At 64.5% G+C, this 57,671-nt stretch carries 42 protein-coding genes (1 of these 42 running past the window's edge); 18 read left to right on the top strand and 24 right to left on the bottom strand.

The features are described from left to right. Window positions 1–1,134: the 5' portion of a serine/threonine-protein kinase gene (locus FRC98_RS19915; protein ID WP_146983299.1), read on the bottom strand. The gene continues 876 nt to the left of window position 1, outside the view; only the first 1,134 of its 2,010 coding nucleotides appear in the window; it begins with the start codon at window positions 1,132–1,134; the stop codon falls past the left edge of the window. Window positions 1,135–1,146: 12 nt separating this feature from the next. Next, complete coding sequence (locus tag FRC98_RS19910) at window positions 1,147–2,406, bottom strand: hypothetical protein (RefSeq protein ID WP_146983297.1); 1,260 nt, start codon at window positions 2,404–2,406, stop codon at window positions 1,147–1,149. 503 nt (window positions 2,407–2,909) lie between these two features. Here FRC98_RS19910 and FRC98_RS19905 point away from each other — a divergent pair. Further along, window positions 2,910–4,082: a serine/threonine-protein kinase gene (locus tag FRC98_RS19905; RefSeq protein ID WP_146983296.1), complete on the top strand. Its 1,173-nt coding sequence runs from the start codon at window positions 2,910–2,912 to the stop codon at window positions 4,080–4,082. Here the strand turns inward: FRC98_RS19905 and FRC98_RS19900 are convergent. The 6 genes from FRC98_RS19900 to fumC all read right to left on the bottom strand — a co-directional run bounded on the left by FRC98_RS19900 (window position 4,079) and on the right by fumC (window position 11,685). Next, a complete protein-coding gene (locus tag FRC98_RS19900; protein WP_146983294.1) occupies window positions 4,079–6,697 on the bottom strand; it encodes an ATP-dependent Clp protease ATP-binding subunit in 2,619 nt (872 codons plus the stop codon). The two genes, FRC98_RS19905 and FRC98_RS19900, sit on opposite strands and share 4 nt — an antisense overlap. A gap of 150 nt (window positions 6,698–6,847) precedes the next feature. Then, on the bottom strand, window positions 6,848–7,888 hold the full coding sequence (mvaD, locus tag FRC98_RS19895; protein ID WP_230467842.1) for a diphosphomevalonate decarboxylase: 1,041 nt from the start codon (window positions 7,886–7,888) through the stop codon (window positions 6,848–6,850). Between the two features lie 8 nt (window positions 7,889–7,896). Next, the gene (gene mvk / locus FRC98_RS19890; protein ID WP_230467841.1) at window positions 7,897–8,805 is read right to left on the bottom strand and encodes a mevalonate kinase; all 909 of its coding nucleotides are present in this window, start codon (window positions 8,803–8,805) and stop codon (window positions 7,897–7,899) included. An 8-nt stretch (window positions 8,806–8,813) separates the two neighbouring features. Beyond that, window positions 8,814–9,437 carry a macro domain-containing protein gene (locus FRC98_RS19885; RefSeq protein ID WP_230467840.1) on the bottom strand — a complete coding sequence of 208 codons (624 nt, stop codon included), beginning with the start codon at window positions 9,435–9,437 and terminating at the stop codon, window positions 8,814–8,816. 246 nt (window positions 9,438–9,683) lie between these two features. Continuing rightward, the gene (gene aat, locus FRC98_RS19880) at window positions 9,684–10,283 is read right to left on the bottom strand and encodes a leucyl/phenylalanyl-tRNA--protein transferase (RefSeq protein WP_146983289.1); all 600 of its coding nucleotides are present in this window, start codon (window positions 10,281–10,283) and stop codon (window positions 9,684–9,686) included. A 4-nt stretch (window positions 10,284–10,287) separates the two neighbouring features. Beyond that, window positions 10,288–11,685 (bottom strand): class II fumarate hydratase, encoded by a 1,398-nt coding sequence (fumC, locus tag FRC98_RS19875; RefSeq protein ID WP_146983287.1) that lies wholly within the window; start codon window positions 11,683–11,685, stop codon window positions 10,288–10,290. 190 nt (window positions 11,686–11,875) lie between these two features. On the opposite strand from fumC, the gene FRC98_RS19870 reads away from it, so the two are divergent. The 4 genes from FRC98_RS19870 (at window position 11,876) to FRC98_RS19855 (ending at window position 15,838) form a co-directional block, all read left to right on the top strand. Then, the gene (locus tag FRC98_RS19870) at window positions 11,876–12,421 is read left to right on the top strand and encodes a DUF4870 domain-containing protein (RefSeq protein ID WP_146983285.1); all 546 of its coding nucleotides are present in this window, start codon (window positions 11,876–11,878) and stop codon (window positions 12,419–12,421) included. Continuing rightward, window positions 12,418–13,071 (top strand): endonuclease III, encoded by a 654-nt coding sequence (nth, locus tag FRC98_RS19865; RefSeq protein WP_230467839.1) that lies wholly within the window; start codon window positions 12,418–12,420, stop codon window positions 13,069–13,071. Before FRC98_RS19870 ends, nth begins: the two co-directional genes overlap by 4 nt. Before the next feature lie 360 nt (window positions 13,072–13,431). Further along, entirely contained in the window at window positions 13,432–14,589 is a 1,158-nt protein-coding gene (locus FRC98_RS19860; protein WP_146983283.1) for a hypothetical protein, read from the top strand. Window positions 14,590–14,596: 7 nt separating this feature from the next. Then, window positions 14,597–15,838: a DUF2135 domain-containing protein gene (locus FRC98_RS19855; protein ID WP_146983282.1), complete on the top strand. Its 1,242-nt coding sequence runs from the start codon at window positions 14,597–14,599 to the stop codon at window positions 15,836–15,838. Between the two features lie 350 nt (window positions 15,839–16,188). Here the strand turns inward: FRC98_RS19855 and FRC98_RS19850 are convergent, their stop codons facing one another. Next, window positions 16,189–18,498, bottom strand: a complete 2,310-nt coding sequence (locus FRC98_RS19850) for an LTA synthase family protein (protein ID WP_230467838.1) — start codon at window positions 18,496–18,498, stop codon at window positions 16,189–16,191. A 43-nt stretch (window positions 18,499–18,541) separates the two neighbouring features. On the opposite strand from FRC98_RS19850, the gene FRC98_RS21850 reads away from it, so the two are divergent. The 4 genes from FRC98_RS21850 (at window position 18,542) to FRC98_RS19840 (ending at window position 21,035) form a co-directional block, all read left to right on the top strand. Beyond that, window positions 18,542–18,739, top strand: a complete 198-nt coding sequence (locus FRC98_RS21850) for a hypothetical protein (RefSeq protein WP_230467837.1) — start codon at window positions 18,542–18,544, stop codon at window positions 18,737–18,739. Window positions 18,740–18,925: 186 nt separating this feature from the next. After that, a complete protein-coding gene (locus tag FRC98_RS21845) occupies window positions 18,926–19,318 on the top strand; it encodes a hypothetical protein (protein WP_230467836.1) in 393 nt (130 codons plus the stop codon). 87 nt (window positions 19,319–19,405) lie between these two features. Continuing rightward, the gene (locus FRC98_RS19845; RefSeq protein WP_146983278.1) at window positions 19,406–19,723 is read left to right on the top strand and encodes a hypothetical protein; all 318 of its coding nucleotides are present in this window, start codon (window positions 19,406–19,408) and stop codon (window positions 19,721–19,723) included. After that, on the top strand, window positions 19,704–21,035 hold the full coding sequence (locus tag FRC98_RS19840) for a radical SAM/SPASM domain-containing protein (RefSeq protein ID WP_230467835.1): 1,332 nt from the start codon (window positions 19,704–19,706) through the stop codon (window positions 21,033–21,035). The genes FRC98_RS19845 and FRC98_RS19840 overlap by 20 nt, the downstream gene beginning before the upstream one ends. A 538-nt stretch (window positions 21,036–21,573) precedes the next feature. On the opposite strand, the gene FRC98_RS19835 is transcribed toward FRC98_RS19840, so the two are convergent. Beyond that, window positions 21,574–23,769, bottom strand: coding sequence for a sulfatase-like hydrolase/transferase (locus FRC98_RS19835; protein ID WP_146983275.1), 2,196 nt, complete (start codon window positions 23,767–23,769; stop codon window positions 21,574–21,576). 289 nt (window positions 23,770–24,058) lie between these two features. On the opposite strand from FRC98_RS19835, the gene FRC98_RS19830 reads away from it, so the two are divergent. Beyond that, window positions 24,059–24,829, top strand: a complete 771-nt coding sequence (locus FRC98_RS19830) for a hypothetical protein (RefSeq protein WP_146983273.1) — start codon at window positions 24,059–24,061, stop codon at window positions 24,827–24,829. Between the two features lie 375 nt (window positions 24,830–25,204). On the opposite strand, the gene FRC98_RS19825 is transcribed toward FRC98_RS19830, so the two are convergent. From FRC98_RS19825 to FRC98_RS19800, 6 genes are all read right to left on the bottom strand, one after another. Beyond that, window positions 25,205–26,554, bottom strand: a complete 1,350-nt coding sequence (locus tag FRC98_RS19825) for a replication-associated recombination protein A (protein WP_146983272.1) — start codon at window positions 26,552–26,554, stop codon at window positions 25,205–25,207. A 36-nt stretch (window positions 26,555–26,590) separates the two neighbouring features. Continuing rightward, the gene (locus tag FRC98_RS19820; RefSeq protein WP_146973487.1) at window positions 26,591–26,905 is read right to left on the bottom strand and encodes a rubredoxin-like domain-containing protein; all 315 of its coding nucleotides are present in this window, start codon (window positions 26,903–26,905) and stop codon (window positions 26,591–26,593) included. Window positions 26,906–26,986: 81 nt separating this feature from the next. Next, window positions 26,987–27,235, bottom strand: a complete 249-nt coding sequence (locus tag FRC98_RS19815; protein ID WP_146983270.1) for an anti-sigma factor family protein — start codon at window positions 27,233–27,235, stop codon at window positions 26,987–26,989. Window positions 27,236–27,292: 57 nt separating this feature from the next. Beyond that, on the bottom strand, window positions 27,293–28,177 hold the full coding sequence (gene mtnP, locus FRC98_RS19810; RefSeq protein WP_146983268.1) for an S-methyl-5'-thioadenosine phosphorylase: 885 nt from the start codon (window positions 28,175–28,177) through the stop codon (window positions 27,293–27,295). A 255-nt stretch (window positions 28,178–28,432) separates the two neighbouring features. After that, window positions 28,433–29,071 (bottom strand): carboxymuconolactone decarboxylase family protein, encoded by a 639-nt coding sequence (locus FRC98_RS19805; RefSeq protein WP_146983267.1) that lies wholly within the window; start codon window positions 29,069–29,071, stop codon window positions 28,433–28,435. Between the two features lie 188 nt (window positions 29,072–29,259). Then, window positions 29,260–29,784: a peroxiredoxin gene (locus tag FRC98_RS19800; protein WP_146973483.1), complete on the bottom strand. Its 525-nt coding sequence runs from the start codon at window positions 29,782–29,784 to the stop codon at window positions 29,260–29,262. 412 nt (window positions 29,785–30,196) lie between these two features. Between FRC98_RS19800 and FRC98_RS19795 the strand changes: the two genes are divergently transcribed. After that, complete coding sequence (locus tag FRC98_RS19795) at window positions 30,197–31,345, top strand: acyl-CoA dehydrogenase (protein ID WP_146983265.1); 1,149 nt, start codon at window positions 30,197–30,199, stop codon at window positions 31,343–31,345. 124 nt (window positions 31,346–31,469) lie between these two features. On the opposite strand, the gene mtnB is transcribed toward FRC98_RS19795, so the two are convergent. Then, window positions 31,470–32,150 (bottom strand): methylthioribulose 1-phosphate dehydratase, encoded by a 681-nt coding sequence (mtnB, locus tag FRC98_RS19790; RefSeq protein ID WP_146983263.1) that lies wholly within the window; start codon window positions 32,148–32,150, stop codon window positions 31,470–31,472. Between the two features lie 420 nt (window positions 32,151–32,570). On the opposite strand from mtnB, the gene FRC98_RS19785 reads away from it, so the two are divergent. From FRC98_RS19785 to thiE, 4 genes are all read left to right on the top strand, one after another. Then, on the top strand, window positions 32,571–33,068 hold the full coding sequence (locus FRC98_RS19785; RefSeq protein ID WP_146983261.1) for a hypothetical protein: 498 nt from the start codon (window positions 32,571–32,573) through the stop codon (window positions 33,066–33,068). A 285-nt stretch (window positions 33,069–33,353) separates the two neighbouring features. Further along, entirely contained in the window at window positions 33,354–38,177 is a 4,824-nt protein-coding gene (locus FRC98_RS19780; RefSeq protein ID WP_146983259.1) for a PPC domain-containing protein, read from the top strand. Between the two features lie 119 nt (window positions 38,178–38,296). Next, complete coding sequence (lipA, locus tag FRC98_RS19775; protein ID WP_230467834.1) at window positions 38,297–39,328, top strand: lipoyl synthase; 1,032 nt, start codon at window positions 38,297–38,299, stop codon at window positions 39,326–39,328. Next, entirely contained in the window at window positions 39,325–39,996 is a 672-nt protein-coding gene (gene thiE, locus FRC98_RS19770) for a thiamine phosphate synthase (protein ID WP_146983258.1), read from the top strand. The genes lipA and thiE overlap by 4 nt, the downstream gene beginning before the upstream one ends. Window positions 39,997–40,125: 129 nt before the next feature. Here thiE and nagZ read toward each other — a convergent pair whose 3' ends face one another. The 3 genes from nagZ to FRC98_RS19755 are packed head-to-tail and all read right to left on the bottom strand — an operon-like array spanning window position 40,126 to window position 43,117. Beyond that, window positions 40,126–41,265 carry a beta-N-acetylhexosaminidase gene (gene nagZ, locus FRC98_RS19765; RefSeq protein WP_146983256.1) on the bottom strand — a complete coding sequence of 380 codons (1,140 nt, stop codon included), beginning with the start codon at window positions 41,263–41,265 and terminating at the stop codon, window positions 40,126–40,128. Window positions 41,266–41,305: 40 nt separating this feature from the next. Then, on the bottom strand, window positions 41,306–42,175 hold the full coding sequence (locus FRC98_RS19760; RefSeq protein ID WP_146983254.1) for an ABC transporter permease: 870 nt from the start codon (window positions 42,173–42,175) through the stop codon (window positions 41,306–41,308). Window positions 42,176–42,187: 12 nt separating this feature from the next. Further along, the gene (locus FRC98_RS19755; RefSeq protein WP_146983252.1) at window positions 42,188–43,117 is read right to left on the bottom strand and encodes an ABC transporter permease; all 930 of its coding nucleotides are present in this window, start codon (window positions 43,115–43,117) and stop codon (window positions 42,188–42,190) included. Window positions 43,118–43,345: 228 nt separating this feature from the next. On the opposite strand from FRC98_RS19755, the gene FRC98_RS19750 reads away from it, so the two are divergent. The 3 genes from FRC98_RS19750 (at window position 43,346) to FRC98_RS19740 (ending at window position 47,535) form a co-directional block, all read left to right on the top strand. Beyond that, window positions 43,346–44,113 carry a type III pantothenate kinase gene (locus FRC98_RS19750; RefSeq protein ID WP_146983251.1) on the top strand — a complete coding sequence of 256 codons (768 nt, stop codon included), beginning with the start codon at window positions 43,346–43,348 and terminating at the stop codon, window positions 44,111–44,113. A gap of 170 nt (window positions 44,114–44,283) precedes the next feature. Beyond that, a complete protein-coding gene (locus FRC98_RS19745) occupies window positions 44,284–46,134 on the top strand; it encodes an acyl-CoA dehydrogenase (RefSeq protein ID WP_146983249.1) in 1,851 nt (616 codons plus the stop codon). Window positions 46,135–46,353: 219 nt separating this feature from the next. Continuing rightward, window positions 46,354–47,535, top strand: a complete 1,182-nt coding sequence (locus FRC98_RS19740; protein ID WP_146983248.1) for a helix-turn-helix transcriptional regulator — start codon at window positions 46,354–46,356, stop codon at window positions 47,533–47,535. Window positions 47,536–47,541: 6 nt separating this feature from the next. Here FRC98_RS19740 and FRC98_RS19735 read toward each other — a convergent pair whose 3' ends face one another. The 4 genes from FRC98_RS19735 to FRC98_RS19720 all read right to left on the bottom strand — a co-directional run bounded on the left by FRC98_RS19735 (window position 47,542) and on the right by FRC98_RS19720 (window position 57,201). After that, the gene (locus tag FRC98_RS19735; RefSeq protein ID WP_146983246.1) at window positions 47,542–49,653 is read right to left on the bottom strand and encodes a tetratricopeptide repeat protein; all 2,112 of its coding nucleotides are present in this window, start codon (window positions 49,651–49,653) and stop codon (window positions 47,542–47,544) included. 141 nt (window positions 49,654–49,794) lie between these two features. Beyond that, window positions 49,795–51,699 carry a PAS domain-containing sensor histidine kinase gene (locus tag FRC98_RS19730; protein WP_146983244.1) on the bottom strand — a complete coding sequence of 635 codons (1,905 nt, stop codon included), beginning with the start codon at window positions 51,697–51,699 and terminating at the stop codon, window positions 49,795–49,797. A 145-nt stretch (window positions 51,700–51,844) separates the two neighbouring features. Further along, window positions 51,845–54,319, bottom strand: a complete 2,475-nt coding sequence (locus FRC98_RS19725) for a right-handed parallel beta-helix repeat-containing protein (RefSeq protein ID WP_146983242.1) — start codon at window positions 54,317–54,319, stop codon at window positions 51,845–51,847. Window positions 54,320–54,498: 179 nt separating this feature from the next. Continuing rightward, entirely contained in the window at window positions 54,499–57,201 is a 2,703-nt protein-coding gene (locus FRC98_RS19720) for a bifunctional serine/threonine-protein kinase/formylglycine-generating enzyme family protein (RefSeq protein WP_146983241.1), read from the bottom strand. Window positions 57,202–57,671: the final 470 nt, after the last annotated feature.

Here is a 57,671-nt window from a genome sequence, read left to right as displayed (position 1 = left end):
AGAGGTGAGCGAGTCGCCGGCGGCGCTGGCGGCGGCTGTGGCGATGGGCGCAATCGCCGCTGTGAGCGGGCTGTCTTTGAGCGCGTCGAGTTCTTCGATGAGCGCTTCGGCGTTGGCCGGGCGCCCGTCGGCGTCCTTGGCGAGCAGGCGGGCGATCAGGCGCTCGGCGGCCTGGGGAAAGGCCACCTCCGGGCAGCGCTCGCGCAGGGTGGGGATGGGGTGGGTGACGTGTTTGCCCATCAGGCGCGCGACGTTCTCATCGTCGTAAGGAGGCTGGCCGGTGAGCATCTCAAAAAAGACCACGCCCAGAGCATAGAGGTCGGCGCGGGCGTCGACCTCGGCCCCGGCGATCTGCTCCGGCGCCATATAATGCGGCGTGCCGTAGACCATGCCCTTGCGGGTCAGGCGCGTGGGTTTTTCGCCGCCGGCCTCTTCGGCCATGGAGATGCGGGCGATGCCGAAATCCATGATTTTGACAAAGTCCGGGTCACCCTCGCGGTCGACGAGCATGATGTTTTCGGGCTTTAAGTCGCGGTGCACGATGCCGTGCGCGTGGGCCTGGGCCAGCGCCGTGGCGACCTGGCGGACGATATGGGCGGCGCGTATGAGCGGCATCTTACCCAGGGCCATCGCCTCGTGCAGGGTCTGGCCTTCGAGGTACTCCATGACCAGGAAGAACTCGCCATCGTCGGTCTGGCCAAAGTCGGTGGCCTGGCAGACGTGCGGGCTATCCAGCAGCGCTGCGGCCTGAGCCTCGCGCTGAAAACGGGCGACGACCTCTTTGTTTTCGGTGAGCTCGGCGTGCAGCACTTTGAGCGCGACGGTCTTGCGCATGAGCACGTGTTCGGCGCGGTAGACCTGCCCCATGCCGCCGTCGCCCAGGGGGCGCTCCAGGCGGTAGCGACCCGCGATCAGGCTGCCCTCGGTGAGGGAGTCCTCGGGCGCCGCCGTCTCAGTCCCCACCTCTGCGCTGCCCCCATCATCGCGCTCCGCCTGGACCTCCGGCTCGGAGCTCGCTGCCGCAAGCGCGTCGGAGGCGCCGGCGTCGAGGGCGCGGGTTGGCTCGGCCTCGGCGCTGGAGGCGCCGGGTTGAGGGGATGCGTTTTCCGCGGGGATGGCAGGGGTGTCACGCATAAGCAGCTATCGCTAAGGCAGGGGAGTGCGTGTCGCAAAACGATTCAAGGCGCGGCGCAGACCTACAACCGCCAGAAGCCCGACAATCCATTCCGGAACATAGCCGGGGGAGGGCGCACTGGCGAGCATCGAACATCCCCCGCTGAGCTGAGAGCGCGATTCTTCGGGCTCATCCTGAGGGTCATCGTCGCCGCCGGCGTCGTGATCGTCGTCGGGATCGCCCGGGCCGGCGTCCTCATCAATGTCCTGGGGATCGGGGGTGTCGCCGGCGTCGGGGACATCTCCCGCATCATCGGCGGGGGCGCGCGAGAAGCGCAGCAGCGGGGCGGGCAGCCGCTCGCTCGTCAACCAGATCGACTCGCCATCGCGTGCATAGCCCAGCGCCTCGCCCTGGATGGTGCCCGGGTTGACGAGCAGGCGCTGCGGCTCGCTCTCAAAGGCCTGGCGAAGATCGCCCCCGGGCGCGCAGTAGGTGTAGAGGTGGGTGTAAGTTCGCAGCGAAAAGGAGCGCCCGTCAGGCGCCACGTCGGCGGCGGTGATCATGCGGCCAAAGCTGAAGTTCTCGGCCAGGGTGAGCGTGGCGACCGGCCGTGCTTCGAGCGGCGCATCGTCCTCAAAAGCGCCGGCGAGCTCAAAGACCTGGCTTGAGGCCTCTTCGACTTTCTCGATGATGAAGATCGCAGCGCTTTGAGGATCGACGAGCAGGGCCTCGGCGTCGCGGGGGCCGCCCTCGTAGGTGAAGCGTTGGGCGGTGATGCCGTCAGTGAGGGTGAGCTCGGGGGCTGGTGGGCTGCCGAGGTCGGGCTCTTCAAAGCGGTAGAGCACAACCTCGTCGCGTTGTTTGAGGTTGTCGCCGAAGTCGGCCACGTAGATGCACGCGGTGGCGCCACCGGCGGAGCAGGGGCCAATCGCCATATCCTCCCAGTCGATGTTTTCGGCGCCTTCGAGCGTGAGCTCGGTGAGGATGGGGGAGGCGTCGGGATCGCCGGCATCGTCGGAGGGAGCGGTCGAGAGGGCGAAGAGGCGCGCGCTGTCGCCGGAGTCGTTATGCGTCCAGAGCACGTCGGGGTTTTGCCAGCCGGCGGCGAGCCCGGAGGACTCGGCCAGGCGCTCATCGTTGATCTGTGCGACCTGTTGGCCGTTTGCCCAGCCCCCGCACACCGCCTCCTCGGCCCGAAGCTCCGGCGTCCCGCTTAGTACCGCGCAGGCGGTGAGCAGGGCCGCCGTCAGGTGGTGAGCCGGGCCCTGGCGAGCGCTGCATCGTGGCTTCATTGGCGAGCTCCGGGAGGTGGGTTGACCATCGCGGATGAAAGTATCAGGCGCGAATAAGCCGCGGCAAGGTGGCCGGGGCATCGAGGATGGCCTCAACTCGCTTAAAAGCAGATCCGAGACGATGCATTGTGCCAATGTGTCACGGTGAGGTGGGGGGTAAGGCGATGGACTGTTGCAAAATACCACGTAGGGGGTGGGGTCGAGGCGATGGACTGTTGCAAAATACCACGCAGGGGGTGGGGTCGAGGCGATGGACTGTTGCAAAATACCACGCAGGGGGTGGGGTCAAAACGATGCGCTGTGCCAACGTGTCACGCTCGGCACGCCCCGAGGCGACCCTCGATGCCTTTTGCCCGGCAAATAGCGGATTCTGGGTGATGGGTTGTGCCCACCTGCGACGCCTCGCCGCATGGCAGTTGCCTCCTGCGCGCGGGAGAGTATGGTCGCGGCCTCATCACGCGCCGCATCACGCGGCGACCGGCACCATCAGCGAGAAGATACCCATGGACGACACCTCCCGCCTCATCGACATTCACGACCAGCCCACCGCATTTAAGGCGCTCGCGATGCGCGAGGAGCGCGACGAACTGCAGGTCGTCGCCATCGCTGAAGAGGGCGCCGAGGCGGGGGCGGAAGAGCGTCTCGGCCTGGCGCTGAGCTACGATGAGGCGCGCCTGGATGACGTGGCCTATGTGGCCACGCGCCGTGAGCAGCTCAGCCACCTGGCGGAGTACCTCGATGCGCTCTCGGATGGCGAGGTGGTCGCGCGTAAGATCGCGTTGCTGGACATTAAAGAGGGGCCGGGCGGGGCGGGAGAGCCGCTTCTGGTGATCGAGCGCTGCGCGGGGCCCACGCTCTTTGAGGCCGTGCAGACGCGCTGGCCCGAGGGCATGCCCGCCGAGCTCGCGCTCAAAATCATGGCGCAGCTGGGCGATCTTCTCGTGGCTACGCACAAGGCCGGCTACTACTGGCGCGACTTCGATCCGCGGCGTTTTGTGCTTCAGGGCGACGACACGCTGCGCGCCCAGCTCCCGGGGTGCGTGGTGAGTAAGGGCGTCAAGCTCAAGCCCTGGCAGCTCACCACGCATCCGGCCTACACCGCGCCCGAGGTTCGTGAGGAGACGTCCGGTACGATGCTGCGCGCGGCGGCCGATATCTACGGGGCCGGCGCGCTGATGAGTTTTTTGCTCAGTGGCGAGGAGCCCCGCGCCCGGGTGGAGAGCCCGCTGAGCTTTACGGCCTATGAGCGTATTGAGGCGCTTGAGATGCCCGGCGTCACGCTTTTGCTCGCGCGCACGCTGCAGCCCCTGGCCAAGAAGCGTTTTGGGCGAGCGGAGATCTTTCGGCGTTATCTGAGCCTCGACGATCTTCCGGTCCGCGAAGACAAGGGGTTTGGCATGGTGATGCTGCCGGCGCCCTGGCTGGGGCTGGAGATGGAGAACCCGGAGAAGAATCGTGCGCTCAAGAGCCACCTCTCGTCGGGGCCGCTGATCAGCGTGGCGCGCGAGGAGCCCGCAGAAACAAGCGAGCCCTCGGCCTTAGCCGAGGGCTCTGCGGTGCGTCGCGCTGAAGAGCGGGAAGAGGAGGTCCGCTCCGGGCTGGGTTGGCCCTGGCTGGCGGTGATCATTGTGCTGATCGTCGCCGCGCTGGCTTATCTCACCCTGGGCGCACCTTAATCGGCGTCGCGATCGCCTCTGGTAAAGACCAGCGACTCCCCGTCTTCGGCGACCTCCACGACCACATGGTCGCCGGCGACGAACTTGCCTTCGAGCACCTCCACGGCCAGCGGGTCCTGAATGAAGTTGCCGATGGCGCGCTTGAGCGGGCGCGCGCCGTATTCGGGCTCAAAGCCTTCTTCAGCCAGAAAGTCTTTGGCGGCGTCGCTGATCTCGATGGTCATGCGTTGCTCGGCCATCATCTTGCGAAGACGCCTTTTCTGAATGTCGACGATGAGGCGGATGGCGTCTTTGTCGAGGGCCTGGAAGACGATCGGCGCGTCGAGGCGGTTGAGGAATTCCGGGCGGAAGTGGTCGCGCAGGATCTCCTGCACCGCGTCGGTCATCTCTTCGCCGGAGGCCTTGCCGCTTAAGTCCATGATCTCGCGGCTTCCCACGTTGGAGGTGAGGATCACCAGCGTGTTGGTAAAATCGACGCGGCGGCCCTGGCTGTCGGTCAGGCGGCCCTCGTCCATCAGCTGCAAGAGCAGGTTGAACACATCGGGGTGGGCCTTCTCGGCCTCGTCGAAGAGCACCACGCTGTAGGGTTTGAGGCGCACGGCCTCGGTGAGCACGCCGCCCTGCTCGCTGCCCACGTAGCCGCGGGCGGAGCCGATGAGCGTGTTGACCTTGGACTGCTCCATGTACTCCGACATGTCGATGCGCACGATGGCGTCTTCGCTGTCGAAGAGAAACTCGGAGAGGGCCTTGGCGAGCTCGGTTTTGCCGACGCCGGTGGGGCCCACGAACATGAAGTTGCCGATGGGGCGGTTGCGGTCCTGAAGACCCGCGCGCGAGCGCCAGATGGCGCTGCAGATGATTTCGATGGCCGAGTCCTGCCCGACCACACGCTGGCGCAGGCGATCGGGCATGTTGAGCAGCTTCTCGCGCTCCGACTCCAGCATTTTGCTCACGGGGATGCCGGTCCAATCGGCAATGACTTCGCCGATGTCGTTGGCGTCGACGTAGTCTTTGAGCAGGCGCTCTTCTTTATGCAGCTCGCTCATGCGGGCCTGGGCCGCCTCGAGCTTCTGCTTGAGCTTTGGCAGCACGCTGTAGCGAATCTCGGCCGCACGCCCCAGCTCGCCAGCGCGCTGGGCCTCCTGGGAGGTCTTCTCGGTGGCCTCCAGCTCTTCTTTGATGGTGGTGATCTCGTCGAGCACCACTTTTTCAGTCTCCCAGCGCACGCGCAGGCGCGCGGCCTCTTCGCGCAGGCTCTCGATGCGGTTCTCAAGCTCGGTGCGCTCCTCCACCGTCTCCGGGTTGGTGGCGTCGGCGATGGTCTGGCGCTCCATCTCCAGGGCGTGCATGCGACGCTCCAGGGCGTCGAGCTCGGTGGGTTTGCTGTCGATCTCCAGGCGCAGGCGGCTGGCGGCCTCATCGATGGCGTCGATGGCTTTGTCGGGCAGGTAACGATCCTGCACATAACGCGCCGTCATCTGGGCGGCGGCCACCAGCGCGCTGTCGTCGATCTGCACGCCGTGGTGAATCTCGAAGCCCTGCTTGATGCCGCGAAGGATCGAGACGCAGCCGTCGGTCGAGACCTCCTCCACGTGGATCGACTGAAAACGGCGCTCCAGCGCGGCGTCGGCCTCCACATGCTGGCGGTACTCCTCAACGGTGCTGGTGCCGATGACGCTCAGCTCACCACGCGCCAGCGCGGGCTTGAGCATGTTGGAGGCGTTCATCGAGCTGTCTTTGCCGCCGGCGCCGACAAGCTGATGCAGCTCGTCGATGAAGAGGATGATGCGGCCCTGGCTGTTCACAACTTCCTGCACCACCGTCTTGATGCGCTCTTCAAACTGGCCGCGCAGGCTGGTGCCGGCCACCAGCGCGCCCAGATCCAGGCGCATCAGGCGTTTTCCGGCGAGGCCGGTGGGCACGTCGCCGGCGACCAGGCGCTGGGCCAGGGCGTGCACGATGGAGGTCTTGCCCACGCCCGGGTGGCCGAGCAGCACCGGGTTGTTTTTGGTGCGGCGAGTGAGGACTTGCATGACGCGCCGGATCTCGGCGTCGCGGCCGATGACCGGGTCGAGCTCGCCGCGCTCGGCCATGCCGGTGATGTCCTGGGCGTATTTGCCAAGAATCTCGGAGACGGGGCCTTCGGCGCTGGTGATTTTCTGGCCGCCGCGGGCCTTCCTTACCGCTTCCTCCAGCTTCTCGGCGGTGGCTCCGGCGTCACGAAGTTGTTTGCCGGCGTAGCTCGACGTGCGGCGCGCAAAGGCGATGAGCAGATGCTCGCTGCTGGTGAACTGATCGCCCAGCGTATTGGCCAGCTCCCCGCCTTCCTGAAGCGCAGCGAGCAGATCTTTGCTGATAAAGGGCTGCTCCTGGTTGCGGTAGGTTTTGGGCAAGAGCTCCAGCTCGTCGATGAGCTTGCGGCCCAGGGCCTTGGGGTTGGCGCCCAGGTTCTCCAGAAGGCTCGTGGCCACCGAGTCGTCCTGCTCGAGCATCGCGAGCAGCGTATGCTCCACCTCGACGTGATCGTGGCGCAGCGTCTTTGCCAGGCCCTGGGCGCGCTCCAGGGCTTTGCGGGCTTTTTGAGTGAAGCGAGACAGGTCGAATTTCTGGGGCATCGTAAGGCTCGGGGCGACAGGTACATCCAGTCCACAACGCTCGCCATAAAAGCGAGTCGCACAACAGATAGGGCACATTCGGGTGGCGGCAATCTGACCCTCGCCACCGGCCGGTGTCAACCGGGGGGAGTCCGTCCAGGGCAGAGCGCCTTAAGCGTTCACCGCATCGGCGGCGACGAGCGCCGCGCCCTCACCGGGGCGCGCGACGATCAGATCGCTCACGCCGCCGATCTGCCCCAATACCGAGCGCACCGCCGAGAGCTCGCGCGCCGGGCAGAAGACTTTGACGTGAGGGCCGGCGTCGATCGTAAAGAAGACCTGCAGCCCGTCGCGGCGCGCGCGCCGCACCCGGTGAATCAGCTCCAGGGTGGTCGGGTTCCAGTAGATCACCCCGGGGTCGGCGGCCATGGCGCTGGCGTGCATGCCCAGGCAGGAGCGCTCGGCGACGCGTCCCAGCGCCTGAAAGTCGCGCGCTTTGATGGCGTCGGTGGCCTCGACGATGTCGCCGGCCACGGTGTCGGCCCAGGGGGTAAAGAGTGGTGAGCTCTCCTGGGTGCGCAGCATGCCTTCGGTGGAGCTGATGTCTTTTTCGCCCTGGGTGGTCACGGCCACCACGCAGCGTAGATCCCAATGCTCCGGCCCGGCGATGGGCACGGCGAAGGCGTCGTGGCCGTCTTTGCGGCTGCCGCGGCGCATCTCCGCAAACCCGCCGTAGATCGAGCGGGCCGCCGAGCCCGAGCCGCGGCGGGCCAGCGCGGAGAGCTGCTCATCGAGAAGATGCAGCCCGGCCGCCGAGGTGGCTGCCAGCGCCAGCGCCGCAAAACCCGAGGCCGACGAGGCCAGCCCGGCGGCGGTGGGGAAGTCGTTGGCCGTCTCCACCTCGGCAAAGTAGTCGTGGTTGGATTCGTTGCGCACCAGTTGCACAAACTCGACCACCCGCTGATACGCGCGGCTGCCCTGGCGCAGCTCTTTGCCGTCGAGGATGACGATGTCGCGGCTGATGTCGTCGCGGTAGCGCACCCGCGTGGTGGTGGAGAGGCCGCCCAGGGTCAACGAGAGGCTCCCGGCCACCGGCAGGTTGAGGTCGGTGTCGCGTTTGCCCCAGTACTTGACCAGCGCGATGTTGGGGTGGGCAAAGGCCGTCGCCTCCATCGGTGGCGAGGAGGTGTTGTAAGGGGGGAAGGCAAACATGGTGTCCTTTAGCTCTCGAGGGTGAAGGTGTAGACGGGCCAGCCGCGCACCTCCCAGCCCTCCCGTATCGCCCGGGTTGTGGCCTCATCGGGGCCCAGCGCCACCACGCACCCGCCACCGCCGGCGCCGGTGAGCTTCGCGCCCAGGGCCCCGGCACCGCGCGCCAGGTGACAGGCCTCGTCGATCGCCGGGATCGACACACCCAGCGCGGCGAGTAACCCCTGGTTGATGTTCATATATTCGCCGACGGCCTGGAGATCGCCGGCCTCCAGCGCCTGACGGCCCTCGGCGGCGACCTGCCCGATGGCCTCAAAGACCGCTGCGGTTGCACGCCGGCGCTCGGCCAGCGCGCTCACCCCGGCGACCATCTCGGCGGTGGAGGCCGAAGGGGCCACCTGGGCCACCACCAGCCGGAGCGTCGGGGCGCGCACAGGCTCGAGGGTGGGGGGGCCGCCTGCCGCGTCGCGCTTAAAGGCAAACACCCCGCCGCCCAGCGCCGCGCTCTGGTCGATGCCCGAGGCTCGGCCGTGAAAAAGCCCCTCGGCAAAGCTCACCGCCTCTTCGACGGTCTTCGCATCGCCGCGCCCCGAGAGTTTGTGGGCGGCGCGGGCCAGCGCCACAGCCAGCGCCGCCGAGCTTCCCATGCCCGCGCCCACCGGGACCTCCAGGCGCACATGGCCATCGAGCGCTTCGAGCGTAAGCCCAAAACGCTCCACGATGCCGCGGGCGGCCTCAAGCACCTTGCCCTCGGCCAGGAAGCTGCCCGCCGGGTGATCGACGCGAAACGCCTCGGAGCGCCCGTGGCGCACACACGCCACCGCACCCAGCGGCAGCCCGCAGGCCACCGCCGCATAGCCGTGCACCACGGCATGCTCCCCGAAGAGGATCAGCTTGCCTCGTCCGCGCCCCTCAGCCACCTCGCCCATCAACCAAAGAGCCCGCGCGCAAAGCCCGACTCGCTGATCTCAAGGTCGATCGACTCCGGAAGCTCATCGACGTTCTTCTCGGCGTACGCGCTCCCCAGCTCGTACTCCTCGCCACTGAAGAGGCAGAGGTAGACCTGCTTGACGTTTTTGAGACGCGGGAGTTCTTCGGCGGTGATGCGCCAGAAGATGTCCATGAACTCCTCCAGCGTGATGCCGCCCATCTGCAGGCCGATCGCCGGAAACGCCAGCTCTTTGAGCTCCAGCTCATCGGCCAGGTCGTAGGCGTTGAGGATGGCGTTGGACACCAGGCGCGCATTGATCTTCTTGGCACCCACGATCGAGACGTGGATCAGGCGCTTGACCGGCAGCTGCCCGGCTTCGGTGTCGACGGCGCGGCCCGGCTCCAGGCGGTTGTTGCGCAGCCCGCTGCGCGCCATATGCAGAGTCTGCTGCATAAAAGGACCGCCGCGGCGCGCAATCGCGTTGCTCACGGTGTTGTCGCTGTTGCCGCCGCTGTTGAGGATCAGCCCGGTGTTCGACGGGTTGACCAGCGCCCCCTCGGGCATCGAGATCAGCGTGATATCACCCTGGGTGACGATGAGATGGCGTTTGGAATCTTCCATAAAGGTGTCCTGCATGGGGTCAGTCAGTATGCGATTTTGGGATGGAACAAAAAGGTGGGGCTGGCCCACCGACGCGGGCGGCCAAACGCCCTTTCTAGGCGATTGAAGCCCGGGCAGCAAGGCGGCGCGCCTTGAGGCTACGGGGCGTCCCGACGCCATGCTGCTCGTGTGTGCGGGCGTGATGCGCGCCAACCTAAGCGCATCTGGCCAGAGGCAAGCAAACCGTCGGCCCGAAATGCATCGCGCTTACGCAAAGCTGCACTCCAGCTTGAGCGCCTCGACCAGCCTGGCCTCATACGCCTCGCGGCTGATTTCGATCACCCCCAGCCGCTCCAGGTGCGAGGTCTGAAACTGCACATCGAGCAGGCTAAATCCCCGCGCGTTAAGCCGCTCGACCAGATGCACAAGGCAGATCTTCGAGGCGTCGGTCGCCCGATGAAACATCGACTCACCGGCAAAAAGCCCGGCCAGCGCCACGCCATAGAGCCCGCCCACCAGGCGATCACCCTCCCAGGCTTCGACACAGTGGGCAAAGCCCAGCCGGTGAAGCTCGGTGTAGACCTCTTTGATCCCTTCGGAGATCCACGTCTGCGGCTGGCCGGGCCGCGGCTCCGCGCAGGCTTCGATGACACCCTCAAAATCCGTGTTGAAACGAATCTCAAAGGGTTTCTTGCGCAAGGTCTGCCGAAAACGCCGCGAGATGCGCAGGCCGTCCAGCGGCAGAATCGCGCGCGGATCGGGCGCATACCAGTAGATGCGCCCCTCCTGCTCGGGATGCGCCATCGGGAAAATCCCCTGGGCGTAGGCCGAGAGCAAAAGCTGTGCGGAGGGGCGCGTCTCATCCATCGCGTTATGCCTTCGCCTTCGGATGCGTCATCGCTCTGGGGTTGATCGCCTTATCGAACTCCTCGCCAGACAGATAGCCGAGCTCGGTGATGGCCTGACGAAGCGTCGTCTTCTCTTTGTAGGCCTTCTTGGCGACTTCCGCGGCCTTGTCGTAGCCGATCACCGGGTTGAGCGCGGTCACCAGCATCAGGCAGCGCTCCAGGTAGTCGGCGATCTGCTCGCGGTCCGGCTCAATGCCCACCACGCAGTTGTCGGTAAATGAGTGCATCGCGTCGGTGAGCAGGCGAGTGGATTCGAGCACGTTATGCACGAGCATCGGCTTGTAGACGTTGAGCTCAAAGTTGCCGTTGGCCGCCGCAAAGCCCACCGCCGCGTCGTTGCCGAAGACGTGCGCGCAGACCATCGTCATGGCTTCGGACTGGGTCGGGTTGACCTTGCCAGGCATGATCGAAGAGCCGGGCTCATTGCTCGGCAACACCAACTCGCCGAACCCACAACGCGGGCCGCTTCCCATCCAGCGGATATCGTTGGCGATCTTGTTGAGCGAGGTCGCCAGGGTCTTGAGCGCGCCGTGGGCCTCCACGATCGCCTCTTTGCCGGCGAGCAGCGCAAATTTGTTGGGCGCGGGCTTAAAGGCGTAGCCGCTCATGGCCGCCAGAGCGTCGCAGACGGCCTTATCGTAACCTTCGACCGTGTTCAGGCCGCTTCCCACCGCGGTGCCGCCGATGGCCAGCTCCACCAGAAGCTCCAGCGACTGGCGGATGGCGCGCTCGGCGTAGGTGAGCTGCGCCGAGTAGCCCGAAAACTCCTGACCGAGGGTCAGCGGCGTGGCGTCCATCAGGTGGGTGCGGCCGACTTTGACGATGTCCGCAAACGCTTCGGCCTTGGCGTCGAGCGCGTCGCGAAGGTGGGAGAGCGCCGGGAGCAGCGCGCTCTCAAACTGGTCGACGATCGCCACGGCGCTGGCCGTGGGGAAGCTGTCGTTGGTCGACTGGCTCTTGTTCACATCATCGTTGGGGTGAATCGGGCTCTTCGACCCGAGCTCCCCGCCGAGCATCTCGATGGCGCGGTTCGCGATGACCTCGTTGGTATTCATGTTGGTCTGCGTGCCGCTTCCCGTCTGCCAGACCACCAGCGGGAAATGCTCATCGAGCTTGCCGTCGATGACCTCCTGGGCGGCGGCCTGAATCGCCTTCTTTTTCTCTTCGCTCAAAAGCCCCAGGCCACAGTTGGCCTCGGCGGTGGCGTGCTTGACCATCCCCAGCGCCTTGATCATGGGGCGAGGCATGCGGTGGCCGCCGATCTTGAAGTTCTGGATGGAGCGCTGGGTCTGGGCGCCCCAGTAGGCGTCGGAGGGCACTTCCACCGCGCCCATTGAGTCGTATTCGGTGCGAGTCGACATCTTGTGATCCTTTTGGGTTGAGCGTTTTGTGGCCATACATCGGTCGTTTTGGCGCCTGCATTATGGGGTTCAGCGCGTCAAACTCAAGCCGTGAGATGCGCGCCGGGTCCATCGGCCCAAACCGCTGCGGCGGTGGTCACCGTGGCCCGCGTGGCCATAATGTGCTCTGAGGCCAGCGCACGAGACACCTATGAGCGATGACGCAGTTAAGGACCGGGGGAGCCGGGGCAAGCCCCCCACCTCCCAGAGCGGTGACCCCACCGATGCGGCCATGCGCCGCCTTCAGGCCGAGCTTGAAGAGCGCCCCCTTCGCCACACCCAGCTCCGGCCGCTCCCCTCCTCAACGATCGACGCGCAGTCCCCCGACCGCACCGACGAGGAGCGGGGCCGCCCCCGGCGCTTTCGTTATTTCGACCGCGAAAAAGGCGTGGGCCTGGCCGTGCTCAGCTACTGCTCGGTGCTCTTTGGCGTGCCTTTTTTCATCGTGCCGCTGGTGCTGCGCGACAACCCCTTTAGCCTGCACCACGCTAAAGCCGCCGGCGCCATCTACCTTTTGTGTTACGCCTTTGTGCTCCTGGCCACGCTCAACTGCGCGCTCTTCTTGCCCCTGGCGCTTGTGGCTTATATCCCTGCCCTGATTGGTATTTACCGCGCCTCGGCCGGCGTTGAAGCTGGCCAGGCCGCGCTCGGCCCCCTGGGAGAGCGCATCTTCAAATGGATTGAGGTCAAGAAGTGACGAAGACGTTGCGTAGTAAGAAGGCGAAAAAAGCCCGCGCCGAGACCATCGGCCAGATCCTCGACGAGCTCTACCCCACCACGCCGGTCCCCCTCGACCATAAAGACGCCTACACGCTGCTGGTCGCCGTGCTCCTCTCGGCCCAATGCACCGACAAACGCGTCAACATGGTCACGCCGGATCTCTTCGCGCTGGCCGACAACCCCCATGACATGGCTCGCCAGCCCGTCGACAAAATCCAGCACACCATCCGCTCCTGCGGGCTCGCCCCGACCAAAGCCAAAAACATCCTCGCCCTCTCGCATATCCTGGTCGACGAGTTCGATGGCGAGGTCCCCGGCACCCTGAAAGAGCTCACGAAGTTGCCGGGGGTGGGGCGCAAAACGGCCCAGGTCGTGCTTTCCCAGTGGTTCGACGTGCCCTCCTTTCCCGTCGACACCCACATCCACCGCCTGGCCGAGCGCTGGGGCTTGAGCAACGCCAAAAACGTCCGCCAGACCGAGGACGACCTGCGCGAGCTTTTTGACGAGTCCACCTGGAACGCTCGCCATCTGCAGATCATCTTCTACGGCCGGGAGTACTGCCCGGCGCGGGGCCACGATCTGGAGACGTGTGTGATCTGCAGGCAGATCGAGGCGGGGGAGCTTTGAGCGAGGTTGGGTAGGGCGCAAGCGGGTGGCAGAAGCCTCTATTCATATACGGCGTTTTGCAAAACCCTCCCACGCCGTAGGGGCGGGTCTTGTGCCCGCCTGGAACTCCAATTCCCTCTACGCCTCACGCGTTATCAGAACTGATCATGCGATGGGCCCGCGAACTTCTCTAAAATCCCGACACTTTTGCTATAGGGTCAGGGTTTCGTGTACCGCTCTGAGCTCGAAGGAACAGTGCCGCCTTGAGCCCGCCAACGGTCGTCTTCTCTTACACCGATGTCGGTAAGGCTGTCCGCGTTTCGTTCTCCTCAGCAGACTCCATCGATCGCGGCGAACACTTAATTATTTTTCGGAGCTCCGATGCCCCTGCGCGCCCTTACCGGTTTTAGTAGTGTTCTAATGCTTACAGCCATATCAGTGGCTCTGATGATGCCGGCAAAGGCGGACGCATGTACCACCTCGCCACCGGGAGTGTATGTCAGTCCTTATGTCACGCAGGTTGCAACAGTACCGGTCGATGGTGTTCTAGCTTTTGATGGCTTCCTCGTTGACGTGCTTCCCGAAGATGCCGCTCAGTACATAAAAATACGCGTCTTTGATTCTGAAGGTCATGCCGTGCCCGGCGGACTTCACACGCGTCTCCTTGGCCTCGACCCTGACGCGGATCGTCCGCAGCCCGTTACGACGGTCGTCGGGGTAGGGCTCCAGAGTCTGTTTATCTGGCGCCCGGATTCAGCCTTCGTTGTAGGGGAAGACTATGATGTCCAGATCGATGTCATTGAACCGGCAGAGTCGCTCCGCATTGAGTTCGAAGCTACCGAACCTATTAATGGCGAGGAATGGAACGCTCCCCTTGTATCCATTGAATCCCTGGGCGTGACGGAACGCACGGGCGGCCACACCATCTGCTGCGAGTATGAGTTTGATTCATGTGGGTATGGATCGAGGTGCTGGCACCAGAGTTATGTTTACCACCCCACGGTCGAAGCCTCTCGTCACTTCGTCGAGCCAGAGTCTCGGCAGACCTTCTACCGAATCGTTCGGGAAGACGAGGTCGTTGAGGCGCTCTGGGATCACTCGCCACGCGAAAACGCGGCTCTTTCCATCGAGTACGCTCCCGATGACGAGGGCCCCTTTTGCTTCTCTGTCGAAGCCGAGCGTCTGAGCGATGGCACGACGGCACGAAGTGCCCCTGTCTGCATCAATAAGTCGGAGATGAGCCCCTATGAGCCGCGCACGGAGCCCGTCCCGGCGCGTTCGGACTGCACAGACCAGCCCTATGTGGACAATGACCGCGACGGCCAGCCGGACGAGGACCAGAGCGGTCTCGATGAAAGCTACGGCGGCCCTGGCAGTGGGGATGGGGCTGGCGGGGATGGGAGCTCGTCGGCGTTCGATGCAATCGGCGAGGGCTGTGGGTGTGCATCGAGTCTGGGGGACTCACCAACCAACGGAGTCTGGTGGCTATTCTGGATTGTGATCGGTCTCGCGCTTCAGCGCCGCCGATGGTGCCGGTGAGGAATCTATGAATTTCATCTCGATAGGTCGGCTTCCGATCCTGGTGGTACTCGTATTGCTCCTTACTGCGACGGCGTGTGGTTCAGACATAGTTCCGAGAGAGAACAATGTCGGTGAGCCCTGGGAGTTTGAGGAGTACGTTTTCGAGGAGGAACCTCGGCTCGAAGCCCCCGAAGAGGTGGATTTTGGGCTGGTTGAGCCTGGCACCGAGGTCGCGCACACGGTCACGTTGCGAAACACGGGTAGCGCTGACCTCGAGATCTATGGGCTCTACGTGACAGAGCCTTTTGGTGTCGCGCTGGGGGGGGGAGACATGCCGCTCACCATCGCGCCGGGCGAATCCTTCGCCGTCGAGCTCACGGTGAGCGTACTCCAGGGCGAGGGAGCCACGGGTTGGTTGTATATTGCGAGCAATGACCCGCAGCTCCCTGAGCATCAAGTCAGGCTCACCGCCGAGGTGCTGCGCCTCCCCGAAGTCTGCCCGATTCCGGTCATTGAGGCTCGCCATCGGCTTCGCGGCGAGGCACGTGCACAGCCGGACGGGCGCCTTGATGGCGCCCCCCTCGACAGCATTGAGCTCAGCGCCCTGAGTAGTTTCGAGTCCGGTGGTGGCGACATCACGGCGGTGGAATGGGCGATCGTCGAGCAGCCCGCTGACGGCGCGGTTCAACTCACCTCGGGACCGTCGAGCTGGACGAACGAGCTTTTTCTCGAGCTCGCCGGCCACTATATCGTTGAGCTACACGTCTGGAACGACCGTGGCGAGCGCTCCTGCGAGCCAGCCCGCATGGAGCTGGTGGCCCTGCCCGATGCTGCGCTGCACATCCAACTCGTATGGGACACACCGCGGGATCTCGAGCGTTACGACGACCACGGCAGCGACCTCGATCTGCACGTCCTGCATCCTCTCGGCCGCTGGGGGCGGATACCCTACGACTGTTACTGGCAGAACCCTCGGCCTGCCTGGGGAGCGAGCCTCGACATCGACCGCGGCAACGGGTGGGGGCCCGAAAATATTAACCTCAACGAGCCTGAAGACGGCCTGAGCTACGGCGTCGGCGTCCATTACTTCGCCGACCGTGGCCTGGGCGATAGCTTCGCCACGGTGCGTATCTACGTCGCAGGTACACTCGCCGATGAGTTCCAGCGCGAACCCATGCGCCAGGGGCAATTCTGGCATGTTGCAAACGTGAACTGGCCGTCGGGGGAGATCGACGCGGTTGAGGATGTTTTTCGGTTCAATCCTTAAGCCAGCCCTTTGTGAGCTGTCCCCTCGATCGAGGCCGGGGAGCTTTGAGCTAAAGCCGGTGTGTCTCGACGAAGAGGTCCTGAAAGCGTGCGGGAGGCGTTCGTCACGTCACAGCGACGTCGAAATTGCCCATAAGGGGGTGTTCGTCGAATCGCAGTCGCTCAAAAATTACCCATAAGGGGGTATTCGTCGCGTTGACGAAGGGGGGCTTACGAGCTTGAGAGGGGGTTCGTTGAAGTGACGAAGGTGGGATGAAGGCATTGATGGGGTGTTCGTCACGTCAAAGCCACTCGCCGGAACCTGGCGGCGGTCGGAGCGCCCGATCCATAAACAAAAGCCATCGGATGTGCTCAGCGCCGCACCGGCACCGTAAAGAGCGTGGCCCGCTTATCATCGGTGATCGGCACATCACCGCTCACATCCACACGACCCTCCTCGGGGTGGTAGATGCCGAGACGCAGGTTGAACTCGCCATCGCGCCAGTCGCGCGGCACGTGGAAGATCTGCTCGTCGACGATGAACTGACCGGGCTTCCAGCGGTGCAGCGGGTAGAGGCCGTTGACCGGGACGTGGTCCAGGTTTTTGGTCTTATGGGGCCCGTTACCGTGCACAAAGAGCAGCCAGCCCTCGGGGATGGGCTTTAAGGCTTCAAATACATAGGTGATCGTGGCCTTGCGCCCCGGGCGCAACGCATCGGTGGAGAGGGCGTAGCCGCGGATGCGCGCAAACTCACCCAGGGTCACGTTGACCTCGTGCTCCACCGGGGGCATCGCGTCGAGGATCTTGCCGTCGAGAAGCTGCAGGCTGTGCCGCTCATGCCAGGCGTTGACCGAGGCTCGCCAGGTGTGCAGCTCCCGCTCGCGCGCGGCGTTATCGTCATGGCGCGTCAATACGGAGGTGGCCTCCAGAGGGTCGCGGCCTAAGTCAAAACGCTCGTCGGGCTGCGCGCCAAAGTGGTGGATGTATTTGTCGTCGCCGCGGATGCTGGCCATGCAGCGGCGCTCGTACCAGCAATGCGAGAAGATGGAGCGCTCCACCGGGGCCTCCCGAAGGTCAAAGCCGGGGTAGTCGGCGTCGAGATCAAAGCCGAGAAGCGAGGCGATGGTGGGCAAAAGGTCGACCTGGCTGACCGGGGGTTGCACTCGACCCGCAAGCTCGGGGAGCGCCGGGCTGTAGAGCATCATGGGGATGTGCAGCCCCTCCTCGTAGATCACGTTGTCGTGCTGGCGGCGGCCGTGTTCCCCAAAGCCCTCCCCGTGGTCGCCGACGATCACAAAGAGGGTGTCGTCGTAGAGGCCGAGCTCCTTGTACTGCGCCATCACGTTGGCCACGAAGTGGTCCACGTAGCGGATGGTGTTGTGGTAGTCGTTGAGCTCCTCATCCGGCTCAAAGTCGTGATGCCCGTAGCGCTCCGGGGCCAGATAGTCGTGGTGCGGAGTCAGGGTCAGGTAGGTCAAAAAGGTGGGGCGATGTTTTTGTTCGCTCAGCCAGGCCCGGCTGGGCTTGAGCATAATATCGTCTTCATAACCAAAATAGTTGGCCTTCTCGAAGCCGCGGGTCTCCATCTCGTTGACGGGCAAAAAGTAGTCATAGCCCATGTTGTCGATGAGCTGGCGCCGCCCCTCAAAATGCTCGGTGGCCGACTGGAAAAAGCCCGTGGCGTAGCCCTGCTCGCCAAGGAGCGCGGCCAGGCAGCGCGCCGGAAGCGCCCCCGGGTAGGACTCGGTGATGGGCATGTTCAGCCGCGGCTCGATGCCGCAGAGCGTGGCCACGAGCGCCTTGGAGGTATGCGGCACCACGGCGTGGGCGCGCTCGGCCACCAGGCTCTTCTCGGCCAGCTCCGCAAGGAAGGGCGTTGTAGCGAGTTCCGGATTATAGACCGAGGTCGAGCGGGCGCGGGTCGACTCCAGCACGATCAGCGCGACGTGCTTCGGTCTACCGGTTTCGGGGGGGGGGGATTGCACCAATGAGGCTTTTGAGAGGTCGGGACGCGCTTCAACCACCACGTCATCATCGGCGTTTAGATCAAGCGCGCTCATCCCCAGGTTCACCACCGAGGTCCGCGCAAAGGGCGCGTAGGGCTCGGCCAGGGGCGGCGTGCACGCCAGCGCGATCAGGCAAACAGACCCGGCCAACATCGCTCCGGAAGGCAAGCGCTCCTCCGGGGCCGGCTCCAGCACCTTGCCTCGCGATAAAAGCGCCGGCCCGAGCAAAAAGAAGATGACCGCCACGATCAACCCGCCCAGCGTCCACACCGGCACCTCGCTGGAGACCACGTTCCAGGTCTCGTCGAAGTTGTTGAGCGAGAACATCAACAGCGAGGCGTCCAGGGTGGAGCCGGTCGACATATAAAAATGGTGCGCCACGATCTCGACCGCCGCCACCAGCGCGGCGACCACGCCCAGCGCAAAGTGCGAGATGGTGCGAATACGTGGCGAGCGCGCGAGCCCCAGCAACGCGACACCGATGAGCGCAAAGCCCAACCCGAAGAGCAGCTCCGATTTAAAAAGATCCAGCGCGCCGAGCACTCCCTCAAGCTGCGCGCGTTTGAAGACTCGCGCGCTCTTCAGCCCCAGCAGCAAAAGAAGAATGGGCAGGGCGTTGAGCAACAAAAAGCGCCGTTGGGCTGCCAGGGTGCGGTGGTTCAGGAGGTCGAGCATGGAGGGCGTCGCGGGTGAGGGGGAAGGGGGCAGGGAGAGCATTGTGACAGGGGAGGATGTAGTCGGAAGTGGCGGGTATTTCCAGTGGGGTGGGGTGGTGGGTACGGGAACGCTCGCCATCGCGGCGGGGAGCGTCTGGGGCGTGAGCCAGATGGAGCCCGGTGTGAGCAAAAACGACCAGCAAAAGTTTGTTCGCCTCGTCGAGCGCTGGCGCGATGCCGGCATGGATTCCCGACGTTGAAGCCTCGATCGCCACCTGAGGCTGCCCCGCATAAAAAGCATTTGCTTTTGCCCCCTACCCCTTTCTAGGGTCCTCCCATCGCAACGCACCGGTGACTCCGAGCGGGTTGGGGCACACCGTGTCGGTCGTGGGGACCGAATACCTGTACCTTTGATGGTCACTGAAATTTTTTGGAGGAGCGCCACCATGAGCGAAAAACCGACGATTCTGGCCACTTGCCCCTCGTGCATGTCGCACGTGCGTGTGGAGCGCGACGCGCCCAAGGCCGAGTGTCCTTTCTGTTCGACGGCGTTCGGGCCGCAAGAGTCGCGGCAGTCACGTGGCACGGTCGCGCGCCTGGCGCAGCGGACCACGGGCATCGCGGCCGCCTCGGCGCTCAGCCTCACCCTCCTCGGGGCCTGTGGCGGCGAGGACGTCGACGATCCCTCGCCGGACGTCGAGCAGGAAGATGCAGGTGATACGGGTGATGCCTGGGATGTCCCCGACGAGAACCTTGAGGGCGACGTCTACGGCGTGCCCGGCGATGTCGAGGACGCCGGTCCCGAGCCCGGTGATGGTGAGGTCGACGAGGGCCTCTAAGGCATCGTGTGAGCGCCCGGTTCCCGCAGAACCGGGCGCTTTTTTCTTCTGCTGAAGATGCTGAATATGTGTTGGAGGAGCGCCACGATGGGCGACAAAAAGACATTGCTGGTTATTTGCTCGGAGTGTGCCACGCACGTGCGGACGGAGCGCGACGCCGCGCAGGTGACGTGTCCCTTTTGTGAGACCGAGAATGACCTGTCGGCACTGAAAATTTTTGAGAAACCCAATTCCAGCCCCAGCCCCGAAGCACACATCCCCTTCCCCGAGACGATGTCGCTCTACGGCGTGCCCGCCGATCTTGAGCGAATGCTTCGCCCGACCGACCCTCTCTTTGACACCGATACGGACCCTTTCGCCGAGACCGACACGGATAAGGATGGCGATGACGACGATAACGACTAAGCCCCGAGCACGACGCCCGGTTCGCGCAGTAACGCCTGAAGATCTGGAGCGGGGCACGCCCCTCTACTGCGTCTGGGAAATCACCCTGGCCTGCGACCTCGGGTGCCGACACTGCGGCTCCCGCGCCGGCAAAGCGCGCCCGGACGAGCTCAGCACGAAGGAGTGCCTGGAGGTTGTCGATCAGCTCGCAAAACTCGGCATTCGCGAGGTCACGCTGATCGGCGGTGAAGCCTATTTGCGCGAGGATTGGCCCGAGATCGCTGCCGAGATCACCCGCCAGGGCATGGTCTGCAGCATGACCACCGGCGGGCGAGACCTGAGCGCGGAGCGGGTGGAGCAGGCGGTGGCGTCGGGCATCAAGCTCATCTCGGTGTCGCTCGACGGGCTGCAGCAGACCCACGACGCGTTGCGCGGTCGAAAGGGCGCCTTTGAGAGCGCGCTGGCGTCAGCGAAACGTATTGCCGACTCACCGATTCGCCTGGGCGCCAACACGCAGATCAACCGCCTCTCCTTGCCGGAGCTCCCGGCGCTTGTGGATGTGCTGGTGGAGCTGGGCATCAACGCCTGGCAGATTCAGCTCACCGTGCCGATGGGGCGCGCCGCCGACCGCCCCGAGCTTCTCTTGCAACCCTACGACCTGCTCGAGGTCTTTCCGCTCCTGGCCTACCTCAAGTCCACCAAACTCACCCCCAACGGCATCGGGCTCTACCCGGGCAACAACATCGGGTATTTCGGGCCTTACGAGCAGCTTCTGCGCTTTCGCGGCGAAGAGGGTGTGCATTGGAGTGGATGCTCGGCGGGCAAGTGGTCGATCGGGCTGGAGGCTGACGGCAAGATCAAGGGTTGCCCCTCACTTCCCACCCAGCATTATACCGGCGCGAACGTGCGCGACTTAAGCATCGCCGAGACGGTCGCGACCACGCCGGAGCTCAAATACCTGCGCGAGCGTACCGTCGAGGACCTCTGGGGCTACTGCCGCACCTGCTATTACGCCGCCGAATGCAAGGCGGGGTGTTCCTGGACCTCGCACAGCCTTCTGGGCAAGACGGGCAACAACCCCTACTGCATCCACCGGGCGATGGATTTTGAGCGCCGCGGTCAGCGCGAGCGGGTCGTCAAGGTGGAGGGCGCCAGCGGAAAACCTTTTGATACCGGGCGTTTTGAGATCGTGGTCGAAGACCTCGAAGAGCGCGCCCCGCTGGAGCTGCGCACCATCCTGGGCCGCAGCCAGGAGGAGGTCGCCTCGCTGACGGGCGACGCGCCCAGCATCTGGAGTCTGGAGCATATTCGGGCGGCGCTCAAAAGCCGCTGAGTGTTTTTCAGGCTTTTCACTTTCAAACCCTCAAATCCCCGATCGGCCAGTCGTTATGCGCTTCGACGCCTCTGTTTTAAAACAAAACAGAGGTGTCGGAGCGCCCGACACCTCTGTTTTGAAATGAAAGAGGTGTGTCGGAGCGCCCGACACCTCTGTTTTGAAATGAAAGAGGTGTGTCGGAGTGCTCGAAGCACGATCCGCCGGTTAAAACAGTCGTGTCGTCCGCCCCCCGGCCTCATGTTCGGATTGAAACTGGCGAGTCGTTCGGTCCGACACCTCATGTTCAGAATGAAACTGGCGCGTCGTTCGGTCCGACGCCTCATGTTCGGATTGAAAAGGGCGTACCGTTCGGTCCGACGTGCCTGTTTCAAGTGGGGAGCGCCGCGTCGTTCGGTCCGACGGGCCTGTTTCAAGTCGGGAGCGCCGCGTCGTTCGGTCCGACGGGCCTGTTTCAAGTGGGGGGTGACGCGTCGTTCGGTCCGATACTTCTGTTTTAACTGCGAAGAGACGCGTCGACCGCTTCGACGCGCCTGTTTCACTCCTCGTCGGCCTTCTCAACTTCGGGGGCGTAGGCAGTCAGCGCCTCTTCGCGCTCGCGCAGCCACTCCAGACGCTGCCCCGTGATAAAGCGGTAAATCTCCGCCGTCTCCGGCTCCTCGCCAGATACATCCACGGCGTCGATCGGGTCCTCGCGCCAGCGCACCAGGCGCCGGATGCCGTGGATGCGGTCGTCGAAGTAATAGAGATCGTCGGTGCGGGTGCCGATCATCTTAAAGGTCTCTTCGCCGCGTTTGGCCGCCTCGGGGATGTAGAAGAGCGAGTGCATCACGTCTTTCTGCGGGGACTCTCCTCTGGCGAGCGCGGGTACGAGGGTCTCGCCGAGCCAGTCTTCGCGGGGCTCAAGATCCAGGAGGTTGGCCAGGGTGGGGAGCACGTCGATGTGGCCGGTGAGCCCGTCGATGCGCTCTCCGCGACCGAAGGGGGCCTGGATGATGAGCGGGATGTGGGTAGGGCGAGTGTAGATGGAGAAGTCGTGGTGCTCGCGGGGGTGGTTTTTGTCAAAAGCTTCGCCGTGGTCGGAGGTGAAGACCATCACGTAATCCTCGGGTTTCCAGCGGGCCTCGACGGCTGCGAAGAGGCGCTTCCAGCTCTGGTCGGCGAACCAGAGCTCGCTCTCGAAGCGCTCCATGTTGCTCTTGCCCTCGCCGAAGACTTTCGCGTCTTTGGGGATCTCGTAGGGGCCGTGGTGGTCGTAGTAGTGGACCCAGAGGGCCAGGGGGCGCTCGTCGTCGTGTTCTTCGATGATCTCGATGGCGCGATCGGTGAGCGCGGGGGAGGTGTGGCCGCGATCGTCGGCTTTTTTGTAGGTCTGCGTGTCAAACTCCTCAAAACCCAGGGCGTAGCCGCGCCAGCGCACGAAGTAGCGGTTTCCGGGGATGTGCACCGTGCGGTAGCCCGCGTCGCGCAGCATGGTGCCCAGGGTGACTTCGTCGGAGGCGTAGGGGTAGGGGTGCACGCGGCGGTTGGTCATGCGCACCATGCTGTTCATTTTGCTGGTGACCAGCCCGGGCATCGACAGGCGCGTGGACGTGCTGTTGGAAAACGCCGTCTCAAAGACGGTGGCGCGCTCGGCCCACTCGGCCAGGTTCGGGGTGGTCTCGCGCGCGTAGCCGCCGACGGTGGTGTGTTTGAACGAGAGGGCGTCGGTGGTCACCAGGATGATGTTGGGGCGGCGGTTGATGCCCTCGGGGGGCTCGACGCGTTTGGGGCCGGGGCCGAAGTCGGCCACATCGTACGTGAGGTCTTCGCCGGAGCAGTTCTGGTCGATGCCATCGTTGGGCGTCTCGACCTGGTGGGGGCCGCGCGAGGCGTCGAAGGGGGCGCAGTCGCCGCCGGCGTAAAGCGAGAGCGCGCCGTCGTCGTCAAAATCCAGGGGGCCGGCCAGCGCGCTGTAGAGGTGGCTGGCAATCGCGGGCTTGTCGCTAAAGGAGCTGCGCGCGCGTTCCATCGCCCGCGGCATCAGGGGCGAAAAGAGGCTCAGGAGCACGAGCGCTGCGGGCAACGCGCGCATCAGCGGGGTCTTGAGCGCCGGACGTGCCTGCAAAAGCCGCCAGGCAAGGGGCAGGGCGGCCAGCCCAGCGCATCCGGTGGCCACATAGCTCCAGGGCAGCACCTTGAGGGTGCCCGGGCCCACGAGCGGCATCGCCAGAGCGATGAGCGCCCCGCCGGCCAGCAGCGCCGGCAACCAGAGATCGGCGCGCAGGATAAGGCGACCCACCGGGTGCTCCGTGACCCGGGCGATCAGCCGACGCACGAGCAGGACCATTGGCGAGCTCATCGCAAAGATCGCAGCCCCGGCGCCGGCCGAGAGCAGCGCGCCGAGCAGTGCCCCCATCCAGGGGGTGGCGATGCGCCCGTCGAGCTTCAGGCTGATTAGGGTCGTTATGGCCAGCCAGGCGCCAAGCAGCACCGGCGCGCTCAGGAGCCACGCCACGATGTTGAGCGGCGCAGGCGCGCGCTCTTTCCAGAGCCCGGCCCAGCCCCGCGCGACCACCACGCCCAACCCGGCCCCCAGGAGTACGAGCGGCCCGGCCACGCCCAGGTGCGTCGGCAGCATCCACAGCGTCACGGTGGGCTCGCTCAACGTGAGCGCCAGGGCCTCCAGGCTCAGCGCGATCACGCCGGCCAGTAGCAACGAGAGAAAAGCAACGCGGGAGGTGTCGGTGGGCATAGAACGTCGGTGAGGCGGTGGGGAGGAAAGGGCGAGCACGTCACAGAAACAAGGTGGCGCATGGCATAGCGCAGGAAGGGGGCGCAGGGAAAGGGCATCGACCATGTCCCGGGTTTCGTGGCGAAACCGGCGCGACGCGTCAGGCAGGCGCCGGTTGATCCCGGGCATGACCCCCGGCCGCGCGGGATCGTGTCTTTACCCGGCGCTTGAATTCCCACTACGCTCCAACGTCAGCGATCCACATGAATCATTCCCCTGACCGACTGGCGAGCAGAGAGGGAGGTACGCAGTGCGAGATGCAGTAGCAATACACATGATGGCGATGGTGGTGGGGGCGTGCGTGCTAAGCATGAGCGCGCCGGCCGCAGCCCAGCAGGCCCGCTCGGGCTATAAGGGCTGGAAAGCCCCCAATCGCGCCAGCATCCCGGTGCAGGTGGGCGTGGGGCCGGCCGGGGTGATGGTGGGCTCTCCCTCGCTCTCCAGCGGTTATGGGGGCGATGTGTACGAGGACCAGCCGGTGCATTTCGGGGTGCGCATCGATCTGGAGGCGGTGATCACCTCCGATCTGGTGCGGGAGCATCCGAAGCTGGTGCCCCGGCAGTACCGCAATCGGCTGCTGGCGGCCGGGGAGGTACGCTACCGGCCGGGGATCGCTGCGATTTTGCCGCGCTCGGTCTATTTCTCGCCGAAGATCTGGGATACGGGGATGTACGGCGCGACCTGGTCGCTGCTGGGCGCGGGCCTTGCGCTCAGCCCCAGCCCCTTTCGCGTGAGCCTGGGCGCCTCGATCATCGGGACCGCGTTGTTTATGCACTCCGACACGCTGCCCTCGCCGACCTTCTTCGTTCGCCCGGGCATCGACATCACCCTGGATTTTGAGATTCAGGCCGCGCGCGACTTCGGGCTGAGCTTCGGGTGGTCGTCGATGCTGCACCTGCCGCAGCCGGTGGGGGGCTCGGTGCTGGAGATGGGGAGCTTCGACGAAAGTTCGATCTGGCATATCGGGCAGTTTTATGTGCAGGGGAACTTCAGGTTTCCCTATCACGTCACGTACCGGTGATTCTTCGTTAAGGGAGGACGGGGATGGGTTGGTGAGCTTGAGAGGGATCTCGGGCTCGATCTCGGACGCGATCTCGGTCTCGAACCCGGGTGTCATGGGCACCGACAAGGGGTGCCCCTACGGTTGGGAGGAGGCGTGCTTCCACGCAAGGACCTCACGAATCGACCCACAGCGCGAACCCCGGCGCCCCACAACCACCTAACCCCTTAACCACCTGACCACAAAACGCGCCCCCCCTCGCCACACCCGAACCTCCCCACAGCGCGAACCCCGGCGCCCCACAACCACCTAACCCCGTAACCACCCAACCACAAAACGCGCCCCCCCTCGCCACACCCGAACCTCCCCACAGCGCGAACCCCCCAGCCCCCCCACTCACTTCGCATTCTTATGGTACGGATTCGGCGAGGGCCCCTCCGCCTGCGTGGCCTTCCTCCGCGCCTCAGCCTCCGCATCAAGCCCGGGAGGTCGCGGGATCACCTCGTTTTCGCCAGGCTGGTAGAAGCGCTGGTTCTGGAGGTCTTCGGGCAGATACGACTCCCCGGCCACGTAGTTGCCGGAGAAGTTATGGGGGTATTTGTAGCCGCGGCCGTGGCCGAGGTTGGCCATGAGTTTGGTGGGGGCGTTGAGCAGGTGTTTGGGGAGGGGCAGGTTGCCGGTCTGCTGGAGGGCTTTGCGGGCGGCGGCGTAGGTGGTCAGGGCGCTGTTGGATTTGGGGGCGCAGGCCAGATAAATCACCGCCTGCGTCATCGGCAGCACGCCCTCGGGCATGCCCATAAAACGAAAAGCCTCGGCGGCGTCGAGGGCTACGCGCAGGGCGTTCGGGTCGGCGTTGCCGATGTCTTCGCTGGCGAAGATGACCATGCGGCGCAGTACAAAGAGCGGATCTTCGCCGCCCTCGAGCATGCGGACCATGTAGTAGACGGCGGCGTCGGGGTCGGAGCCGCGCATGCTTTTGATAAAGGCGCTGACGGTGTTGTAGTGGGCGTCGCCGGCCTTGTCGTAGCGGATGACGCGCTGTTGGGCGGCCTCCTCCACATCGGGGTGCTCGATGGTGGTGCTGCCCCGGGCTGCGGCGAAGGTGGCGGCGAGCTCCAGGGTGTTGAGGGCGGCGCGGGCGTCGCCTTCGGCGACGTTGAGCAGGGCGCCCAGCGCGTCGTCGCTCAGGGCCTCGGGCTCAAGGCCCAGGCCGCGGGAGCTGTCGGTGAGGGCCTGGCGGAGGATGCGCTCGAGCGCTGCCTCGTCGAGCGCTTCCAGCACAAGGGTGCGGCAGCGCGAGAGGAGCGCGGCGTTGACCTCGAAGCTCGGGTTTTCGGTGGTGGCGCCGATCAGCGTGACCGTGCCCTGCTCCACGTGCGGCAGGAGCGCGTCTTGCTGGGCCTTATTAAAGCGGTGGATCTCGTCGACGAAGAGCACCGTGGTCTGGCCGAGCATGCGCCGAAGGTCGCCGGCCTGCTCGACGGCCTGGCGGATGTCTTTGACGCCGCCGCTGACCGCAGAGAGGGGCGCAAGCTGCGCGCCGACCTCGTCGCTCAAGATCTTGGCGAGGGTCGTCTTGCCGCAACCGGGCGGTCCCCAGAGAATCAGGCTTGGGAGGCGCCCCCGGGAGAGCGCGCTGGCCAGGAGTTTGCCCTCGGCCAGCAGGTGGCGCTGGCCCACAAAGGCTTCGAGCGTGGACGGGCGCATGCGCTCGGCCAGCGGGCGCCGGGCGTTGGGGCTGCTCATCGTGCTGCTCGATGGCAAGAGGGAGGGGAGGGCGTCTCAGACGCTCTTGGCTGGCGAGATGTTGCCGCCGGAGACCGTGGGAAGCTGACGCCCGGAGACGCGGTAGCTTTTGAGCACGCCGTGCTCTTCCATCAGCTTTTTGCGCGTGGCGCGGCAGTCGGCGTGGTTGAAGGGAAGATCGGGATGCGCCTCACGCACCTTCGCCTCCAGGTGCTGCGGCAGGTCGATGAACGAGGTCTTGTAGGACTCGCACATCGGGCAGTTTTGCTTGGGCTGGCCGCCTTCGTACACGAAGGCGCAGTTTTTACAGGTCCACAAAAGCGCCTGCATAAAGGGCTGGTAGCTCGTCACGGTCACACCTACTTCAAAACGTTGAAATCGTTGAAATCGTTGGCCTGCGTTGACCCGCAGAGGATGGAGACGCCCGGGGGGTCATTCCCCTGGCGAGTCGGGGCAGTCTAGTCTGGAACGCAGGTATTGGGAAAGGGCCTGCTGCATGGAGTCGGGCATCTTCGCCTGGAGGACCTCTTTGCACATCGGCCCGGTGCGTTTGTAGCTCTTTAAGAAGTCGACGCAGGGCGGGCAAAACGCCAGATGCTCCTCGAGGTGGGCGCGCTCGTCGTCGGCGAGCTCTCCTTCGAGGTAATCCGTCAAAAGATCAACGAGCTTTTGACACTTCATAGGTCGACTCCCTGGCACATGGGGCAGATCAAAGGGCCTGCGCGTCGGCGCAGCAGACTACTGATCGAGGTACTTGTCGAGGAAGATGCCCAGCTTCTTGCGGGCGTCCTCGGGAATGGCTTCGGCCGGCGTCATGATGCCGAACTGCAAGGCGCGGCCGGCCTCGCACTCCTCTTCGCGCTCCAGCGGGATGGCCGGGATGACGCGTTGGAGGATGCGGCGCACGTTGGCGACGTTCTGTTTGATGATCGCCATCACGTTAGTAACGTCCACCTCGTCGTCATCCTTCCAGCAGTCGTAATCGGTGGAGAGGGCGATGGTGGCGTAGCAGAGCTCGGCCTCGCGCGCCAGCCGGGCCTCGGGCATCGCGGTCATGCCGATGAGCGAGGCGCCCCAGGAGCGGTGCAACTCGCTCTCGGCGCGGGTGCTAAAGGCCGGGCCTTCCATACACACGTAGGTGCCCTCGGTGTGGCAGGGCACGCCTTCGGCTTTGACGCACTCGATGAGCACCTCGCGCAGCATCGGATCGAAGGGGTAGGTCAGGTTCACGTGCACAGCGAGCTCATCGAAGAGCGTGTTGGCGCGGCGGTAGGTCTTGTCGATGATGTTGTCGGGGATGACCACATGCCCCGGCACGATCGCTTCTTTAAGCGAGCCCACCGCGCTGACGGTCACAACCCAGAAGACGCCCAGGCTTTTCAGCGCCCAGATGTTGGCGCGGTAGGGCACCGTGGAGGGGTTGTACTCGTGGTTTTTGCCGTGGCGCGGCAAGAAGGCTACGCGGCGACCGTCGAGCTCACCGATGAGGATCGGCGCGCTGGGCATGCCGAAGGGGGTCTCGATGGTGCGCTCTTCGATGACCTTGAGGCCGTCGAGCTCATAGAGGCCGCTGCCGCCGATGATGGCGATGGGGACGCGAAGATCGTTGGTGCCCGTAGACATGGTACTCCCTTCAGACGGTGAGAGGTCGCGGTGGGTGTCGCCTGTGGCGAGCACCGCGACGCCGTTGAGATGCGAAGCGCCGGAGGCGCGTTTCAAAGTTTTCGATGCCGGCGCAAAGCGTGGCGCGTTGCTAAACGCGCGCAGAGCGCGCGAGGCGACCGGCTGCGAAAGCAGCCGGTCGCCTCGGTACTTACAACAGGCAGCCATGGTCGAAAAGTGGCGACTTAGGCGGCCTGTGTAGCTCAGCTGTGCGCGTTAGCGGGTGTAGCGCTCCGAGCTGTTCACGAACTGGCAGAGCGAGGCGACGATGGCGCCGGTGCGGATCACCTCATCGATCTGCTCTTTGGTCACGTCTTGGTTGACGGCCTCCTGAATATGGCCGGAGACGCAGCTCGAGCAGCCGTTGGCGGTGCTGATCATCAGGTTGACCAGCTCGGCAAAGGCCTTGCCCAGGGTGGGGCGCATGAAGAGGGTGGCGCGCAGCCCGGGGTTGAATCCCTCAAAGGCGTCGGTCGCCGCCAGCGAGCGGAACTTGTAGTAGAGGTTAAACGAGGTGGAGGTCGCCGCGATGCCCAGCGCCTCGTGGATCTGCTCGTCGTTAAAACCCTGCGCGCGGGCGCGATCGGCAAAGAATTGCGCCACGTCCTGGTTGCCCCAGTGCGCCGCGGCCACCGCTGCGAGCAGCACCTTGGTCTTGGACTGCAGCCCGCCGTCGGAGAAGACGCCTTTGTCGAGGTTCATGAAGACGTCTTTCAAGAAGAGCGGCGCGTTGGCCAGCACGCGCAGCCAGTCCGGGGCGTCGCCTTCGATGTTCAGCTTGGTCAGAGCGCGATCAAAGACCTTTTTCTGGTCGTCGTTCATCGCCTCATCATTCAGTACGGGAAGCCAGCTCATAGAATCTCCGGGGTTGGTGGCGCGCGTCCCTCATGGGGCAGGGCGCGCTCAGGTAGGAAGGCAGCTCGGGGGGCAAGGTGGGGACCGCAGTGGGGCGGTCAACCCGGGTGGGGCGTTTGAATCTTAAGAAAAAGGGCGGCCCCACAAGAGGCCGCCCTTTGACGCGTCGCGGCAGGTGCGCGGCGGGATTAGAGCTTGATGGTGTCCTGGCCCTTCTCCCAACCGCAGGCGCAGAGCTCATCGGTCTGCAGGGCGTCGAGCACGCGCAGGGTCTCGGAGACGCTGCGGCCGACGTTGCGGTCGTTGATGTTGAGGAAGCGCACGTTGCCTTCCGGGTCGATGATGAAGGTGCCGCGCTCGGCCACGCCGTCGCCTTCGTGCAGCACGCCGTAGTCGGCGGCCATCTTCTTGGTGACGTCAGCGAAGAGCGGGTACTTCAGGTCGCCCAGGTCATCGTGGCTCTTCACCCAGCCCAGGTGGCTGTAGGCGGTGTCGGTGGAGCCGCCCAGCAGCACGGCGTCGCGATCTTCGAATTCGTCGATGGCGTTGTTGAACTCCACCAGCTCGGTCGGGCACACGAAGGTGAAGTCCATCGGGTAGAAGAAGAGCACGACCCACTGGCCGGCGTAATCGGCCAGGCTGATTTCTTTGATCTCACGGCCAACGAGCGCGCTGGTGGTGAATTCGGGGGCTTTCTGTCCGAGCTTGAGCATGTTCTTACTCCGTGTGCTGCAAAACGTGTGTGATGCGGGCTTGATGCCTCCGGCGCGAAAAAACGCGGTCGAGGCGCGAACTTGGCGACTAGATAAGGAAGGCGTCGGGGGCTGTCAACCCCCAGCCGGGGGATCTTCGCCCGGGGGACCCCGGGCAGATTGTCGCAGTGGTGGCGGGCGCAAGGTTTGCGCGCATGTGTTTTATAAGTGGCTGATTTTTAAGGGGGTTTGGTGCGTGTTTTGCGCGGGGTATGCTGGCGCAATAAGGCAGGTCGCCGCGCGCGCGATGGGAGGGGAGGCAGTGCAGGGGCGCACCGGCGCGCTTGCGCAAATCGGGCGCGGTGACTAAGTGTGAGCGCAGGTTTTCAACGCTTTGAACGTCTTTTTTAACCCCCATCGATGAGGCTTCTCCATGACGCATATGCCCCTGACCCACCTCTCCGAAGATGAGGCGATCTTTCGCGACGCCGTGGCGTCTTTTGCCAAAAGCGCCATCGCCCCCAAAGTTCACGCGATGGACAAGGCCCAGCAACTCGACCAGGAGCTCATCAAGCAGTGTTTTGAGATGGGGCTGATGGGCATCGAGGTGCCCGAGGAGTACGGCGGGGCGGGGAGCTCGATCATGACCGCGATCCTCGCCATTGAGGCGCTGGCCACCGTCGACCCGAGCGTCTCGGTCTTTGTCGACGTGCAGAACACGCTTGTGAACAACGCGATCCTGCGCTGGGCCAATGAGGAGCTCAAGCAGAAGTATTTTCCCAAAATGTGCTCGGAGTGGGTGGGAAGCTACGCGCTGAGCGAGTCGGGCAGCGGCTCCGACGCGTTTGCGCTCTCGACGCGCGCGGTTGACCGCGGCGACCACTGGGAGATCAACGGCTCCAAGCTCTGGATCACCAACGGCGCGGAGGCCAACCTCTACATCGTCTTTGCCAACGTCGATCCGGACGCGGGCTACCGGGGCATCACGGCCTTTCTGGTCGAGCGCGACTTCGAGGGCTTCTCGGTCGGCAAGAAGGAAGACAAGCTGGGCATCCGCGCCTCCTCCACCGTCGAGCTGCTCTTTGAGAAGTGCAAAGTCCCCAAAGAGAACGTGCTCGGCGAAGTGGGCAAGGGCTACAAGGTTGCGATTGAGACCCTGAACGAAGGTCGCATCGGCATCGGCGCCCAGATGGTGGGTCTTGCCCAGGGCGCGCTCGACGCCGCGCTGGAGTACATCCAGGAGCGTGAGCAGTTTGGAAAGTCGATTGCCAGCTTCCAGGGTGTGCAGTTCCAGTACGCGCAGATGGCCACCGAGATCGAGGCCGCCCGCCTGATGGTCTACAACGCCGCTCGCCTCAAAGACGCCGGACTGCCCTTTGTGAAAGAGAGCGCGATGGCCAAGCTCTTCAGCAGCCAGGTCGCCGAGCGCGTCTCCTCGAAAGCCGTCGAGCTCTTCGGTGGCGTGGGCTTTACCACCGAGTACCCGGCCGAGAAGTTCTTCCGCGACGCCAAGATCGGGGCGATCTACGAAGGCACCTCGAACATGCAGCTGCAGACCATCGCCAAGATGCTCGTGCGCTGATGCTGCACCTGACAGACCGCCTTTGAAGGCAAAAATAAAACCCGGGAGCCCTCCCGGGTTTTTTTAGTTCAGGGGGGCCATTTAAGCTCGCTGGCCTCGGAGCCGACCCGTATTGGGCGCGTCGTTAACGGGCAAAGCCGCGTACGGCCTGGCTCTCGGAGTCGTGCATGGGGCAGAGCCAGCTGTACTCGAAAAGATAGCCGAAGGTCTCGATGTGGCGGCGAGCGTCGGCGGGGGTCTTGCCCCAGGCGTAAACGCCGTGGTTGCGCAGGTTGACGCCGGGCACCGTGGCGTCGAAGTCTTCGCTGTTGAGGTGCGCGGCAACCGCGCGGGCCAGCTCGTCGAGGTCGTGGTGGTTTTCGACCAGCGGGATGCGGGCGTGGGCGTCGGGCTCCCACAGCCCCAGTCCTTTGATCATCTCGACGTCGTTGACGAAGGTGTAGCCCTGCTTGAAGTCGCGTTTTCCGCAGAGGGCGGCGTGCAGGTGATGCACATGGTAAACGGCACCGACCTCGGGCAGCGCCTTATAAATCGCCATATGCACGCCCGTCTCTGCTGAGGGGCGAGGACCTTTTTTGGAGGCAGGTTTGCCCTGAGGGTCGACGATGAGGAAGTCGTCGGGGGTGAGCGCGCCTTTGGATTTGCCGCTGGCGGTGATGAGCACCTCCGACTCGGAGAGACGCACGCTCAGGTTTCCGCTGGTGCCGTGCAGCCAGCCAAAGCGGTAAAAATCGCCGGCGGCGGCGATCATCTCGGCGGTGGCGTCGTCGCGGGAGGGAAGGTCGGCGGTCGATGATTGCGGCATGGGAGCACCTCAAAAGGGAAGAGAAGGAGCGTGAGGGTGGGGCGTTCTTTAAAGCACGGAGTCGGGGCGACGTCAGGAGAAGGTCGGCCCGGTGTTTTGACGCGCGTTGCGATGAGAAGGTCGGCCCGGGTTTTCGACGAGCGTTGCAATGAGAGAGCAGGGAGAAGGTCGGCCCGGGGCGTAAGGCGCTTCGCTGTGGCGCCGAAGGCCTATCGGAGCTGGGAGTGGGGGACAATCTAAAACACGCATGGCGCCCGACCAAGTTCTGAGGCTCGCGAGGAGGTCGTCGCGCGTCACCCGCTGCGCCCGGGGCGGCTGCGCGCGGGCTGGTGAGGGCAAGTCCTTGTCAGGCCTTTTCCTTTGCGGTAGGAAAAGCAGGCCGGAATGGTCCGGTTTCACTGCCACAAGGGAGCCGTCGCGATGTCCGACAACCAGCGAACGAACCCGTTTAACCGCGAAAACCCCACCGACACCCGTCTCGACGACCTCTCCACCCGAGGGTTTCTGGTCGTGGTGACGCGGGCCTTTGGCCCCACCGGTGAAGATATCATCGCCCACGATGGCCCCCGCTTCAGCGGTGAGCCGGGTGTGAAGATCCGCGTCAAACAGGGTGACCTTGAAGAAGACGTGATCTTGAGCCCCTTTTATGGGGACTCAAGCAAGATCTCCAGCAAGCCCTTTGAGGCGGGCAAACCCTGCGAGCTTTTCTGCCCGGTCTCCGGCAAGCCGCTCGACCGCATCCCGGGGATGGCCACCGACGACGGTGGCGATTTCTACGCGGTCTACCTCACCGAGAAGTTGGGCCGTGGTGAGCTGGTGGCCGTCAACAACATCTGGGGTAACGCCAGCTCGCAGATGATGAGCGAAGATGAGATGTTGCTGCGCCTGGCCGACGTCCAGGATGACGCCTCCTCCTGAGCGCACACGATGACGGCGCGGCACCCTGTCAGGTCGGTGCCGCGCCGTAGATGTCTGCTGCGCAGGCGGCATGATGGCCGCAGCGCGTCGCTTTTTTGACCTGTCCTACCTGTTTGATCGCCAGCCTTTTCGGCCGTCCCTTTTCGGCCTGAGAGCCCCCCCTGGCGAGCGCGACGACGCCTAGATCGTTGCTTTGTAAGGCAAAACTCTCTAGCCTTGCCGCCGTCCTACCCCCCCCCGTCCTCCCTCCTGACGGGCGAGTTCATCCACGAACGAGGAAGTCCTATGTACAGGTTTAGCGCACTCCAGTTGCTGGCGTTTGCCCTGGTGGCAATGCTGGTCTCGGCCTGCGGCCCCGATGATGAAAATCAGGTCGAGGTCTGCACCTCGCTTGCGGATTGTTCCGACGGGGAGCGATGCAACAACGAGGGCGTGTGCACCGCCGAGACGTTCAGCTGCTCGACGGACTTCGACTGCGCGTTCGATGAGTTCTGTCAGGAAGGGGTCTGCGCGCCGGCGGCCTGCGAGAGCAGCGAGAGCTGCGGTGCGGGCGCGGTCTGCGACGAAGGGCTGTGCCGCGCGGGCTGCGAGCCCGGCCGCGACGCGTGTGGCGAGGGGCAGGTCTGCAACGAGCGCACTCTTCTTTGCGAAGACGCCGGCTGCACGCCGACCTCCTGCCAGCCCGATATTCAGCGCTGCGATGACTCGCAAGAGCCCTCGCGCTGCGTCTTCACGGGAAGCTGCACCAACAACACGCAGTGCCAGGCCTTCGGTCAGCAGCAGAGCGACGGCAAAGATTATATCTGCAACACCGTGCTCGGTGAGTGCGTGGAGCGCCCGCCCTGCCAGAACGACGGCGACTGCCGCAGCAACGAGATCTGCGAGACCCCCGGCGACGGGGAGCCCGGCGTGTGCCGGGAGGGGTGCCGTGCCAACGCCGACTGCCGCGACAACGAGGTCTGCTCGCTGGAGCAGGGCTCGGTCTGCGTGGCTGGCTGCCGTACCAGCTCCGACTGCGCGATCCCGGGCTCCGATCAGGAGTTTTTGTGCGAAGATCTGGTCTGCGTGCCGGTCTGTGAGTCGGTCGACCAGTGCAACGTCGTCGGTCAGGTCTGCGCCGGTCAGCCGCGCACCTGCCGCGGTTGTGTGAGCGACAACGAATGCGCCGCCTCCCAGCTCTGCGACTTCACCCAGGGCGCGACCACCGAAGAAGCCGAAGACCCCACCGTGGGCCTCTGCGTCAACCGCCCCCCGAGCTGCCCCGACGATGGTCTGGGCAACAACCACAGCCTTCAAGACGCCTATGAGGTTGAGGCCGGCGCGCTCCCCTTTGAGCGCGGCGGAGACGACGACCTCTTCTTCTGCCGCGAGAACACCGGCGGCGACTGGTTCGAGATCCAGGTCGAGAGCGGCCAGGTTGTGAGCGCGACGCTTGAGTACGATGAGAGCATCGGCAACCTGGATCTGGCGCTGGTGCAGGCCAACGGCGACCTGGTGGTGCTCTCAGGCGACCCGCCCGGCGTCGATGGTGGCGAGGAGAGCTTTGAGTTCGGCATCGCCCAGGGCGCGCCCTACTTCATTCAGGTGCGCGGCGCGATCCTCGACGCCAACGCCCCTTACAACCTCTCGATCGATGTGGGCGCGCCTGCGGCCTGTGAGAGCGATGAGCTCGATCCGGCCACTGAGGCCGAGCCCGCGGCGCTGGCAGCGGCGACCCCTTACAGCGCGCTGAGCACCTGCGGTGAGGCGCCGGACTTCTACACTCTGGACGTGGCCGCCAATCAGGTCGTGCGCATTGCAGCGACCTCCGAGCGCCGTCGCGGCGGCGTGGCGCTTGATCTTTACGACGCCGAGGGTCAGGTCATTGAGAGCGCGCGCGAGCGCGCCGACGCCCAGGTCATTGAGTTTGTGACCCGCGAGCCCCAGGTGATGACCCTGCGCGTGAGCCCCTTCTCGGGCGTGGGCAACAGCACCTACGCGCTGGAGTGGACCCAGCGCCCCAACCAGTGCTCTGACGTCTACTCCCCGAACCAGAGCTGCGGCGCAGCTTCACCGATTGCGCCCGGAAGCTACGATGACCTTGTGGTCTGCGCCGATCCAGACTTCTACGCGGTGGAGCTGCTCCCCCAGCAGACGCTCACCGTGACCACGACCTACGACGCGGCCGAGGCCGCCGGTGAGCTCGACATCTTCCTCTTTGGTCCGCGCGACTGCCTGGTACTCGCCGGCGCCGGCATTGAGGCCGAGCCGCAGGGCGACGGGCTGCTGCGCGAGAGCCTCACCTACACCGCCACCCAGGGTGGCACCTACTACCTCTCGGCGGCGCTCTTCCAGGGCCTCAACGTGCCTTACCAGCTCGACATTGAGGTGGAGGACGGCCCGGTGTGCGAGCCCGACTGGCTCGGTGAAAACGGCAGCACCGCCAGCGCCTACGAGCTGACCCAGGAAGGCATCCTCTCTGGCGAGCAGAGCGGCCTTGTGGGACTTCGTGCCTGTGAGCTGGAGAGCGACTTCTACAGCATCGACCTGAGCGCGGGCGATGTCATTGAGTGGGAGATCGTCTTTGCGAGCGAAGAGGGCGAGCTTGATCTTCGCCTGCTTGGCCCCGATGGGAGCACCGTGCTCGACAGCGATGAGAGCACTGGCGAGAACAAAGTCGTGAGCACCACCGCCGACGCCGACGGCACCTACTATCTGGAAGTCGTCGAGAAGTACCCCTCCCGCGTGAATTATCGTCTTCTGACGACCCTCAACGGCGTGGGCAATGCGAACCCGGAATGCCCCGACCGCTTTGGCAAGAACATCACCCAGGCTGCCGCGGCCGAGATCGAGCCGGGCACCTACGAGAGCCTGCTTGTGTGCGGGCAACTTCCCACCGCCCCCAACGGGTCGCTGGAGTACCACGACGGCTGGTACAAGATCTGGGTGGAGGCCGGTGAGACCCTGGATGTGACCCTGATGTTCGACGAGTCGCTGGGGCGTATCGACCTTGAGCTTCGCGATGAGCAGGGGATTCTGACCGCGTCGGGGGCCTCCGGCGATATGCAGCAGGCCTCGTACACCGCGCGTCAGTCGCGCTACATCTTCATCCGCGCTCGGACGCGCAACACGGTGGTCGACGGCAACGTCTTCACCATGATCGTGGATGTTGAGGCCGCCGGCGCCTGTGCCGACGACCGCTTTGCGGGCAACACCAGCGCTGCCAACGCGTCAGTCGCGCCGATCCCCGGCGTGACCAACCGTCTGAAGATTTGCGACAGCAGCAACGACTGGTTCGAGTTTGATCTGGATGCAGGCACCGAAGCGCAGGCCTTTATTCGCTTCCGCAAGGCCGATGGTGAGCTGGGCATCAACATCTGGGGTCCGTCTTCACCCACCCCCGGCGAGGGCTCGCCACTTGCGAGCTCCGTGAGCATCACCGAGGGGGCGGAGGTGGACTTTGTCGCCGATGTGAGCGGCACCTACTTCGCGCAGATCACAGCCGCGCAGCCCGCTCGCATGGACTACGACCTTTTGCTCTACGCCGACACCGATGATGATGGCGACCTGGAAGGCCCCGCCGACCGCCTCTGCCCCGATGCCTTTGAGGATAACGACAGCGCCGCCCAGGCCGCGACCATCGCCGCGGGCAGCTACGAGGATCTGTTGATCTGCAATGGGACTCCCAACGATGAAGATCATTACAAGGTCTTCGTCCCGGCCGGCGCCACGCTCAACGTGGATCTGCTTTATACCTACGCGAAGGGTAACCTCTTGATGCGCATCTTCCGCGGCAATGAGAGCCTGCCGGTGGCCAGCGCCAACACCTTCGAAGACGATGAGTCGATCAGCGTGGTCAACAACGGCCAGGGCAGCGACTACCGCATCTTCGTCGATGGCGACGGCGTGGTGAACGGCACCTCGGAGTGGCGCAACTACTACACCATGAACGTCGGTCTGGAGTTCGCCGACACCTGCGATTCACCGCTCAACGTGGGGCTGACCCGCGAGCAGGCTGAACCTCTGGTGGCCCAGGCCTACAACGGGCTGAGCCTCTGCGAAGAGACCGAGCACTGGTTTGAAGTCGCATTGGGCGCCGGCGAGGAACTGCGCGCCGAGGTGGAGTTCAACGATGTGTTCGGGAAGATCGATCTGGAGCTGAGCGACGCCTCCGGCACGGTGCTTGAGTCGGTGCGCAACGACGCGCACCTCAAGACTCTGTCCTACACCGCCGGCACGGCCGCTGAGACCGTCTACCTTCGCGTGATGCCCCGCGACGGGCTCTTCATCCGCACCGCCTACGATCTGTGGGCCAGCATCGGCGCCAGCGAGCCTGCGGTGCCTTACTGTGCCGATCCTTACGAGCGCAACGATGAGGCCACGCTTGCGCACCGCTTGGGCGCGTTCAACTCCAGCGGCCAGGCCTTTATGGAGCCCATCGCCTGCGCCGAAGATGAAGACTGGTACCGCGTCTCGCTGGTGGGTGGTCGCACCCACGAGATCGCCGCCTTCTTCAACAATGAGGCCGCCGCCACCATGGCGATGGAGCTTCGGGCGCTCGACGGCACCACGGTGCTGGAGACGGCGGAGGCCGGCGATGATGGTCGTGACCTGGTGATGAGCCGTACAGTATCGGCGACGACTGAGTATTTGGTGGTCGTGAGCAGCGAGCAGAGTGGTCTGGCGATTCCTTACTATCTGCATATCTTTGAAGAAAATGTTTATGAGGAAGCTGCGCGGTGCCCGGACGACGGTTTTGGCGACAATACTACCGCATCTAACTTTGCAGATTTGGGTACTGCCTTGCCTCAACAACACGCGCTGGGACAATGCGCCAACACCGAATTCTATATTTGGACGGCGCCCGAATCGGGTCGAATTCGTGCGGAGCTGAAGTTCAATAGGGAGAAATTGGCGCTTGGCTGGATCATTCAGGAGTTTGAAGCCGGAGCTAGCGGCCCTCCGACACCCATTGTGTATGAGGTGCTCCCGAGCTCAACGAATCGCCGCAGTGTTGAATTTGATGTGGTTGCTGGGAACATCTACGAGTTCAACATTCAGGCACAACAAGTCGAAGATGTGAGCTCACGAGGCCCCCACTACCTGACCATCGAAGACGCCACGCCTTGATGCCTCAACGTCTTTGATCTACTACCGCAACACCATCGCCGGCGCAGGAAGGTTCCTCGCCGGCGATTTGTTTAACGCGCGAGTTTCGCGCACCCCGACCCCCGATCAAGGGAGTGATGATGGCTGAAAAAATTCCGATGCCCCTGGCCAACCGCCAGCCCGAAGCGCCCCAATCCGAGCGTAACTCCGGCCCGGCCCGGCCTAATTTAAAATTTCAGCCCGATGAGGCCGGCCCGCGCCCCCGCTGGATTCGCAAGCGTCTGACCCTCAAGAAAGAGTTTTTTGAGACGCAGGAGCTGGTCAAAAAGGCCGGGCTCAACACCATCTGCGAGTCGGGGCAGTGCCCGAATATTACTGAGTGCTGGTCGCGCAAATCGCTGACCTTCATGATCCTGGGCAACATCTGCACGCGCAGCTGCGGCTTTTGCGACGTGATGACCGGCCGTCCGGGCCTCGTGGACGAAGATGAGCCCCGGCGCGTCGCGGAGACGCTCGCCGGGCTCAACCTCAACTATGTTGTGATCACCAGCGTCGACCGCGACGATCTTCCCGACGGCGGGGCGCTGGCCTGGGCCAACACCATCCGCGCCATCAAAGAATCCTGCCCCGGGCTCGGCCTCGAAGTTCTCACCCCGGACTTCAAGGGCGACCTTGAGAACGTCGATGTGGTGATGGACGCCGGCCCCGATTGTTTTTCGCATAACATCGAGACGGTCGGCGCGCTGCACCGCGAAGTTCGCCCTCAGGCGCGCTATGAACGCAGCCTGGCGGTGCTCAAGCACGCCCGCGAGCACGGCACCGCGCTTATCAAGAGCGGCATGATGCTGGGCCTGGGTGAGACCAACGCGCAGATCCTCGAGACGATGGAAGATCTCGTCGCCCACGGCGTGGAAGTCCTCAACCTGGGTCAGTACCTGCGCCCGAGCGCGCGTCACCTGCCGGTGCGCCGCTGGGTTAAGCCCGAAGACTTTGAGATGTTCAAAGAAGAGGGCGAGAAGATGGGGTTTAAGCATATTGAGTCGGGTCCGCTGGTGCGCTCGAGTTATCGCGCGGATTTGCAGGCCGAAGAGATCGCTCAGAAAGACCAGAGCGCCTTTGGCGGCTGCGGCTCCTCCTTTGCCAACAGCTCGGATAAGGGTGCGACCAGGTGAGTGGAGCGGGGCGCGGGCTCAGTGAGGTGGACTGGCGGGTGTACGCCATCCTCGATCCGGACTTTGTGAAAGGAGACGCGCTGGAGCGCGCCCGCGCCCTGATGGCCGGGGGCGTGGGGGTGCTGCAGCTCCGCGACAAGCGGGGTGATGCGCGAAAGACCTTTGAGCTCGGGCGCGCGCTGGTGGATGCGGCGCGGGATACGAAGACGCTCATCATCATCAACGATCGTCTGGACGTGGCGCTGGCCGCCGGCGCCGACGGGGTGCACCTTGGCCCCAACGATGTGCCGGTGGGCGCGGCGCGCCGCGTTGTGGGCGATCGCCTGATCATCGGCGCTTCGGCCGGCACCCCGGAGCGTGCGGCGGCGCTGGTCGCCGAGGGTGCGGATTACCTGGGCGTGGGCGCCATCTTCGAGGCCCGCGCTGTCAAAAGCGATGCATCCTCGCCACAGGGCCCCGAGCTTTTGCGAGCGGTGCGCCGGCAGGTCGGTGGCGCGTTGCCGGTGGTTGGCATTGGCGGCATCGATGTGCAGAACGCCGGCCAGGTGGCAGAAGCCGGCGCGAGCGGTGTGGCGGTGATTCGCGCGCTGTGTCAGGCCGACGACCCGTATGCAGCCACCTCCCAGCTCCGAGACGCCTTTGACGCAGGGCTTGAGCCGGGGCGCTAGCACTAGACTTCACGCACGAACGCCGGGCGTTGCTCCGCGCCTCAACACCCCGCAGAGCCAGAAAGGGCGGCCTCCTCCGGAGGCCGCCCTTTTTAGCATTGAGACTCGTTGCGATGTATCGCCCGCGCCTTACGCCCCCGGCTCGGTCGGGTCGACGCCCGCGACCGCGCCATCCTCGAAGAAGGGCGCCGTGATCTGGCGATGCTCCTCACAGCCCAGAATCTCCATCAGATCGGCCGGCGCCTGATAGGGGCGCGGCCAGTGGCCGAGAAGCTCGCGCTTGAGCTTACGCACGCGCTCGGCGCTCGCTGCGACCTTTTGGCGAATCTCCGGATCTTCCTGGGCTTTTTCGACGATGCGCTCAAAGGCCGCGCGCCATTTGGCCTCGGTGTGGCAGATCAGGAAAATATCGAGGCCGGCGTCCAGCCCCAGGTCCACCATCTCTTCGATGGTGTAGCGCTCGGAGACGGCCTTCATCTCCAGGCAGTCGGTGATGATCACGCCCTCAAAGCCCATCTCCTCGCGCAGGATGCCCTGGAGGATGCGGGGGCTGAAGGTCGCCGGCGCAAACGCGTCGATGACCGGGAGCTCGATATGCGCGGTCATGATCATGGGGATGCCCGCGCCCACCGCGCGCATGAAGGGAAAGAGCTCCACGCCGCGCAGGCGTTTTTCGTCGTGCATCAGGCGGGGCAGCGTGTGGTGGCTGTCCTGGAGGGTATCGCCGTGGCCGGGGAAGTGTTTGCCGCAGGGCACCACGCCGGCGGTGTGGTGGCCGACCATCACGCCGGCGGCTGCGCGCGCCACGCGCTCCGGATCGCTGGAGAAGGCGCGGTCGCCGATCACCGGGTTATCCGGGTTGGTGTCCACGTCGAGCACCGGCGCGAAGTTGAGGTTAAAGCCCAGCACCGAGATCTCGGTGGCCAGCACCTCAGAGACGCGCGCCACGGCGCGCTGATCGGCGGCCTGGCCCAGCGCGCGCATCGGGGGGATGGGGGTCAGCGGCTCGCGCACCCGCACCACGCGCCCGCCCTCCTGGTCGACGGCCACCCAGGGGGGAAGATCGCCCTCGACCTGTGCGTGCAGGTCGGTGGTCAGCGACACCAGCTGCTCGATGCTCTCGACGTTGCGGCGAAAGAGGATCACGCCCCCCACCTCGCCATCTTCGAGCGCCTGCGCCACGGGCTCAGGGGCGCGGGTGTGCGGGCCGTCGAAGCCCACGATCAACATCTGGCCGGCGTCGGCGCGCAGCTGCGCTTCGTCGCTCATAAGTGCTCCAATTTATTGGGGAATTGAGTGGTTTTGAGTCTCAATGGTTCGCGAGTTTGCGGGGGTCGAGCACGTCGCGCAGCCCGTCGCCGACGAAGTTCACAGCGAGCACCGTAAACATGATCGCCAGCCCCGGCACAAAGGCCAGGTGCGGAGTCAGCAAAAAGTAACTCGCCCCCTGATCCAGCAACCCGCCCCAGCTGGGCATATCCTGGGGGCCGAGCCCCAGAAAGCTCAGGGAGGCTTCAGCCAGGATGGCGCCCGCCACCCCGAAGGTGGCCTGGATGATGACCGGCGCAAAGGTGTTGGGCACCACATGGCGCTGCAAGATGCGCCAGGTGGGAAGACCCGAGGCGCGGGCGGCCTCCACATAATCCTGGTCGCGCACCGCCAGCACCTGCCCGCGCACCAGACGTGCATAACTCGACCACCCCGAGACCGAGAGGGCCCCGATGACCGCCGGGATGCTGGGCTCCTGGGTGATGAAGATCAGCAAGATCGCCAGCAGGATGCCCGGAAAGGACATCAGAATCTCGGTCAGGCGCATCAGCGCCTCGTCGATCCAGCCGCCAAAATAGCCGGAGATGGCCCCCAGAATCACACCCACCGTCGAGCAGATGCCCACCACCGAGATGCCCACCACCGCCGCCACACGCGTGCCGTAGATGAGCAGGGTGAGCACGTCGGCGCCGTTCTCATCGGTGCCCAGCCAGTGCTCGGCAGAGGGCCCCTGAAGCTGGCGGGTCACGTCCATATGCGTGAGCTCGTAGGGCGCAAGCCAGGGCGCAAAGATCGCGACAAAGGCCACCACCGCCAGGATCGCCATCCCCAGGTAGGCCAGGGGCCCGAAATGGTTGGCGCCGCTCCCCGCACGCGGAAGCCTCAGTTGTGGAAGTCGCAAAAGGTTCATAGGCCGGGCGGCTCAGTCGTAGCGGATGCGTGGGTCGATGAGGCCGTAGACCACATCGGTCACGAGGTTCACGACCACGTAGGTAAAGGAGATGAAGAGCACGCAGCCCTGCACGATCAGGTAGTTGCGCGCCTCAATCGCGTCGAGCAGCAGCATGCCCACGCCGGGGCGCGCGAAGACTTTTTCGACGATGATCGCACCGGTGAGCAGCGCGCCGAACTGCAGGCCCACAATGGTAATGACCGGCAGAAGCGCGTTGCGCAGGGCGTGTTTGAGGATCACCAGATGGCGCGGAAGGCCCTTGGCGCGGGCGGTGCGCACATAATCCAGGTTCAGCACTTCAAGCATGCCCGAGCGCGTCATGCGCATCAGTTTGGCGCTTAAGCCCGTGCCGAGCGTGATCGCGGGCAAGAGGAGCGCGGTCAGACCGGCCACCTCGCTGCCCGGGTTCGGGAGCACTTGCAGCGTGAGGCTGAAGAGGATCAGCAGCATCGGCCCCAGCCAGAAGTTGGGGATGGAGATGCCCAGGAGCGCGATGACCGCAGACGAGTTGTCCACCCAGGAGTAGGGCCGCAATGAGGCCGCGATCCCTAAAGGCAACGAAAAGATCAGCGCAAAGAACATCGCCGCCAGCGCCAGCTCGAAGGTCGCCGGGATGTTGGCCACCAGCCGGTCCATCACCGTGACCCCGCGCTCGTCGCAGAGCTCACCCAGGGTGCCCGAGGCCACATCGCCCCAGAAGAGCGCATACTGCTCGATGATCGACTTATCGAGGTTGAGGCACTCGCGCAGCGCTTCCTTGTCGACCTCCAGCGACTGCTCGCCAAGGATCGACTCGACCGGATCGCCGGGCACCGCGCGCAGGATCAAAAAGACCAGCGTCACCACGCCGACAATGACGAAGAGCGAGGTAAAAAGTCTTCGAAGAAGGAAGGTGATCATGAAGCCCGATCAGGTTGGGGAAGGCTCGGCGGCCCCGAATGGCTCGCTTGCTCGTCAGACGCAGCGAGCGAACGCCGAGGGTGGCCAAAATAAAGGGTTTTAAGAGGGGCCGCAATCGCGCTTTCGGCCCGGCTGGACAAGGTCGGGGGGATCTGGAAGTTTGGCGCCGATTTCAACCCCGGGCGCGCCTGCTACAGCAGGGCGGCCCGCACGCGGCAGGAGCGCGCTATGCTTTTGGTCATCGATGTCGGCAACACCAACACCGTCCTGGGGGTCTATCGCGGCGAGGAGCTCGTGAGGCACTGGCGCCTGCAGACGCATCACGGGCGAACGAGCGATGAGCACGGCATCTTCCTGCGTCAGCTCTTCGAGCTCAGCGGCCTGGCGGTGGCCGAGGTGCATCACGCCATCATCAGCTGCGTGGTCCCGCCGATGGAGCGGATGCTGGTGAAGATGGTGCGCGATTACTTCGCCTGCAATCCCACCGTGGTCGGCGCGGACATTCAGGCCAACATGACCATCGCCTACGACAATCCCCGCGAGGTGGGTGCCGACCGGGTGGTCAACGCCGTGGCGGCCTACCGGCGCCACAAAAGGGCGCTGATCGTGGTGGACTTTGGCACCGCCACCACCTTCGATGCCATCAGTGAGGAGGGCGCGTACCTGGGCGGGGCGATCTGCCCGGGGATCACCATCTCGAGTGAGGCGCTCTTTCACGCCGCCAGCAAGCTCCCGCGGGTCGAGCTTGCGCGCGCTCCCTCGGTGATCGGCAAAAACACCGTGCATTCGATTCAGGCCGGGCTGCTCTACGGCTACATCGGGCTTGTGCGCGAGATCGTCACCCGCATGAAGTCCGAGCTCGGCGTGGACGCGCCGGTGATCGCCACCGGCGGGCTCGCCAGCTTCTTTGCCGAAGAGACCGATATCATTGATGAAGTCGATGATTTTCTGACGCTCGAAGGTCTGCGCCTTATCTTTGATGAGGCCAGCGCGTAACCCCCTTTGAAGAGCGCCGGCGCCACCTGGAGCGCCATCGAGCCCATCCGGGGAGGAATTGACGTGTGGGACTTGAACTTTTCGCGTCATTTGCGAGAATGAATGAGGATTCATTCACGCTGCGGCCTCCGCGGCCGTAAACCTCCCCCGAAGCTTAAGGAAGACCGAGTATGAGCGAGTTTCTTTTCGATCGACGCGACGTGGAGTTTGTCCTCTTTGACCAGCTTGAGGTTGAGAACCTGGTGAAGCTTCCGCGCTATCAGGATTTCAGCCGCGAGCTCTTCGAGATGGTCCTTGGCGAGGCGGTGAAGTTCGCCGCCGGCAAGCTCGCCCCGACCAATGAGCAGGCCGATGCCGAGGGCGTGCGCCTGGAAGACGGCAAGGTGATCCTGCCGGAGAGCTATCCGCCCCTGTACAAAGAATTCTGCGAAGGTGGCTGGTTTGCGCCGGTGCACACCCCGGATTACGGCGGCCAGGGCCTGCCGCAGTCGGTGGGCATGGCGGCGATTGAGGCGTTCATCGCGGCGCACCCCTCCTTTATGTTCTTCTCGGGTCTGACCGTCTCGGCCGGTCACCTCATCGAGGTGCACGGCACCGATCGTGACGTGGAGCTCTACCTGGAGAAGATGTACACCGGCGAGTGGGGCGGCACGATGTGTTTGACCGAGCCGCAGGCGGGCTCGGCGCTGGGCGACCTCACCACCACCGCCACCCCGGTTGAGGGCGAGGACTTCTATAAGATCGTGGGCAACAAGATCTTCATCTCCGCCGGCGATCAGAACCTGACCGAGAACATCATCCACCTGGTGCTGGCGCGCGTGCCGGGCGACCCGGAAGGCTCCAAGGGCATCAGCCTCTTCATCGTGCCGCGTGAGCGCGTCAACGCCGACGGCTCCATCGGTGAGTCCAACGACGTGGCCATCACCGGCCTTGAAGAGAAGATGGGCATCCACGCCTCGCCGACCTGCTCGATCTCCTTTGGCGACAATGACGAGTGCCGTGGCTGGCTCGTGGGTGAGCGCTGCCGTGGTCTGCAGTACATGTTCCAGATGATGAACGAGGCGCGTCTGGTCACCGGTCTTCAGGGCGTGGCGATCGGCAACTCCGCCTACCAGAGCGCGCTGGCTTACGCCAAAGAGCGCGCTCAGGGCCCCAAGGTCACCGACCGCAGCGAGAGCCCCAAGAGCGTGGCGATCATCGAGCACCCCGATGTGCGTCGTAACCTGATGACGATGAAGGCCTACGGTGAGGCGCTGCGCGCGATGCTCATCAACACCGCTTTCCTGAGCGACCACGCGATGTACAACGAAGATGAGGCGGTGAAGACCAAGTCGCAGGATATGCTCGACCTGCTCACGCCCATCTGCAAAGCCTTCTGCTCGGATATGGGCTTTAAGATGACCGAGATCGCCATGCAGGTCTTCGGCGGCTACGGCTACATCAAAGAGTACGGCGTCGAGCAGAAGATGCGCGACGTGAAGATCGCCTCGATCTACGAGGGCACCAACGGCATTCAGGCGCTCGACCTTCTGGGTCGTAAGATGCGCATGAAGAACGGCGGGCTCTTTTTGACCTGGTTGCAGGACACCAACGAGTTTCTGGCGGAGCTCAGCGAAGACGAGACCCTTGGCGAGATGGCCAAGCAGGTCGACGCGGCCAAGAACGCGCTGGGTGAGGCGGCCTTTGGTTTCACGGCCACCGGCAAGAAAGATCCGGAGTACCCGCTGCTGCACGCCACGCCCTACCTGCGTATGTTCGGGCTTGTGGAGTCGGCGCGTCTGCTGCTGAAGCAGGCCTCGATCGCCCAGACCAGGCTTGAGGCCATCTGGGCTGAGAAGGGCGTCGACGCCACCGATGACGAGGCTCGTAAGGCGCTCATCGAGCAGAACGACGACGTGCGCTTCTACGAGAACAAGGTCAAGACGGCGAGTTTCTTCATCTACCAGATCCTGCCGGAAGCGCGGGCGATCCTGAAGAGCATTCAGTCGGGTGACCGCAGCGCGCTGGACGTGGCGCTCTAAGGTTGAAGAAGGCTGGCACGTGATAAGGCGCCCGCCCTCCGCGAAGCGGAGGGCGGGCGTTTTTGTGTCAGCGCCGGCACCGGGGGGAAGAGGCTCTATGTTGGTGCAAACTATACGAATTGACAGGGAGTAGGCCGCCCTCGACAATTATGGCGCCGGCGGCCGGGAGGTCCGGCGTCGGGGCTGTTTCTGGCGCGTTTGCGCTCTTGAGGAGTTGTTATGTCTGCTCGCAATACCTTCGCTGCAACGCGTCGTTCACATGAAATTCTGGGCTGGTTGCGAAGCGGACAGCGCGTCACGATCACCGATGTCAGCGATCGATTCGGGGTGCAGTACCCGCAGGCTCGCGAAGACCTGAAGTTGCTCGAAGAGGTCTATGAGCTGGATACGGGGCGAGAGGGACGCATCAAGTACTGGGAATGGCCGGGGATCTCGAGCAAAGAAGCGGTGGTGGGCACGGCCGCGGCGCTGGAGCTTGGCGGGGTGGCGCTGGATATCTTCCGCGAGACGCCCTACGGGGAGTTCATCGATGCGCTGGCCCATGATCAGCGCAACTCACTGGCGCAGACGCAGCAGGAGGGGCTTCGCCGGGTGGGGCAGGCGCTGCGACTGCGACGCAACTGGTTGCCGGTGGAGCGCAAGCGCCTGGTGGAGATGCTCGAGACGGTGCTCGACGCGATTCATCAGGGCGGCAAAGGGCTGAGCTTTGAGTATGAGCGCTCCTCCGACGGTGATAGCAAGCGCTACCTGGCGGTGCCGCGCCGGCTGATCTGGTACCAGGGGCGGCTGTGGATGCAGGCCTATCAGGATAAGAAGCGCAAACTTTTTGATGTGGCCGGGATCCTCGACGTGGAGGAGCTTTTTTTCGATCGCTTTGTCGACCGTCTGATCGACGAGCGCCGCGACGAACTCGCTGCATTCGAGTACGAGGGCGACCGCTCGAAGCTCTACATCTCTGAGGGAGGGAGCGGCGAAGTCGGCGATGATGGGGAGTCGATCATCGATCCGGTCGCCGAGAAGGCGTATGCGAAGGAGCGCGAGGAGGCGTTTAAAGCCGTGCTCCGTGAGGAAGTCGAGCGGGAGGCCGCGCTTGGGAGCCCCGAGGAGGAAGACGCCTACTTCGAGAACGCCTTCGGCATCTACGCCTACAGTGGGCCGGCGGACCAGGTCGAGCTGGAGGTGGGGACGAGCTGGGCGACGTACCTTCGGCGCTACCGGGTGCACGCCTCTCAGGAGAATGAGGATCTGGAGGACGGGCGGCTCAAGGTGCGTTTTGAGCTGGCGATCTGCCCGGAGTTTACGTCCTTTGTGCTCGGGATGTTGCCGGAGGTGAAGGTGCTCAAGCCGGCCTCGCTGCAGGCGACGATGGAAGAGGCCGCCCGCAGCTGGCTGGAAGGTTGAGCCTGTTTAACCGATGGCTTTGAGCTCGAGGGTGAAGGTGAGCAGGGCGTCGGGATCGAAGTGAAGACGCATCACGTGCGGGGTGGCGCGCTCCAGGAAGTTTACCTGAAGGCGAGTGGCCGCGCCCTGGCGTGCTAAGGTCGGCGCGGCGATGGTACGGACGCCGGTGCGCTCTACGGCGCGGCGCGCGACGTCTTCGCTCTCCACCAGGCGCCAGCCCGGGCGGAAGAGGCGCTGCAGCCAGGGGAGCAACGTCGGCAGGGATTCGGACGTGAGCTCAAAGGGCGCGACCTCCAGAAAACGTGCAAAGTGTCGGGCGCTCCCCAGCAAGAGAAACTCGCCAGTGCTGCGGACGTACGCCAGGGAGGTGCGCCCCTCGGAAGAGAGGGCGCCCGGGCCGACCTGTGCGAGGAATGAGGCCGGCACGAAGTCCTGGTCGAGCGAGAAGACGATGACATCGCGGTGGGTCAGGTGGGTCTTGAGGCTGGCTGCGATCGCATTGGTCTGAATGGCAGTGAGCACAAAACGGTAGGCCGCCCAGATCTCGGCCAGCTTCATGTGCAGGGCCTCCCCCTCAAGTCCGGGGGTGGGATCGACGTAGAAGTGGCGAGCGACCAGGGCGGTGCTCGTTTGAGAGCCTTTCTCAGACTGCCGCACCAGCTGCTCGAAGCCGATGGCGTCAAAGTGGTCGGCGTCGAGGATCGCCCGGGCCACGCCCAGCGGATCGATCTCCTCCTGCCCCACGCGCATGGTCGAGGCCCGGGGGGGCTGCGCGTAGTTCCAGACCGCGCCGAAGGCCTGGCTGAGGCAGTCGCCCAGAAACTTGCCCAGGGCCAGGGGACGCTGATCATCGACGGCGGTCTCATCGCGGTAGAGGGCGCTGAGATCGGGCATGCGGGCAAAGACATCGTCGAGGAGGTTGAGCTCCAGCTGACGCAGCGCCTGCAGGGTAAAGGGCACGGTGACATCGCCGATGGACTGGATGCTGGCGAGCATGTTGTGCATGCAGCGCTCCAGGGTGATCTCCACGCCGATGTCGCCGCCGGTCAGGCGGAAGGTTCCACTGCGGATGGTGTTGTTGCTGCCCAGCACCGCGCGGCTCGGCAGGGCGATGGGCGGGATGGTGTCGATGGGCTCATCCATCTCCGAGGGCCAGGCCGGGGGGATGGCCGGCGGCACGCTCTGCTGGAGGGCTTCGTTGGCGTCGCGCTCCTCACGGAGCACGCGCGACATGTTGGTGAGGCCGGCGTCCATCAGGTTGGAGCGATCGCGGGCGATGGACTGGCGTCGCTCGCGGGCCTGGGAGCGCCGCTGCTGGGCCGGGGAGGCTGACCGGGACATCTCATCAGCAGCGGGGGATCTTTCATTGGCGGAGAGATCCACGGTGCTCGACGCGGTGCGGGAGCGAGAAGTCGAGCGTTGCTGAGGAGGCGATGCGGGGCCTGGACGGGGGGGCGGTGACTTTGCTTGAGGCGGGCGCGCGGGGGGGGCCGAGGAGGCCGGCGTGTCGCTGTGGCTCCAGGGCTCGGTACGCGCCACGTCGTCGAGGCGCTGCTGGGCGTTGACCGCACGCCGCGCCGCCCCGAAGAACTGGTTGAGTGAGGTGTCTTTGTTGGGAATGGAGTAGTCGACGCGGTTGATAAATCGCATCGCTTCGGCCTGCGGAATGCGCCGGGCCGCGACCGCGTCGATTAAGTCGAGGATCACCCGTCGCATATGCAACGTGGCGCGCGGGTCGGCGCTGGCAAGGCCCGCGATAAAGTCCTGGGTGCCATCATCCCATCGCCCCTGACGAATGCGCTGTTCACCGAGCAGGCTTCGGGACAGAGCGTGATCGGGGTTGGCGTTGACCACCCGCTGGAGGATGCGCTCGGCCCCGGCGCGATCGCCGCTGCGACCGGTCAGATCGCCGAGCAACACGTCGAGGTCGGTGTTGCGATGCTCGCGGGCCTGCTGCTCGACGAGCAAGATCGCATCGGAGCCCTGGCCCAGCGAGAGGATCGAGAGTGCCAGACCACTGACCATCTCGGGCCATTGTTGGGAGGCCTCAAAATGTTCCAGTGCCTTGCGGTAGTCGCCCTCGTGGTAGGCTCTCCAGCCCGCGTGAATCTGCGACATATCAGGGTCTCCCGGCTCAGTGGTGGCCAGCGCTTTGTGCGCGCTCAAAGCGGCGCGTGCGGCGCTCTCGATGCGGTGATGTGCGAACACTAGATGCTTAGCAAGGCGGCCGGGTCGGCGCAACGCTCACCGGTGGCGCATCTACTCGGCGTCTCGCCCCAGAGGCAGCAGCACGCGCACTTCGGTGGGGGAGCCCGGCGCGGTGTCGATCTCGATCAAGCCGCCATGCTCTTCGATGATCTGGCGCGAGATGTAGAGTCCCAGCCCCATGCTCTTGGTGGTGCGGGAGGCGGCGCCGGAGTAGAAGCGCTCAAAGATCTGCTCGACCTCTTCCTCGCTCATGCCCCCACCCTCGTCGCGCACGCTGATGATGGCGTGGGCAGTGGCGGTGTGCAGGCGAACCTGAACGTTACCTTCTTTTCGACCGTGCTTGAGCGCATTGTCGATCAGGTTGCTGATGACCTGCTCGATGCGATCGGGATCGATCACCGCGAAGATGGCCTCATCGGCGTTGTGCAGGGTGACGCGGTGGCCTTCGTGGCCGTTAAGCCAGGGCTCAGCGATGCGTTTGAGCAGGGCCCGCAGCGAGGTTGGCTTTCGCAACAGACGAAGTCGCCCGGTCTCAATCCGTGACATGTCGAGCAGGGCGTCGACCAGGCGACGAAGGCGATGCACCTGCGATTCGGCGCGGCGCAGCACCTCCGGGTCGACGCGCTTTCCCATCTCGGCCTGCTGGCGCGCCAGGTGAACAAAGCCGGAGAGGGGGGTCAGGGGGCTGCGCAGCTCGTGGCTGGCCACCGAGAGAAACTCGTCTTTGCGACGGTCGCGCGCGCTGCGCTCGGTGACGTCGGTGCCAGAGGCCAGAAAGAGGCGAGTGACCCCGGACTCATCGACGACCGGGGCGATGGTCATCAGGATGTTGCGACGGATCTCGCCAAAGTCCAGCACATACTCTTCATTGGTACAGCCGACCCCCTCGCGGACTGCCCGCACAAGCGGCCAGCGCTCCTCCGGAAGCTCATTGCCGTCGAGGTCGCGCATGGTAAAGGGATGGTCGTCGGGGCCGAGGTTCTTCCAGCGGTTATGGCCGATCATCGCCTGGGCGCGGGAGTTGTACATCACCACCTTGCCCTCGGTATCGAAGAGCAGCACAGCGCTGGGCACGTACTCAAGCACCGCGCGAAGGCGCATGCGCTCCTCGCTGTAGGACTCGCGGATGTACGCTGTGGAGAGCAGCAGATCGAGGGCGGTGGCCAGCAGCGAGAGAGTAGTGGGCCGCGCCTCGGGAGGGGTCTGAGCGATCCAGCTGAGCACTCCATGGGCGGGCGGACCGCCCAGGTTGAGTACGCAGACGTCGGGGGTGGCGCCGGGCTCCAGCGCCAGATGATGCAGCTGATCGGGGGGAATCTGAGCGTCGCGAAGTCGCGCAACAAGCCTCGTGCTGAGCTCTTCGTCACCGCTATGCCAGCGCGGTGCGAAACGATCGCCCTCGGCGGCGAGTAGGGCGACGGCGGGCGTGTTGAGCGCCTCGCGCAGGCGCTCGGCCACCGCCATGCCCAGCGCATCCAGGTCGGAGCGCTCGTGGTGAAGCGCGCTCAACTCGCCGATGAGCTCCTGGAGGGCCTGATCTTGATCGCGCTGGTAGGGATGGACCAGGCAGAGCCAGGGACTGTGGAGCGCATCAATGGCGGGAAGCGGGGCAAAATGGGCGCGAAAAAGCGCGCCGCTCTCGCTGTTCAACGAGAAAGGGGCCGGAGGCTGGCCGGGGCGAATGAAGCTCTGATCGTAGGCCGCGAAGATGGCCTGGTGCGCCGCAGCGCCGTCCCCGTTGATGATCTTGTGAGCCTGGTCTTCGCCGAGGAGATCGCGGGCGGCGCGGTTGACTGCCACCAGCGTACGTTCGCCATTGGCGGCCTCGGGGATGTCCAGGAGGAGGGTCGGTTGGGGGTGATCTTCGTAGATCGAGGCCCACACCTGACCGGCCCGGGGGAGCGCATCGCGGTGATGCGCGACGGCTCCTGGTGCATCGTTATTGCCCGGACTCACACAAGCTCCTTTACAGCATATTACAACTTCGGGTTTGCGAAGTGACGCGCTGGTCGTGGGTCATCATACTTCGAGCGCGCCTGAAAACAAAGGAGCCCGGCGTCGAAAACGCCGGGCTCCCGGAAGCAAGGTCGTGCGCGAGGTGTCAGGGAAGGTCGAGCGGGGAGGGGGGCTCCAGATCGGCGCCTTCGTCATCGAGCTTCGCGCCTTCGGGGAGTTCAGCGATGTCGACCGCCAGGTTGGCCGCGTCGAGACGCGGGCTCTTGGAGCTGTCGATCGCGAGCGCGTCGGTGGTGTCGCTGCCCCAGAACATGTTCGCGAGTGAGAGGGAGTCTTCTGAGGAGACGTAACAGCCATAGCGCTGGTTACGGCGGATCTCGCTGGCGTTGATGCGCGCGCCGGTGTCGATCAGCTGCAGACCATCGGCCGAGGCTTCTGTGCCTTCGATATGGGGCCGGGAGGCGGTGAGAATGAACTCCGAGCCGGAGATCGAGGCCTGCTGGCCACGCAGGAGTGCTCCGACGCCGCCGTTGCGAATGAAGCTGGAGCGGGAGAGCGTCACGGCCCCTTTTTGCGGGCCATTGAGTGCGCGCAGTCCGCCGGACTGGTTACTCAAGATAATGGAGTCATCGACGAGCAGTCGCACCCCGGCGCTGGGCTCGGCTTCGGCAGGTTCAGCGGGGATGCGGCTGGCGAAGATCCCCATGCCGGCGTTGTCGACCAGGGTCACCTGCGCCAGGTGGGCAAAGCTCGGCTGGTCGACCACGACGCCGTGCGCCGGTCCATCGGTCATGGCCCATGGCGAGAGGCTCATCGGGCGCGTGTTGGCGATGAGTGTGCGATGGAGCAAAAGTCCGGTGCGAGCGACCTGCACGCCGGCCTCCAGGTTGCCGCTGACGCTGACCTCACCGGTGAGCGCAACCATCGACCAGGCATCTTCGGCGGCAATAAACTCGGCCGCCGGGGAGAAGGGGCCGGCGGTGCCACCGGGGAAGAACATATCACCGGGGAAGAACATATCGCCGGGGAAGAACATGTCGCCGGGGAAGAACATATCACCGGGGAAGAACATATCGCCGGGGAAGAGGTCCTCCTGAGCGACGACGTCTTCGGTCGGGAAGAACATGTCACCGGGGAAGAACATGTCACCGGGGAAGAACATATCGCCGGGGAAGAACATATCGCCGGGGAAGAACATGTCGCCGGGGAAGAGGGCGCCACTTAAGTCGGGGCTCTCCGCAAAGGCCAGCGTCGGGACGAAGAGGGGGCTCTCCGGGTCGGGCGCGCTGAGCGTGGGGTTGAGGTAGGCGTCGATGCCCGCGTCGGTGCGCGTGGCGAAGACGCCGCGGCGGTTGTTGTGGATGCGGGTAGTGCCCGTGACCCAGGCGCGGCTGTCGATGGCGAGCAGGCCGGGGCCCTGGTTGGCGCTGATCTCGGAGGCGCCGCGTACCTTCAGGTAGGAGGCCCGCACATCGGCACCAAAGGCCAGCGCGTTGAGCGTGGGGGCGTGATGCGAACGAATGGCCGAGTCGATTACCCCGACCAGCGCGCCTTCGGCGCGCACACCGCTTCGCGCCGGGGCCGGTGTGGCCGCGCCGCGGCCGTCGACGATCACGTGCTCAAGCAGCGCGCCGGCCGCAAAGCCCTCCTGGGCCGGGCCCTGGGAGCTCGAGAGCTTGATGCCGTGGAGCGCGTTTCCTTCAAAGAGGGTCTGGCGGATAAGAGCCTGACCTCCGTCGAGGTTCAGGCCGACCGCGACGTTCTCGAGAATCGATTGCCCGATCACCGCGAAGGGGGTCTGGCGGACCTCCACCGCGCTGACGTCTGCGTGCTGCCCGTCGATATGCGCCGCCGAGATCAAGGCGGTGGTCACATTTTCAAAGGTGATCAGCGGCGCGACCGCTCCGGCGTGACCGCGCACGCTCACGCCGGCCACAAGCGCAAGCTCACTGTCCTGGAAACGCAGCGAGCCCGTGCCCTGCAGCGCCACGGTCGCAGAGGCGGCGCAGGGGCTGGAGAAGATCGCCGGCCCCTCAAAGGTCATCGGCTGGTTGAGGGCATGTTCCCCGGGAAAGAGCGAGAGGATCGTGGGGCCCTCAAAGCGAGTCGTCGCCAGCGCCTCGAACGTGGTCGGCCGCGCCGGCGAGCTCCCGTCGCCGGCGGTGATGCGGCCGGTGCCTGAGGAAGTGGTATCGCTCTCAAGCAGGGAGGGAGGTGCGATATAAATGATGCGGGTGTCGGCGCCAAACACATCGCTCTGCAGCGCGTCAGGCTGCGGCCATACGAAGTGTTCGTCGAGAACGCAGCTCTCAAGCCCCACGAACTCGCCAGCGTACAACTCACCCTCGGCCTCGCTCATCGGAAGACCGCTGCCCTCGCCGGCATCTTCACCGAGCGCGCAACTGTCACTTGCGCCGTAGAGGCAGATGCCGCTGCCACCTCCGAAATCCGCTCCGGAGTCCGGGCTGTCCGGTGAGCCAACTTCTCGATCGTCGAAGCTGCCGAAATCCTCGGAGCAGGCCCCGGCGCCGGCGGCGAGCAGAAGCGCCATTGTCAGGGCAACGAGCGGTCGGCTGAAACTGGGGCGGCGCGTAGGCAGGGAAAAGGTCGGTCGCATCATAAGAGATCCCATCGGGGTTGCGCGTATCAGAAGGCAAAAACGCGCCGGGGCAGGCCCGGAGGTCAGTATCGGCATCAACATCACGACGCTAGGAGATCGCCCAGGCGGATGCAAAGAAACGCAGCTGTGGCGCGCGCCACGCAACTGACGTGCAGGTTTCCGGAGTGAGCGCCACCGACTCAACGCGTCAGATCGAGGGCCATACGAAAACCGTAGTGCACGTGGCGGTAGTGCTCCGGGCTGGTCTGGTGCCAGTCGAGTCGACACATCAGCGGAAAGGAGTTGAACGAACCTCCGCGCAGCACGTAGGTGCCCGCAGCGGCGTCCGCCGGTGTGGAGGTCCACTCAGCGATGTTACCTGCCATATCGAGCACCCCATATGGCGAGCGATCGGTGGGTGTGGCGCCGACCGGCTTGGGCATGGATTTGCCCGGGGCGCTCTCGCGCATGTGGCAGAACGACGCGTCGAAGTGGTGACCCCAGGGGTAGAGGCGCCCGTCGACGCCGCGCGCGGCCTTCTCCCATTCCATGGAGGTGGGCAGCCGGTAGGCGCGTTGATCGAGCTCACTGCGCCAGGCGATGTAGGCCAGCGCGTCGAGACGGTTGATGATGCAGATCGGCCACTGCGGATCCCACGCGTCGCCCTCGGCGTCCTGGCGCGGCACCACGTAGCGCCCGTCTTCCAGCGGGAAGTAGGAGGGCATATCATCACGCACGCGAGGGGCGTGGCGCCGGGCCGCATCGGGATCTTCTGAGGCGATGGCGTTAAGGAAGTCCACGTACTGCCCGCAGGTCACGGGTGTGCGCTGCAGCGCAAATGCGTCGAGGTCGACGATCTCCTGCTCCAGAGAGATCGCGTCGTGAGCTCCGGCCCGAAAGGGACCGGCGGAGATCACGATAAAGTCTTCGGGGACCGAGGCTCGCGGCCACAGCGGCACCTGAACGCGGAGATGCGCCAGGCGATCGAGCGCCAGAGGAAACTCCAGCGGAGCATACCCCTCAGCGCTAACATGGAGCGCGTAGGCACCGTGGGGCAGATGTTCAAAAGACTCGGGCGCCTGGCTTGGCGAGCCGATAGGTTGGCTGACCAACCGACGCTGCGACTCGCTTACACGCCAGAGTTGCAGGGTGGCTGAGGCGGGAACGGTCTCCACCTCCAGGGTCGCCTCACCACTTAGACGCTGGTCGAAGGCCCCGGTGTTATGCTGTCGAACCAGAGACTCGAAATAGGTCGCCGTGGCCTGATCGCCTGCGGCTTCTGCCTGCAGAAAACGCTCCCAGTAGAGCTCCGCCAGCGCGTCGTGCGCTTCATCAAGCGGGGCATAACCCAGGCTCTGACTGAGCTGACGGGTGACTTCACCGAAACGCTTTTCAGCCTCCACGCCGAGCTGGTCGACAAGAGCCTCGATCTCCCAGAGCGCGGACTTCTCCTGAGGCGGCGCCCATGAAGGGATCGAGCGACGCAGCTCGTCTCGTCGCCGGATCGCCTGCGCCAGATCGTGGCGCGCCTCCTGGTAAAGGGTGCGGCTTTCATGAGCGGCCTTCACGAGTTCAAGGGCCTGACTTTTCTGGCGCTCGCGCTCCTTCACGCCCTCCAGAAAGAGGTTGAGTTCGTCGGCGAGTGCCTGCGCGCTCGGGTAGCGATCTTCGGGGGCCTTGGCCAGCGCCCTGAGCGCGATCTCTTCAATCGTGCGAGGGATCTGACGGGTTGGCGCGCGCTTCGACGGTGAGAGGGGCTCGTCCTGAATGATGCTGATCAAGAGGCTCAAGACGGTACGGGCCTCAAAGACCGACTCGAGCGTCAACACCTCATAGAGGATTGCGCCCAGCGCATAGACGTCGGTGCGTTCATCGACCTCATCGTTGTGCCCCTGCGCCTGTTCCGGGGCCATGTATTGCGGGGTCCCCACCAGGGTGCCCCGGGGCAGGGTGCTGGTGTGGGGATCTTCGCCGTGAAGGACCTTGGCGATTCCCCAGTCGATCACGAAGACCTCACCGTAACTACCGATGAGGATATTCTCCGGCTTGAGATCCCGGTGCACGACCCCGGCGTCATGCGCATACTGAATGGCCAGACAGACCTGGCGCACGATGCCCACAAGTTGCGTCAGCGAGTAATGAGAGGAGCATCCCTGGCGCAGCTCATCGAGAATCGCAGCCAGACTACGCTCTCGGACCACCCGCATGGTGTAGTATGGCGAGCCGTGATGGAGCCAGCCGACATCATAGACGGGGACGATGCTGGGATGTTCCAGACGCCCGGTCAGCCGCGCTTCGGCCAGAAGTCGGTCGTGTGCAGTGGGGTTGTCGGTATCGGGCAAGAGCGTCTTGAGTGCGATCTCACGCTCAAGAAGTTGATCCCTGGCGAGCAGAATCTGCCCCATCCCTCCGCGTCCCAACTCATCGACGAAATCGTAGCGAGCCTCGGCACCTCCATAAAGCGGCGGAAGATCATCCGGTTGACCCTCGTGAGCGTCGGCGTCGTCGAAATCCGTCAACGTGGGCGTGCGACCCTCGATGACGCCAGATTGCTCATCGAACCCACCAGCATGGGCCGGTGACTCACCATGTGTCGACCCCGGAGTCGGAGCCTCCAGCAGATCGAGGGTGTGAGCAATGCGGCGCGATGCGAGATCATCAAGAATGAGCGTGTCACCGTGCGCGAGCACCTCCTCAAAACGATCTGCAGTGAGAAGCGACAGGTCGCGCTCCAGCTCTTGAAGCGCCTCGGACGTGATGCTGCCACACGAAAGCAGCGACTCGCCAAGTGATATCCCTTGCTCCCCGGCGCGGGTTGCCGCCTCAATGAGAGCGCTCAGACTGAGCGACCCACGGGCAAGCGCGAGCTGTCCGAGGCGAAGGTCCAACTGATCTGATGCCATAGCCGTCACTGCTGACTAATAAGAGAAAGAATTGCCATCGGGCTGATACGACTCATGTAGGACACACCACTACCACTGAAGGGCAGCCCGCGCACCTATCGCCAGGCTATTCAGACGCATGGCGCGGGTCATACGCGCCTTACCTGGACGGGGCCGTCGGAAACGAGCCCACGGACACCCAGGTTGAAACGGTGCTCAACGGGGATTTGCAAAACGCCTCGAAAAAGACGTTGACAGCCAGAACTCGACCCCTTAGGTTCCGACTCCTCGACGCGGTGCTGCTCCTCGGAGCCACTCGCTGAGAGAGGCCGAAAGCCACCGACGATGACGAAACTTTTTCGAAATCGGGCTTGACGCCAACGAGGTCCGGACTTAGTTTCCGCCTCCGCTCAGCGCGACGCCAACACGGGCCGCAGCGAGCAACGTCAACATGGCTTTTCGAAATTTTAGAAACTTTCAAAAATATCGAA

Source organism: Lujinxingia vulgaris (genome assembly GCF_007997015.1).
GTDB classification, from domain to species: Bacteria; Myxococcota_A; Bradymonadia; order Bradymonadales; family Bradymonadaceae; genus Lujinxingia; species Lujinxingia vulgaris.
This window is presented reverse-complemented; position numbering and strand designations above follow the sequence as displayed.

Bases quoted from the DNA above. Each gene is read 5' to 3' on its own strand.
- FRC98_RS19835 (WP_146983275.1), bottom strand. From the start codon at position 23,769: ATGCCCACCGACACCTCCCGCGTTGCTTTTCTCTCGTTGCTACTGGCC.
- FRC98_RS19845 (WP_146983278.1), top strand. From the start codon at position 19,406: ATGGGCGACAAAAAGACATTGCTGGTTATTTGCTCGGAGTGTGCCACG.
- FRC98_RS19800 (WP_146973483.1), bottom strand. From the start codon at position 29,784: ATGCTCAAGCTCGGACAGAAAGCCCCCGAATTCACCACCAGCGCGCTC.
- FRC98_RS19760 (WP_146983254.1), bottom strand. From the start codon at position 42,175: ATGAACCTTTTGCGACTTCCACAACTGAGGCTTCCGCGTGCGGGGAGC.
- FRC98_RS19720 (WP_146983241.1), bottom strand. From the start codon at position 57,201: ATGGCATCAGATCAGTTGGACCTTCGCCTCGGACAGCTCGCGCTTGCC.
- FRC98_RS19910 (WP_146983297.1), bottom strand. From the start codon at position 2,406: ATGAAGCCACGATGCAGCGCTCGCCAGGGCCCGGCTCACCACCTGACG.
- FRC98_RS19725 (WP_146983242.1), bottom strand. From the start codon at position 54,319: ATGATGCGACCGACCTTTTCCCTGCCTACGCGCCGCCCCAGTTTCAGC.
- FRC98_RS21845 (WP_230467836.1), top strand. From the start codon at position 18,926: ATGAGCGAAAAACCGACGATTCTGGCCACTTGCCCCTCGTGCATGTCG.
- FRC98_RS19870 (WP_146983285.1), top strand. From the start codon at position 11,876: ATGAGCGATGACGCAGTTAAGGACCGGGGGAGCCGGGGCAAGCCCCCC.
- FRC98_RS19735 (WP_146983246.1), bottom strand. From the start codon at position 49,653: ATGTCGCAGATTCACGCGGGCTGGAGAGCCTACCACGAGGGCGACTAC.
- FRC98_RS19780 (WP_146983259.1), top strand. From the start codon at position 33,354: ATGTACAGGTTTAGCGCACTCCAGTTGCTGGCGTTTGCCCTGGTGGCA.
- FRC98_RS19855 (WP_146983282.1), top strand. From the start codon at position 14,597: ATGAATTTCATCTCGATAGGTCGGCTTCCGATCCTGGTGGTACTCGTA.
- FRC98_RS19795 (WP_146983265.1), top strand. From the start codon at position 30,197: ATGACGCATATGCCCCTGACCCACCTCTCCGAAGATGAGGCGATCTTT.
- FRC98_RS19750 (WP_146983251.1), top strand. From the start codon at position 43,346: ATGCTTTTGGTCATCGATGTCGGCAACACCAACACCGTCCTGGGGGTC.
- aat (WP_146983289.1), bottom strand. From the start codon at position 10,283: ATGGATGAGACGCGCCCCTCCGCACAGCTTTTGCTCTCGGCCTACGCC.
- FRC98_RS19825 (WP_146983272.1), bottom strand. From the start codon at position 26,554: ATGAGCAGCCCCAACGCCCGGCGCCCGCTGGCCGAGCGCATGCGCCCG.
- FRC98_RS19900 (WP_146983294.1), bottom strand. From the start codon at position 6,697: ATGCCCCAGAAATTCGACCTGTCTCGCTTCACTCAAAAAGCCCGCAAA.
- FRC98_RS19815 (WP_146983270.1), bottom strand. From the start codon at position 27,235: ATGAAGTGTCAAAAGCTCGTTGATCTTTTGACGGATTACCTCGAAGGA.
- FRC98_RS19745 (WP_146983249.1), top strand. From the start codon at position 44,284: ATGAGCGAGTTTCTTTTCGATCGACGCGACGTGGAGTTTGTCCTCTTT.
- FRC98_RS19805 (WP_146983267.1), bottom strand. From the start codon at position 29,071: ATGAGCTGGCTTCCCGTACTGAATGATGAGGCGATGAACGACGACCAG.
- lipA (WP_230467834.1), top strand. From the start codon at position 38,297: ATGGCTGAAAAAATTCCGATGCCCCTGGCCAACCGCCAGCCCGAAGCG.
- mvaD (WP_230467842.1), bottom strand. From the start codon at position 7,888: ATGTTTGCCTTCCCCCCTTACAACACCTCCTCGCCACCGATGGAGGCG.
- fumC (WP_146983287.1), bottom strand. From the start codon at position 11,685: ATGTCGACTCGCACCGAATACGACTCAATGGGCGCGGTGGAAGTGCCC.
- FRC98_RS19755 (WP_146983252.1), bottom strand. From the start codon at position 43,117: ATGATCACCTTCCTTCTTCGAAGACTTTTTACCTCGCTCTTCGTCATT.
- nagZ (WP_146983256.1), bottom strand. From the start codon at position 41,265: ATGAGCGACGAAGCGCAGCTGCGCGCCGACGCCGGCCAGATGTTGATC.
- FRC98_RS19905 (WP_146983296.1), top strand. From the start codon at position 2,910: ATGGACGACACCTCCCGCCTCATCGACATTCACGACCAGCCCACCGCA.
- FRC98_RS19740 (WP_146983248.1), top strand. From the start codon at position 46,354: ATGTCTGCTCGCAATACCTTCGCTGCAACGCGTCGTTCACATGAAATT.
- mtnB (WP_146983263.1), bottom strand. From the start codon at position 32,150: ATGCCGCAATCATCGACCGCCGACCTTCCCTCCCGCGACGACGCCACC.
- FRC98_RS19850 (WP_230467838.1), bottom strand. From the start codon at position 18,498: ATGCTCGACCTCCTGAACCACCGCACCCTGGCAGCCCAACGGCGCTTT.
- FRC98_RS19785 (WP_146983261.1), top strand. From the start codon at position 32,571: ATGTCCGACAACCAGCGAACGAACCCGTTTAACCGCGAAAACCCCACC.
- FRC98_RS19860 (WP_146983283.1), top strand. From the start codon at position 13,432: ATGCCCCTGCGCGCCCTTACCGGTTTTAGTAGTGTTCTAATGCTTACA.
- FRC98_RS19885 (WP_230467840.1), bottom strand. From the start codon at position 9,437: ATGGAAGATTCCAAACGCCATCTCATCGTCACCCAGGGTGATATCACG.
- FRC98_RS19840 (WP_230467835.1), top strand. From the start codon at position 19,704: ATGACGACGATAACGACTAAGCCCCGAGCACGACGCCCGGTTCGCGCA.
- mtnP (WP_146983268.1), bottom strand. From the start codon at position 28,177: ATGTCTACGGGCACCAACGATCTTCGCGTCCCCATCGCCATCATCGGC.